56 protein-coding genes (1 of these 56 cut by a window edge) are annotated in these 43,292 nt (G+C 63.5%); 5 read left to right on the forward strand and 51 right to left on the reverse strand.

The window, feature by feature from the left end:
• From glpK to coaD, 16 genes are all read right to left on the reverse strand, one after another.
• A protein-coding gene (glpK, locus tag ABID37_RS14475) for a glycerol kinase GlpK (RefSeq protein WP_354195915.1) crosses the window boundary here: on the reverse strand, positions 1–1,015 show its 5' portion. It extends 497 nt beyond the left edge of the window; the window shows 1,015 of its 1,512 coding nt (coding positions 1–1,015); the start codon lies at positions 1,013–1,015; the stop codon falls past the left edge of the window.
• A gap of 195 nt (positions 1,016–1,210) precedes the next feature.
• Positions 1,211–2,935 carry an ABC transporter substrate-binding protein gene (locus ABID37_RS14480; RefSeq protein ID WP_354195917.1) on the reverse strand — a complete coding sequence of 575 codons (1,725 nt, stop codon included), beginning with the start codon at positions 2,933–2,935 and terminating at the stop codon, positions 1,211–1,213.
• 82 nt (positions 2,936–3,017) lie between these two features.
• Complete coding sequence (locus ABID37_RS14485; protein ID WP_354195919.1) at positions 3,018–3,305, reverse strand: DUF2160 domain-containing protein; 288 nt, start codon at positions 3,303–3,305, stop codon at positions 3,018–3,020.
• A 2-nt stretch (positions 3,306–3,307) separates the two neighbouring features.
• Positions 3,308–4,153, reverse strand: coding sequence for a carbohydrate ABC transporter permease (locus ABID37_RS14490; RefSeq protein WP_435521568.1), 846 nt, complete (start codon positions 4,151–4,153; stop codon positions 3,308–3,310).
• A 73-nt stretch (positions 4,154–4,226) separates the two neighbouring features.
• Positions 4,227–5,093: a carbohydrate ABC transporter permease gene (locus ABID37_RS14495; RefSeq protein WP_354195923.1), complete on the reverse strand. Its 867-nt coding sequence runs from the start codon at positions 5,091–5,093 to the stop codon at positions 4,227–4,229.
• Between the two features lies 1 nt (position 5,094).
• On the reverse strand, positions 5,095–6,192 hold the full coding sequence (locus tag ABID37_RS14500; protein WP_354195925.1) for an ABC transporter ATP-binding protein: 1,098 nt from the start codon (positions 6,190–6,192) through the stop codon (positions 5,095–5,097).
• A 9-nt stretch (positions 6,193–6,201) separates the two neighbouring features.
• Positions 6,202–7,281, reverse strand: a complete 1,080-nt coding sequence (locus ABID37_RS14505) for an ABC transporter ATP-binding protein (protein ID WP_354195927.1) — start codon at positions 7,279–7,281, stop codon at positions 6,202–6,204.
• Between the two features lie 12 nt (positions 7,282–7,293).
• Complete coding sequence (gene glpD, locus ABID37_RS14510) at positions 7,294–8,814, reverse strand: glycerol-3-phosphate dehydrogenase (RefSeq protein WP_354195929.1); 1,521 nt, start codon at positions 8,812–8,814, stop codon at positions 7,294–7,296.
• A 112-nt stretch (positions 8,815–8,926) separates the two neighbouring features.
• A complete protein-coding gene (locus ABID37_RS14515; RefSeq protein WP_354196029.1) occupies positions 8,927–9,700 on the reverse strand; it encodes a DeoR/GlpR family DNA-binding transcription regulator in 774 nt (257 codons plus the stop codon).
• Between the two features lie 106 nt (positions 9,701–9,806).
• Positions 9,807–10,043: an Lrp/AsnC ligand binding domain-containing protein gene (locus ABID37_RS14520; RefSeq protein WP_354195931.1), complete on the reverse strand. Its 237-nt coding sequence runs from the start codon at positions 10,041–10,043 to the stop codon at positions 9,807–9,809.
• Positions 10,044–10,127: 84 nt separating this feature from the next.
• Positions 10,128–11,258, reverse strand: a complete 1,131-nt coding sequence (gene tgt, locus ABID37_RS14525; protein ID WP_354195933.1) for a tRNA guanosine(34) transglycosylase Tgt — start codon at positions 11,256–11,258, stop codon at positions 10,128–10,130.
• Positions 11,255–12,331 (reverse strand): tRNA preQ1(34) S-adenosylmethionine ribosyltransferase-isomerase QueA, encoded by a 1,077-nt coding sequence (gene queA / locus ABID37_RS14530; RefSeq protein WP_354195935.1) that lies wholly within the window; start codon positions 12,329–12,331, stop codon positions 11,255–11,257. The genes tgt and queA overlap by 4 nt, the downstream gene beginning before the upstream one ends.
• Positions 12,331–12,780 carry a DMT family transporter gene (locus ABID37_RS14535; RefSeq protein ID WP_354195937.1) on the reverse strand — a complete coding sequence of 150 codons (450 nt, stop codon included), beginning with the start codon at positions 12,778–12,780 and terminating at the stop codon, positions 12,331–12,333. The genes queA and ABID37_RS14535 overlap by 1 nt, the downstream gene beginning before the upstream one ends.
• 17 nt (positions 12,781–12,797) lie before the next feature.
• Complete coding sequence (locus tag ABID37_RS14540) at positions 12,798–13,313, reverse strand: peptidylprolyl isomerase (RefSeq protein WP_354195939.1); 516 nt, start codon at positions 13,311–13,313, stop codon at positions 12,798–12,800.
• Positions 13,314–13,337: 24 nt separating this feature from the next.
• Complete coding sequence (locus ABID37_RS14545; RefSeq protein ID WP_354195941.1) at positions 13,338–13,922, reverse strand: peptidylprolyl isomerase; 585 nt, start codon at positions 13,920–13,922, stop codon at positions 13,338–13,340.
• Positions 13,923–13,937: 15 nt separating this feature from the next.
• On the reverse strand, positions 13,938–14,438 hold the full coding sequence (coaD, locus tag ABID37_RS14550) for a pantetheine-phosphate adenylyltransferase (protein WP_354195943.1): 501 nt from the start codon (positions 14,436–14,438) through the stop codon (positions 13,938–13,940).
• Positions 14,439–14,597: 159 nt separating this feature from the next.
• On the opposite strand from coaD, the gene ABID37_RS14555 reads away from it, so the two are divergent.
• Complete coding sequence (locus ABID37_RS14555) at positions 14,598–14,744, forward strand: hypothetical protein (RefSeq protein ID WP_354195945.1); 147 nt, start codon at positions 14,598–14,600, stop codon at positions 14,742–14,744.
• Positions 14,745–14,792: 48 nt separating this feature from the next.
• Here ABID37_RS14555 and gyrA read toward each other — a convergent pair whose 3' ends face one another.
• Positions 14,793–17,615, reverse strand: a complete 2,823-nt coding sequence (gyrA, locus tag ABID37_RS14560; protein WP_354195946.1) for a DNA gyrase subunit A — start codon at positions 17,613–17,615, stop codon at positions 14,793–14,795.
• Positions 17,616–17,856: 241 nt separating this feature from the next.
• Here gyrA and ABID37_RS14565 point away from each other — a divergent pair, with 241 nt between their 5' ends.
• Together ABID37_RS14565 and ABID37_RS14570 are read left to right on the forward strand one after the other, a co-directional pair.
• The gene (locus ABID37_RS14565; RefSeq protein ID WP_354195947.1) at positions 17,857–18,486 is read left to right on the forward strand and encodes a MarC family protein; all 630 of its coding nucleotides are present in this window, start codon (positions 17,857–17,859) and stop codon (positions 18,484–18,486) included.
• 99 nt (positions 18,487–18,585) lie between these two features.
• The gene (locus ABID37_RS14570) at positions 18,586–18,789 is read left to right on the forward strand and encodes a YMGG-like glycine zipper-containing protein (RefSeq protein ID WP_354195948.1); all 204 of its coding nucleotides are present in this window, start codon (positions 18,586–18,588) and stop codon (positions 18,787–18,789) included.
• A gap of 63 nt (positions 18,790–18,852) precedes the next feature.
• Here ABID37_RS14570 and ABID37_RS14575 read toward each other — a convergent pair whose 3' ends face one another.
• The 6 genes from ABID37_RS14575 to ABID37_RS14600 all read right to left on the reverse strand — a co-directional run bounded on the left by ABID37_RS14575 (position 18,853) and on the right by ABID37_RS14600 (position 26,533).
• The gene (locus ABID37_RS14575; protein ID WP_354195950.1) at positions 18,853–20,742 is read right to left on the reverse strand and encodes an MFS transporter; all 1,890 of its coding nucleotides are present in this window, start codon (positions 20,740–20,742) and stop codon (positions 18,853–18,855) included.
• 190 nt (positions 20,743–20,932) lie between these two features.
• Positions 20,933–21,724: an ATP12 family chaperone protein gene (locus tag ABID37_RS14580; RefSeq protein ID WP_354195952.1), complete on the reverse strand. Its 792-nt coding sequence runs from the start codon at positions 21,722–21,724 to the stop codon at positions 20,933–20,935.
• A gap of 16 nt (positions 21,725–21,740) precedes the next feature.
• On the reverse strand, positions 21,741–22,655 hold the full coding sequence (locus tag ABID37_RS14585) for a DMT family transporter (RefSeq protein ID WP_354195954.1): 915 nt from the start codon (positions 22,653–22,655) through the stop codon (positions 21,741–21,743).
• Positions 22,652–23,638: an RluA family pseudouridine synthase gene (locus ABID37_RS14590; protein WP_354195956.1), complete on the reverse strand. Its 987-nt coding sequence runs from the start codon at positions 23,636–23,638 to the stop codon at positions 22,652–22,654. Before ABID37_RS14590 ends, ABID37_RS14585 begins: the two co-directional genes overlap by 4 nt.
• A gap of 84 nt (positions 23,639–23,722) precedes the next feature.
• Positions 23,723–25,030 (reverse strand): replication-associated recombination protein A, encoded by a 1,308-nt coding sequence (locus ABID37_RS14595; RefSeq protein WP_354195958.1) that lies wholly within the window; start codon positions 25,028–25,030, stop codon positions 23,723–23,725.
• Positions 25,031–25,042: 12 nt separating this feature from the next.
• Positions 25,043–26,533 (reverse strand): DegQ family serine endoprotease, encoded by a 1,491-nt coding sequence (locus ABID37_RS14600; RefSeq protein ID WP_354195960.1) that lies wholly within the window; start codon positions 26,531–26,533, stop codon positions 25,043–25,045.
• A 279-nt stretch (positions 26,534–26,812) separates the two neighbouring features.
• Between ABID37_RS14600 and msrP the strand changes: the two genes are divergently transcribed.
• Complete coding sequence (msrP, locus tag ABID37_RS14605) at positions 26,813–27,760, forward strand: protein-methionine-sulfoxide reductase catalytic subunit MsrP (protein WP_354195962.1); 948 nt, start codon at positions 26,813–26,815, stop codon at positions 27,758–27,760.
• Positions 27,760–28,392, forward strand: coding sequence for a protein-methionine-sulfoxide reductase heme-binding subunit MsrQ (gene msrQ / locus ABID37_RS14610; RefSeq protein ID WP_354195964.1), 633 nt, complete (start codon positions 27,760–27,762; stop codon positions 28,390–28,392). Before msrP ends, msrQ begins: the two co-directional genes overlap by 1 nt.
• Positions 28,393–28,469: 77 nt before the next feature.
• Here the strand turns inward: msrQ and rplQ are convergent, their stop codons facing one another.
• The 28 genes from rplQ to ABID37_RS14750 all read right to left on the reverse strand — a co-directional run.
• On the reverse strand, positions 28,470–28,898 hold the full coding sequence (rplQ, locus tag ABID37_RS14615; protein ID WP_354195966.1) for a 50S ribosomal protein L17: 429 nt from the start codon (positions 28,896–28,898) through the stop codon (positions 28,470–28,472).
• A 106-nt stretch (positions 28,899–29,004) separates the two neighbouring features.
• A complete protein-coding gene (locus ABID37_RS14620) occupies positions 29,005–30,015 on the reverse strand; it encodes a DNA-directed RNA polymerase subunit alpha (RefSeq protein WP_354195968.1) in 1,011 nt (336 codons plus the stop codon).
• 100 nt (positions 30,016–30,115) lie between these two features.
• Complete coding sequence (rpsK, locus tag ABID37_RS14625; RefSeq protein ID WP_018427863.1) at positions 30,116–30,505, reverse strand: 30S ribosomal protein S11; 390 nt, start codon at positions 30,503–30,505, stop codon at positions 30,116–30,118.
• 157 nt (positions 30,506–30,662) lie between these two features.
• Complete coding sequence (rpsM, locus tag ABID37_RS14630) at positions 30,663–31,031, reverse strand: 30S ribosomal protein S13 (protein WP_354195970.1); 369 nt, start codon at positions 31,029–31,031, stop codon at positions 30,663–30,665.
• Between the two features lie 191 nt (positions 31,032–31,222).
• On the reverse strand, positions 31,223–31,813 hold the full coding sequence (locus tag ABID37_RS14635; RefSeq protein ID WP_354195972.1) for an adenylate kinase: 591 nt from the start codon (positions 31,811–31,813) through the stop codon (positions 31,223–31,225).
• Positions 31,810–33,150: a preprotein translocase subunit SecY gene (gene secY, locus ABID37_RS14640; RefSeq protein WP_354195974.1), complete on the reverse strand. Its 1,341-nt coding sequence runs from the start codon at positions 33,148–33,150 to the stop codon at positions 31,810–31,812. The genes ABID37_RS14635 and secY overlap by 4 nt, the downstream gene beginning before the upstream one ends.
• A gap of 128 nt (positions 33,151–33,278) precedes the next feature.
• Positions 33,279–33,752 carry a 50S ribosomal protein L15 gene (rplO, locus tag ABID37_RS14645; protein WP_354195976.1) on the reverse strand — a complete coding sequence of 158 codons (474 nt, stop codon included), beginning with the start codon at positions 33,750–33,752 and terminating at the stop codon, positions 33,279–33,281.
• A gap of 22 nt (positions 33,753–33,774) precedes the next feature.
• Positions 33,775–33,972, reverse strand: a complete 198-nt coding sequence (rpmD, locus tag ABID37_RS14650; RefSeq protein WP_354195978.1) for a 50S ribosomal protein L30 — start codon at positions 33,970–33,972, stop codon at positions 33,775–33,777.
• 25 nt (positions 33,973–33,997) lie between these two features.
• Positions 33,998–34,567, reverse strand: a complete 570-nt coding sequence (gene rpsE / locus ABID37_RS14655; RefSeq protein WP_354195980.1) for a 30S ribosomal protein S5 — start codon at positions 34,565–34,567, stop codon at positions 33,998–34,000.
• Between the two features lie 150 nt (positions 34,568–34,717).
• On the reverse strand, positions 34,718–35,077 hold the full coding sequence (rplR, locus tag ABID37_RS14660; protein ID WP_354195982.1) for a 50S ribosomal protein L18: 360 nt from the start codon (positions 35,075–35,077) through the stop codon (positions 34,718–34,720).
• An 87-nt stretch (positions 35,078–35,164) separates the two neighbouring features.
• Positions 35,165–35,698 (reverse strand): 50S ribosomal protein L6, encoded by a 534-nt coding sequence (rplF, locus tag ABID37_RS14665; RefSeq protein WP_354195984.1) that lies wholly within the window; start codon positions 35,696–35,698, stop codon positions 35,165–35,167.
• Positions 35,699–35,785: 87 nt separating this feature from the next.
• Positions 35,786–36,184 (reverse strand): 30S ribosomal protein S8, encoded by a 399-nt coding sequence (gene rpsH, locus ABID37_RS14670; RefSeq protein WP_354195986.1) that lies wholly within the window; start codon positions 36,182–36,184, stop codon positions 35,786–35,788.
• Positions 36,185–36,196: 12 nt separating this feature from the next.
• Positions 36,197–36,502, reverse strand: a complete 306-nt coding sequence (rpsN, locus tag ABID37_RS14675) for a 30S ribosomal protein S14 (protein ID WP_354195988.1) — start codon at positions 36,500–36,502, stop codon at positions 36,197–36,199.
• Positions 36,503–36,529: 27 nt separating this feature from the next.
• On the reverse strand, positions 36,530–37,105 hold the full coding sequence (gene rplE, locus ABID37_RS14680; RefSeq protein WP_354195990.1) for a 50S ribosomal protein L5: 576 nt from the start codon (positions 37,103–37,105) through the stop codon (positions 36,530–36,532).
• Entirely contained in the window at positions 37,098–37,412 is a 315-nt protein-coding gene (rplX, locus tag ABID37_RS14685; RefSeq protein WP_354195992.1) for a 50S ribosomal protein L24, read from the reverse strand. Before rplX ends, rplE begins: the two co-directional genes overlap by 8 nt.
• Before the next feature lie 12 nt (positions 37,413–37,424).
• A complete protein-coding gene (rplN, locus tag ABID37_RS14690; RefSeq protein ID WP_024924768.1) occupies positions 37,425–37,793 on the reverse strand; it encodes a 50S ribosomal protein L14 in 369 nt (122 codons plus the stop codon).
• A gap of 76 nt (positions 37,794–37,869) precedes the next feature.
• The gene (rpsQ, locus tag ABID37_RS14695) at positions 37,870–38,109 is read right to left on the reverse strand and encodes a 30S ribosomal protein S17 (protein ID WP_354195994.1); all 240 of its coding nucleotides are present in this window, start codon (positions 38,107–38,109) and stop codon (positions 37,870–37,872) included.
• Positions 38,110–38,119: 10 nt separating this feature from the next.
• Positions 38,120–38,320 carry a 50S ribosomal protein L29 gene (rpmC, locus tag ABID37_RS14700; RefSeq protein ID WP_354195996.1) on the reverse strand — a complete coding sequence of 67 codons (201 nt, stop codon included), beginning with the start codon at positions 38,318–38,320 and terminating at the stop codon, positions 38,120–38,122.
• A 12-nt stretch (positions 38,321–38,332) separates the two neighbouring features.
• Positions 38,333–38,746 (reverse strand): 50S ribosomal protein L16, encoded by a 414-nt coding sequence (gene rplP / locus ABID37_RS14705; RefSeq protein WP_035032287.1) that lies wholly within the window; start codon positions 38,744–38,746, stop codon positions 38,333–38,335.
• Between the two features lie 25 nt (positions 38,747–38,771).
• A complete protein-coding gene (gene rpsC / locus ABID37_RS14710; RefSeq protein WP_354195999.1) occupies positions 38,772–39,488 on the reverse strand; it encodes a 30S ribosomal protein S3 in 717 nt (238 codons plus the stop codon).
• Positions 39,488–39,877, reverse strand: coding sequence for a 50S ribosomal protein L22 (gene rplV, locus ABID37_RS14715; protein ID WP_354196001.1), 390 nt, complete (start codon positions 39,875–39,877; stop codon positions 39,488–39,490). The genes rpsC and rplV overlap by 1 nt, the downstream gene beginning before the upstream one ends.
• A 2-nt stretch (positions 39,878–39,879) precedes the next feature.
• A complete protein-coding gene (rpsS, locus tag ABID37_RS14720) occupies positions 39,880–40,158 on the reverse strand; it encodes a 30S ribosomal protein S19 (protein ID WP_136355311.1) in 279 nt (92 codons plus the stop codon).
• A gap of 14 nt (positions 40,159–40,172) precedes the next feature.
• Complete coding sequence (rplB, locus tag ABID37_RS14725) at positions 40,173–41,006, reverse strand: 50S ribosomal protein L2 (protein WP_354196003.1); 834 nt, start codon at positions 41,004–41,006, stop codon at positions 40,173–40,175.
• Between the two features lie 22 nt (positions 41,007–41,028).
• A complete protein-coding gene (locus ABID37_RS14730; protein ID WP_354196005.1) occupies positions 41,029–41,322 on the reverse strand; it encodes a 50S ribosomal protein L23 in 294 nt (97 codons plus the stop codon).
• Positions 41,319–41,939, reverse strand: coding sequence for a 50S ribosomal protein L4 (gene rplD / locus ABID37_RS14735; RefSeq protein ID WP_354196007.1), 621 nt, complete (start codon positions 41,937–41,939; stop codon positions 41,319–41,321). Before rplD ends, ABID37_RS14730 begins: the two co-directional genes overlap by 4 nt.
• Entirely contained in the window at positions 41,939–42,664 is a 726-nt protein-coding gene (gene rplC / locus ABID37_RS14740) for a 50S ribosomal protein L3 (RefSeq protein ID WP_354196009.1), read from the reverse strand. Before rplC ends, rplD begins: the two co-directional genes overlap by 1 nt.
• Before the next feature lie 58 nt (positions 42,665–42,722).
• Complete coding sequence (gene rpsJ / locus ABID37_RS14745) at positions 42,723–43,031, reverse strand: 30S ribosomal protein S10 (protein WP_006205468.1); 309 nt, start codon at positions 43,029–43,031, stop codon at positions 42,723–42,725.
• 66 nt (positions 43,032–43,097) lie between these two features.
• Positions 43,098–43,292 (reverse strand): EF-Tu C-terminal domain-related protein (locus tag ABID37_RS14750; protein ID WP_494337641.1); only part of this gene is annotated, 195 nt, incomplete at its 5' end.

Consider the following 43,292-nt stretch of genomic DNA (forward strand, 5'->3'; position numbering starts at 1 on the left):
CTTGCGACGGATCGGCCTGCCGTGCCAGCGGCCCGGTTTCGTCGGCGCGACTGACGATCTTCAGCCCGTCGCGCAACCATTGCACCGCCGCCCCGGCAATGAAAATCGACCCCTCCAGCGCATAAGTCGTCTTGCCATCCAGCCGATAGGCAATGGTGGTCAGCAGCCGGTTCTTCGAGCGCACCAGATCGCCGCCGGTATTGAGCAGCGCGAAGCAGCCGGTGCCGTAGGTGGATTTCATCATGCCGGGCTGAAAGCAGGCCTGACCGATGGTGGCCGCCTGCTGGTCGCCGGCGACGCCGAGAATAGGAATCGCCGCGCCGAACAGATTTTCCTCGGTCGCGCCGAAGTCGTCGGCGCAATCCTTCACCTCGGGCAGCAGCGCGGCCGGGATGTCTAGGATGCGCAGAAGCTCCGCATCCCACTGGTTCCTCTCGATATTGTAGACCAGCGTGCGGGAGGCATTGGTCGCGTCGGTGGTGTGCACCTTGCCGCCGGTCAGCCGCCAGATCAGGAAACTGTCGATGGTGCCGGCAAGCAGCTCGCCCTGTTCGGCGCGCTTCCTTGCCCCCTTCACCTTGTCCAGCATCCAGGCGATCTTGGTGCCGGAGAAATAGGGATCGAGCAGCAGGCCGGTCTTGCGTGTGAACTTCGGCTCCAGCCCCTGCTTCTTCAGCTTTGCGCACAGCGGCGCGGTGCGGCGGTCCTGCCAGACGATGGCGTTGTGGATCGGCCTGCCGGTGGCCTTGTCCCAGATGACGACGGTTTCGCGCTGGTTGGTGATGCCGATGGCGGCGACATCCCCGGCCCGGCATTTGGCCTTTTTCAGCGCTTGCTTGACGGTCGCGACGACGCTCGCCCAGATTTCCTCTGGGTCGTGCTCGACCCAGCCGGAAGCCGGGTAATGCTGGGTGAATTCCTGCTGGCCGACACCGACCACCCGTCTGTTCCTGTCGAACAGGATCGCCCTGCTCGACGTTGTGCCCTGGTCGATGGCAAGGATGAAGCCGTCCACGGTGTCTCTTGTCCTTGATGCAACTTGATTTGGCGCATGTCGTCATCCCGAAACCGGTTTCCGCTGTCGGGCGTCATGCTCAGGGAAATTGCATCCTCCTGCATTTGGCGGGCGGGATGCAAGACTCAGGCAGGTGTCATCGACACAAAGGACGGGGGCGACAGATGCCGCCCCCGCTGCTTGTCGCGTGGAGGACTATTCCTGCCAGCTCTTGACCAGCTCGTCGTAATTGACGGTGATCGGCTTTTCCTTCTCGTTCTCGATCTTGAGCTGTGGCGCGAGATTGCCCTTCGCCACGGCGTCCTTGTTCCAGTATTCGAGGTCGTGCTCCTCGGCCATCTTGGGGCCGAAGTCACCCTGCACGCCGGACCGCTCGAGGCGCTCCATCACCCTCTCCTGCTCGGCGCAGAGCGAGTCCATGGCTTCCTGAGCGGTCTTGGCGCCCGAAGAGGCATCGCCAATCGCCTGCCACCAGAGCTGCGCCAGCTTCGGATAGTCCGGTACGTTGGTGCCGGTCGGCGACCACTGCACGCGGGCCGGCGAGCGGTAGAACTCGACCAGACCGCCGAGCTGCGGCGCACGCTCCGTGAAGCTCTCATGCCGGATGGTGCTTTCGCGGATGAAGGTGAGGCCGACATGGGCCTTCTTCACGTCCACCGTCTTGGAGGTGACGAACTGCGCGTAAAGCCATGCGGCCTTGGCGCGGTCGTCGGGCGTCGACTTCATCAGCGTCCACGAACCAACGTCCTGATAGCCGAGCTTCATGCCGTCCTTCCAGTAAACGCCATGCGGCGACGGGGCGAAACGCCACTTCGGCGTGCCGTCCTCGTTCATCACCGGCAGGCCCTCCTTGACCATGTCGGCGGTAAAGGCGGTGTACATGAAGATCTGCTGCGCGATCTCGCCCTGGGCCGGCACCGGGCCGGATTCGGAGAAGGTCATGCCTTGCGCGGAAGCGGGTGCGTAGGCCTTCAGCCAGTCCAGGTATTTCTGGATGGCATAGACGGCGGCCGGGCCGTTGGTGTCGCCGCCGCGCGCCACACAGGAGCCGACCGGGCGGCTGTTCTCGTCGACCTTGATGCCCCATTCGTCGACGGGCAGGCCGTTCGGGATGCCCTTGTCGCCATTGCCGGCCATGGACAGCCAGGCATCGGTGAAGCGCCAGCCGAGCGACGGGTCCTTCTTGCCGTAGTCCATGTGACCATAGACCTTCTTGCCGTCGATCTCGCGGCCGGTGAAGAACTCGGCGATGTCCTCGTAGGCCGACCAGTTGACCGGCACGCCGAGGTCGTAGCCATACTTCTCCTTGAAGTCGGCCTTGTTCTTCTCGTCGTTGAACCAGTCGTAGCGGAACCAGTAGACATTGGCGAACTGCTGGTCGGGAAGCTGGTAGAGCTTCTTGTCCGGCGCGGTGGTGAACGACAGGCCGATGAAGTCGTCGAGGTCGAGGTTCGGATTGGTGACGTCCTTGCCCTCGTTGGCCATGAAGTCGGTCAGGTTGCGCACCTGCTGGTAGCGCCAGTGCGTGCCGATCAGGTCGGAGTCGTTCACCCAGGCGTCATAGAGGTTCTGCCCCGTCTGCATCTGGGTCTGGATCTTCTCGACCACGTCACCTTCCTGGATCAGGTCGTGCGTCACCTTGATGCCGGTGATGGCGGAGAAAGCCGGTGCCAGCACTTCCGATTCGTAGGAGTGGGTGGTGATGGTTTCGGAGACGACCTTGATATCCATGCCCGCAAAGGGCTTGGCGGCGTCGATGAACCACTGCATCTCGGCTTCCTGATCGGCGCGCGAGAGCGACGATACATCGCCGATCTCCTTGTCCAGGAACGCCTTCGCCTCGTCCATGCCCGCATAGGCGCTGCCGGCGCCGAGCAGGAGGACGAGAGCCGTTGTCGATGTCAAAAGCTGCCGTCGCATGAGATTCCTCCACTGTTAAAGTTTGTGTATGCGTACGCCCGGCGCGGCCGTTGGCATGCGGCCGCGCCAACAATTTCTCCCTCTATACGTAGCGGAACACCGCTATGGCGTAGGCCACGGAGAGAGCGAGAGCCCACCACAGGCTGGGGCCGACGAGGCCCAGCCAAGCGAGATGGATGAATGCGCTGCCGAGCAGCGATATGAAGAGGCGGTCGCCGCGCGTCGTCTCGAAGCGCAGCACGCCCACGCGCGGATTTCCTCCCGGCGAGACATATTCCCACACGCTCATGCCGACGAGCAGCAGGGCGATGACGATGAAGAAGGTGGCCGTCGGCCAGGTCCACGCCATCCAGGACAGATCGAGGTGCATGGTCAGACCCTCCCCAGGGCGAAGCCCTTGGCGATGTAGTTGCGGACGAACCAGATGACGAGCGCGCCGGGAATCAGCGTCAGCACGCCGGCGGCGGCGAGCAGGCCCCAGTCCATGCCCGAAGCCGAGACGGTGCGGGTCATGACCGCAGCAATGGGCTTTGCATCGGTCGTGGTGAGCGTGCGGGCGATCAGCAGTTCCACCCACGAGAACATGAAACAGAAGAAGGCGGCGACGCCGATGCCGGAGGCGATCAGCGGCATGAATATCTTCACGAAGAAGCGCGGGAAGGAATAGCCGTCGATATAGGCGGTCTCGTCAATCTCCTTCGGCACGCCCGACATGAAGCCTTCGAGGATCCACACCGCCAGCGGCACGTTGAACAGGCAGTGCGCCAGCGCCACGGCAATGTGGGTATCGATCAGCCCGAAGGCCGAATAAAGCTGGAAGAAAGGCAGCGCGAACACGGCCGGCGGCGCCATGCGGTTGGTGAGCAGCCAGAAGAACAGGTGCTTGTCGCCGAGGAAGCGGTAACGCGAGAAGGCGTAGGCGGCCGGCAAAGCCACGGCCACCGAAATCACCATGTTCATAACGACATAGATGATCGAGTTGATGTAACCCGAATACCAGGAGGCGTCGGTGAAGATGATGCGGTAGTTGCGCAGCGTCGGCTGGTGCGGATAGAGCGTCAGCGACGAAATGATCTCGGTGTTGGTCTTGAAGCTCATATTGATGAGCCAGTAGATCGGCAGCATCAGGAACACGATGTAGAGGGTGGGGACCAGCCACCACCATTTCGATTCCTCGCCGCGACGCTTCATCAGCCGCGCGATCGCCTCCTGCGACATGCCTGCCGACGATTGTCCGGCATCGGCGCGCGTCGATGCCGCCTGCCCCGTCCGTTCGTTCACGCCAGCCATGTCAGCGCTCCGCGTCGTAGTTGGTCATGACGGTGTAGAACACCCATGACAGCAGAAGGATGATAAGGAAGTAGACCAGCGACATCGCCGCGGCGGGGCCGAGATCGAACTGGCCGAGCGCCATCTTGACGAGGTCGATGGACAGGAAGGTCGTGGAATTGCCCGGGCCGCCGCCGGTGACGACGAAGGGCTCGGTATAGATCATGAACGAGTCCATGAAGCGCAGCAGCACGGCGATCAGCAGCACGCGCTGCATCTTCGGCAACTGGATGTAGCGGAACACGGACCAGCGCGAGGCGCCGTCGATCTTGGCGGCCTGATAGAAGGCGTCGGGAATGGAGACGAGGCCGGCATAGCACAAAAGCACGACGAGGCTCGTCCAGTGCCACACGTCCATGACGATGACGGTCACCCAGGCATCGAACGGGTCCTGCACATAGTTGTAGTCGAAACCCAGCCAGTTCAGCCCGTAGCCCAGCAGGCCGATGTCGGTGCGGCCGAACACCTGCCAGATGGTGCCGACGACGTTCCACGGAATGAGCAGCGGCAGCGCCATCAGCACCAGGCAGACCGGCACGCCCCAGCCCTTGCGGGGCATGTTGAGGGCGATGAAGATGCCGAGCGGCACCTGGATGGCGAGGATGATGAAGGAAAAGATGAGGTTGCGGCCCATGGCCTGCCAGAAACGGCTGGAATGCAGCAGTTCCTCGAACCATTCGGTTCCGGCCCAGAAGAACTGGTTGTTGCCGAACGTGTCCTGAACCGAATAGTTCACCACCGTCATCAGCGGGATTACGGCCGAGAAGGCCACCAGCACCAGAACCGGCAGCACTAGGAACCATGCCTTGTTGTTCCAGGTTCTTTCCATCTCAGGCCTCCTTTTCCGAATGGCCCGCGTCGGCCCGCCCCATCTCCACCCGCCATGAATCGGCGTAGATGTTGATGGCGTCGGGCTCGAAGCGGACTTTCGGCTCGGCCGGGATCGCGGCATCCTCTCCGAGGACAGCGGCGATCTCCTGCCCTTCCAGTTTGGCGCGCACCACCTTGTGGCGGCCGACATCGTCGACGCGCGTGACCGAAACCGGCATGCCCTCGGTGCCGACGCGCACATATTCGGGCCGGATGCCAAGCTCCACCTTGCCGCCGTTCACCGAAGGCGAACCGGGCAATTCGATGACCAGCGTGCCCAGCCGCGCCGCTCTGCCCTCGATTTCGGTGGGCAGGAAATTCATGCCGGGCGAACCGATGAAATAGCCGACGAAGGTGTGGCGCGGCCGCTCGAACAGTTCGGCCGGCGTGCCGATCTGCACGATCTGGCCGTCATACATCACCACCACTCGCTCGGCGAAGGTCAGCGCCTCGGTCTGGTCGTGGGTGACGTAGACCATGGTGTAGCCGTAGCGGCGGTGAAGCTGCTTGAGCTGCGAGCGCAGCACCCATTTCATATGCGGGTCGATGACGGTCAGCGGCTCGTCGAACAGGATGGCGTTGACATCCGAGCGGACCAGCCCCCGTCCCAGCGAAATCTTCTGCTTCTGGTCGGCCGTGAGCCGCCGCGCCTTGCGCTTGGCCCAGTCGGCCAGGTCGATCATGGCCAGCGTCTCGCGCACCTTGCGATCGACCTCCACTTCCGGCACGCCGCGGTTGCGCAGCGGAAAGGCCAGATTGTCGTAGACGGTCATGGTGTCGTAGATGACCGGGAACTGGAACACCTGCGCGATGTTTCGCTCCTGCGTCGAGAGGGCGGTGACGTCCTTGCCGTCGAACAGCAGCCTGCCGTGCGACGGTTTCAGCAGGCCCGAAATGATGTTGAGCAGCGTGGTCTTGCCACAGCCGGAGGGGCCGAGCAGCGCATAGGCGCCGCCGTCCTCGAATGTGTGGTGCACTTCGCGCAGGGCGAAATCCTCCTCCCGCCTGGCATTGGGCAGGTAGGAATGGCGGATATGGTCGAGATCGATGCGGGCCATGTTCGGCTCCTATGCCGCCTGCCGCGCTGCCGAGACCGAGCGGCCGGCAGCGTCGAAAACGAGAAGATGGCGCGAGTCGATGAACACCTCGATCTCCTCGTCCGGCTCGAACTGGTGGATGCCGTGGGCGAGCATGACCCAGCGCACATCGGCGAAATCGAGATGCACGAAGCTTTCCGAACCGGTGATCTCGGTGACCGACACCTTGGCGCGCACCGGCACCGATGCCGCATCCTCCCGCTCCAGAGACAGATGATGCGGCTGGAAGCCGATCGTGTAATTGCCATCGGCGATGGCGGCGATGCCGGCCGGAACCGGCAGGCTGATGCCGCCATCCAGCAGGAAATTCGGCCCCTTCTTGACCAGGACGATGGTGTTCAGCGGCGGGTCCGCGAAGGTGCGTGCCGTCAACAGGTCGACCGGCTTGCGGAACACCTCGACGGTCGGGCCGAACTGGGTGACGCGCCCTTGCGATAGCGTTGCGGTATTGCCGCCCAGCAGCAGCGCTTCATGCGGCTCGGTGGTGGCGTAGACGAAGATGGTGCCGGATTCAGCGAAGATGCGCGGCAGTTCCAGCCGCAGTTCCTCGCGCAGCTTGTAGTCGAGATTGGCCAGCGGCTCGTCGAGCAGCACGAGGCTGGCATTCTTGACGATGGCGCGGGCAAGCGCCGTGCGCTGCTGCTGACCGCCGGAAAGGTTGAGCGGGGTGCGGTCGAGATAGGGCGTCAGCTTGAGCAGTTCGGCGGCCCGGCGCACCTCCCTGTCGATGGTGGCCCTGTCCCTGCCGGCCACGCGCAGCGGCGAGGCGATGTTCTCATACACCGTCATGGCCGGGTAGTTGATGAACTGCTGGTAGACCATGGCGACATTGCGCTTCTGCACCGCCACGCCGGTCACATCCTTGCCGTCGAACCAGATGGAACCGGAGTTGGGAACGTCCAGCCCCGCCATCAGCCGCATCAGGCTGGTCTTGCCGGAAAGCGTCGGCCCGAGCAGCACGTTCAGCGAGCCGTGGGCCAGTGTAAGCGACACGTCATCTATGTGAGTTTCGCCGCCTACTACCTTGGAAACATTTCGTAATTCGAGCACAGGCCTCTCCCGCTATTCCGCCGCGGCCGAGTGCCGGCGGCCCAGGCCCTTCATGAATTCATCGAGCGTCTGGGCCTCGGCCGGCGAGAGCCGCAGGCCGCGCTTGGTCCGGCGCCACAGCACGTCCTCGGCCGTCATCGCCCATTCACTGGCGATCAGATAACGCACTTCGGCCTCGTAGAGATCGGCACCGAAATGACGACCCAGATCGGCAACCGACTTGGCCAGGCCAAGCAGGTTCTGCGCGCGCGTGCCGTAGAGGCGCACCAGCCGGCGCGCATGGCGAAGATCGAGGAACGGGTATGCTTCCTTCAGCTTCTCAACCTGCGCCTCGTAGCCCGTGGCCGGGAAATCGCCGCCCGGAAGCGGCGCATTCGCCGTCCACGGCTTGCCCTTCTCGCCCAGCATCTCGCCGATCTTTTCCAGCATCGCCTCCGACAGGCGGCGGTAAGTGGTGATCTTGCCGCCGAAGGCGTTGATGAGCGGTCCAGTGCCCGACTCCATCCGCAACACATAGTCGCGCGTCGCCTCCTGCGCCTTGGAAGCGCCGTCGTCATAGAGCGGCCGCACGGCGGAATAGGTCCAGACAATGTCGGAGCGCTTCACCGGCTGGACGAAATATTCGCTGGCCGCCGCACACAGATAGTCGACCTCGGCGTCGGAGATCTTCACGTCGTGGGGATCGCCGGAATAATCCTGATCGGTGGTTCCAATCAGCGTGAATTCTTCCTCATAGGGAATGGCGAAGATGATGCGCCCATCCGCGTTCTGGAAGAAATAGGCGCGCGGATCGTCGAACTTCCTGCGCACCACAATGTGACTGCCCTGCACCAGCCGCACATTGTGGACATTGCTGCGGCCGAGCGCCTGCGACAGCACGTGATCCACCCACGGCCCAGCCGCATTGACGATGAGGCGCGCTTTCACCTCATAATGGCTGTCCTTGACGTGGTCATGCACAAGAACGGTCCATGTTCCATCTTCATAGCGCGCATCCTCCACCTCGGTGCGGGTATGGATGCGGGCGCCGCGGTCGGCGGCATCGCGGGCGTTGAGAGCGACGAGGCGGGCATCGTTCACCCAACCGTCGGAATATTCGAAAGCCTTGGCGAATATGGGCTTCAGGGGCCGGCCGGCCGGGTCGCGGCGCATGTCCAGCGTGCGGGTGGGCGGCAGCAGCTTGCGGCCGCCGATGTGGTCGTAGATGAACAGGCCGAGCCGCAGCATCCATGCCGGGCGCAATCCCTTGACATAGGGCAGCACGAACCGCAGCGGCCAGATGATGTGCGGCGCGTTACGCCACAGCACCTCGCGCTCCATCAGCGCTTCACGCACCAGCCGGAATTCATAATGTTCGAGGTAGCGCAGGCCGCCATGGATCAGCTTGGTGGAACCCGAGGAGGTGCCGCTGGCAAGATCGTTCATTTCGGCCAGGAAGACGGAATAACCCCGCCCGGCCGCGTCGCGGGCAATGCCGCAGCCATTTATGCCGCCGCCGACGACAAAAATGTCATGGATCGGGGAATCTTCCACGAAATGCCTCCCGCAGCTTCGCAATGCAGCAAATGGCCCACCGCCGAAACCGTGAGGGGATTATTTCGAAATAGATACGAATGTCAAACGAAATATAACGAAGGTGATTTTGCTATCCCACAGCTGCCGAAGTTTCGATCAGCCTGACGTCCGTTTCCGCGCAGATCTGCCGCACGGACTCGATATCGCAGCGGTCCGTGATGAAGGTGTTGACCTGCGACAGATGGCCGATGCGTACCGGCGCCGTGCGTTCGAACTTGGTGCGATCCGAGACCAGGATGACATGGCGGGCATTGGCGATGATGGCCTGCGCCACCTTCACCTCGCGAAAGTCGAAGTCGAGCAAGGCACCGTCATGGTCGATGGCCGAGGCCCCGATTACCGCGTAGTCGACCTTGAACTGGCGGATAAAATCAACCGCCGCCTCGCCCACAACGCCGCCGTCGGAGCCGCGCACCACACCGCCGGCGATGACCACCTCGATGGAAGGATATACCCGCATCCTATTGGCAACATTGATGTTATTGGTGATGACCATCAACCCGGAATGATCGAGCAACGCCTTGCTCACCGCTTCCGTGGTGGTGCCGATATTGATGAACAGGGAGGCGCTGTCGGGAATGAGATCGGCGGCGGCCTTGCCGATCGCATCCTTCTCGTCGGCGGCGATCTTGCGCCGCGCCTCATATTCCATGTTCTCGATACCGGAAGGGAACAGCGCGCCGCCATGGATGCGGCTGAGCAGGCGCTGCTCGCACAGATCATTCAGGTCCTTGCGGATGGTCTGCGGCGTGACGGCGAAATGGGTGGCAAGGTCATCGACCAGCACCCTGCCCTTGTCCTTCGCCATTTGCAGGATTTCGGCATGGCGCAGCGGCAGGTACAGATCGGGCATGCTACTCTGGCTCCATTTTCGCTTTTTTCGCTTTTAAACGAAAACGAAAATGAAGACCAGCAAAAAGCTTACCTTACGATATGCTCACTCGGCCGGATCAGAAGGCGCGGAAGGTCACCGTGGTGAAAGTGTCCTTGATACCTGGGACGATCTGCACCCGCTGGTTCACGAAGTGGCCGATGTCCTCGTCATCATCGACGTAGAATTTCGCCAGCAGATCATATTGGCCGGCGGTGGAATAGATCTCCGAGGCGATCTCGGCATCCGCCAGTTCGCTGGCAACCTCATAGGCCTTGCCGAGGTCGCACTTGATCTGCACGAAAAACGTCTTCATCGCCTGTCCAGTCCCAATAGCGTTGAGATGGTCTGTTGTCGCAGTTTGGCGGGCAGGTTTCAAGCCGACCCGCCGGTAGCCGGCCTACAGGGCCGGGATATCGCCCCTCGCCCAGCCTTCCGAGATCTCGGCGGCGCGGTCGGCAAACCGCCCGGCCTCGATGGCGTCGCGGATGTCCTGCATCAGCCGCTGGTAATAGGCCAGGTTGTTCCACGTCAGCAGCATGGCGCCCAGCGCCTCCTGCGAGCGCACCAGATGGTGCAGATAGGCCCTGGAATAGTCACGCGCGGCGGGGCAATAGCTCTCCTCGTCCAGTGGACGGTGGTCATCGGCATGGCGGGCATTGCGCAGGTTGACCTTGCCGCGCCTCGTATAGGCAAGGCCGTGGCGGCCTGCCCGCGTCGGCATCACGCAATCGAACATGTCGATGCCACGGGCCACGGACTTCAATATGTCGTCCGGCGTGCCGACGCCCATCAGATAGCGCGGCCTGTCCGCCGGCAGCTCGGGACAGGTGATTTCCAGCATCTCGAGCATCACCGCCTGCGGTTCGCCGACGGCGAGGCCGCCCACCGCATAGCCTTTGAGTTCCATGGCCTTCAGCGCCTGTGCGGAACGCACGCGCAATCCGGCATTGTCGCCGCCCTGCACGATGCCGAACATCGCCTTGCCGGGCTGGTCGCCGAACGCCGCCTTGCAGCGCTCCGCCCAGCGCAGCGACAGCTCCATGGCGCGCTCGATCTCGGCCGGCTTGGCCGGCAGCGCCGTGCATTCGTCGAGCTGCATCTGGATATCGGAATCGAGCAGCCCCTGAATCTCGATCGAGCGCTCGGGCGTCATCTCATAGGGCGCGCCATCGATATGCGAGCGGAAGGTGACGCCGTGGTCGGTCAGCTTCCTCAGCTTCGACAGCGACATGACCTGAAACCCGCCGGAATCGGTGAGGATCGGCCACGGCCAGCGCGCCATCTCATGCAGGCCGCCCAGCCGCGCCACGCGCTCCGCGCCCGGCCGCAGCATGAGGTGATAGGTGTTGCCAAGGATGATGTCGGCCCCCGTGCCGCGCACCTGATCCATGTACATGGCCTTGACCGTGCCGCCGGTGCCGACCGGCATGAATGCCGGGGTGCGCACCGTCCCGCGCGGCATGGCGACTTCGCCGCGCCGCGCACCGCCATCGGTGGCGATCAGCCGGAAGGAAAAATTCGTGTTCATGTCTGCTGCCTGAAGAGGAGGCTGGCGTCGCCATAGGAATAGAAGCGGTAGCCTGTCGAAATCGCGTGCGCGTAGGCTGCCCGCATCGTGTCCAGCCCCGCAAAGGCGGAAACCAGCATGAACAGCGTGGAGCGCGGCAGGTGGAAATTGGTCATCAGCATGTCCGCCGTTTTGAAGCGGTAGCCGGGCGTGATGAAGATATCCGTGGCGCCGGACCATTCCTTCACGGTGCCGTCCTGCGCCGCAGCACTTTCGAGCAGGCGCAGCGAGGTCGTGCCGACCGCGACGATGCGCCGGCCCCTTACCCGCGCCGCATTCAGGGCAGCGGCCGTTTCGGCTGATACGGTGCCGCTCTCGGCATGCATCCTGTGCTCGTCGGTATCGTCGGCCTTCACCGGCAGGAAGGTGCCGGCACCGACATGCAGGGTGACGAAACGGCGCTCGACACCCATGGCATCGAGTGCGGCGAACAGGTCCGGCGTGAAATGCAGGCCGGCCGTGGGCGCGGCAACCGCGCCTTCCTCGCGCGCATAGATGGTCTGGTAGTCGCGGCGGTCGCGCTCGTCGTCTTCTCGCTTGGAGGCGATGTAGGGCGGCAGCGGGATATGGCCGACGCTGTGCAGCGCCTCATCCAGGAACGGTCCCGATACGTCGAAGCCCAGCAGCACCTCGCCGCCCTCGCGCTTTTCCAGCACCATGGCGTCGAGCTGGCCGAGGAAGCAGGAATTGCCGTCATGGCCGAAATGGATGCGGTCGCCCTCGGCGATGCGCTTGCCGGGCCGCATGAAAGCGAGCCAGCGGTCCGGCCCTATGCGCATATGCAGCGTCGCCTCGACCTGAGCGGTCGCTTCGCCGCGCCGGCGCACGCCTTTAAGCTGCGCGGGGATGACCTTGGTGTCGTTGAAGACCAGAACGTCGCCTGACCGAAGCAGCGACGGCAGGTCGCGCACGGTCAGGTCCTCGGGCGGCGCGCCGGGGACAACCTTCAGCAGCCGCGCGCTGTCGCGCGGCTCGGCCGGGCGCAAGGCGATGCGCTCCTCGGGAAGGTCGAAATCGAACAGATCGACGCGCATCAGAGATAGCGGACCATCACCGCGCCGACGAGCAGCAGGCAGGCGCCGGCAAAGCGGCCGAGGGTGATCTCGCGCACCGCCACGCCGAGGAAGCCGATCCGGTCCACCACCATGCCGGCAATGAGCTGGCCGGTGATCAGGAAAGCGATCAGCGCCGCCGCGCCGATGCGCGGAATGAGCATGATGTTGGTGGTGACATAGACGGCGCCGAGCAAGCCCCCGGCCACGAAAAGCCACGGTTCCGGCTCGCGCCAGCCGATGACGACGCCTTGCATGCGGCCGATCACGAAGGTGAGCAGGCCAAGCACCAAGGCGCCGGACAGGAAAGAGATGGCGGCGGCGGCCAGCGTGGAACCCAGGCCGCGCGCCAGATCAGCATTGATCGGCGCCTGGATGGCGACGAACGCACCGGCCATCATGCCGAGCAATGCCCACAAAAGCCCCGCCATCTCTCGCTCCTTCAGCGTCAGGCGGCGACGTCGGCCGCGACCTTCAGCGACACGATCTTGTCGGGGTCCTGAACCGGCTCGCCGCGCTTGATCTTGTCGACATTCTCCATGCCCTCAATGACCTGGCCCCAGACCGTGTACTGGCGGTTCAGGAACGAGGCGTCATCGAAGCAGATGAAGAACTGCGAGTTGGCGGAATTGGGGTTCTGGGCGCGCGCCATGGAGCAGGCGCCACGGCCGTGGTTGGCGTTCGAGAACTCGGCCTTCAGGTCCGGCTTGTCGGAGCCGCCCATGCCGGCGCGGCCCGGGTTGAAATCCTTGGAGCCGGTCTTGCCGAACTTCACGTCGCCGGTCTGGGCCATGAAGCCGTCGATGACGCGGTGGAAGACAACGCCGTCATAGGCGCCTTCGCGCGCCAGTTCCTTGATGCGGGCGACGTGGCCCGGAGCCAGGTCGGGATAAAGTTCGATCACCACCTGCCCCTGAGTGGTATCCATGATGAGCGCGTTTTCGCGGTCCTTGATCTCGGCCATGTCAAAAATCCTTTCTGGAAATGATCAGTTGTCGGCGGCGATGCGCGCCTTGACGATGCGGTCCGGCTCGGCCACCGAGCCATTCTCGGCAGCCGAACCCTTCTTGATGTTATCCACCTTTTCCATACCGCTCTCGACCTTGCCGATCACGGTATATCCGCCGTTCAGCGACGCCGCCGGCGCGAACATGATGAAGAACTGCGAATTTGCGGAGTCCGGGTCCTGCGCGCGGGCCATGCCGACCACGCCGCGCTCGAACTTCTCGCTAGAGAACTCGGCCGGCAGGTCCGGCAGGTCCGAACCGCCGGTGCCGACGGCGCGCGGATTGTAGCCGTCTTCCATGTCGCCATACTGTACGTCGCCGGTCTGCGCCATGAAACCGTCGATCACGCGATGGAAGGCAACATTGTCATAGGCGCCGTCGCGCACCAGCTTCTTGATCTGCTCGACATGCTTGGGCGCGATATCCGGGCGCAGCGCGATGGTCACGTCGCCGTCCTTGAGGGTGAGGACCAGCGTATCCTCCGGTTCGGCGGCGAAGGCCGGCAACGCGGCAGCGGCAAGACCGCCGACCACGATGGCAAAGGCCGCGAGCTTCTTGAGCGTCATTGGGGGTGTCTCCAGCTATTTCGCGAATTTGGCGGTCAGCGGCTCGACGACCGCAGCGGGCACGAACGGCTCGATATTGCCGCCCATGGAAGCGATCTGGCGCACGAGTGTGGCGGTAATGGTTCGCACCGACGGGCTGGCCGGCAGGAAGATGGTCTGCAATTCCGGCGCCATCACCTCGTTCATGCCCGCCATCTGCATCTCATAGTCGAGGTCGGTGCCGTCGCGCAGGCCACGGATCATGATCGAAGCGCCGTGCTTGCGCGCCGCATCTACGACCAGTCCGTCGAAGGCAACCACCGCGAGCCGCCTGGCATCGGAGCCGAATTCCTGCGCGGCCACGGTCTCGATCAGGCCGACGCGCTCCTCGAATGAAAACAGCGGCTTCTTGCCGGGGTGAATGCCAATGGCGGCGTAAATCCGGTCGGCGATGGCGAGCGACGCCTTCAGCACGTCCAGATGGCCGTTGGTGAGGGGGTCGAACGACCCTGCGTAGATGGCGATGCGTTCGGTCATGGCCTTCGCTTCTAGAGACAGCCGAAGCCAAACGCAACGCATGAACGCCGGATGAACGGCCGGGTCAGAACCCGTTCAAGCCGAATCGCGGAAGTTGTACGCCAACCGGATGAAACCAAACGCACGCCCGTGCGTTTTTCAAACACAGGAGGTACGTTCATGATCATCTACATGCTCGCCGCCGCCATGACCATCGCCATGCTGATCGCCACGGCTTTCGGGCTGCATCAGGAGGCAGAGCGCAGCCGCGCACCGCGCCGCACCGGCGGCTTCCCCTTGCGCTCGCGCAACCCCTACCACCTTTAATTCAACAAGGTGCCGGCGGTGACGAAAACGGGCTGAAGCCGCGGCGGATCACTCCGCCTGCGGCTCCTCGCCAGTCGTGCTCCCGGCCTCAATCCCCGTCCCATCGGTGACGGTTTCATTTCCGGCAGCATCGACGTCGTCGTTCTCATCCTCGTCGGAGCCCGGCTCGGAAATGCGCTCGACCGAAACGACCTTCTCGCCTTCCGCCGTGTTGAAGATGGTGACGCCCTTGGTGGCGCGGCTGGCGAAACGGATTCCGTGGACCGGCACGCGGATGACGGTGCCGCCGTCGGACACCAGCATGATCTGATCGTCATTGCCGACCGGGAACGTCGCCACCAGCCTGCCGATCTCATCGACCTTCGACACGTCGGTGGCGCGGATGCCTTTGCCGCCGCGATTAGTCAACCGGAAATCGTAAGATGACGAGCGCTTGCCGTAACCCAGTTCCGTGACCGTGAGCACGAACTGCTCGTGCGTCTTGAGGAATTCGTAGCGTTCGTCGGAAAGCTGCGCCTCCTCGCCGATCTCCTCGTTGGTAAGAGCGATTTCCTCGTCCTCGCCATTGCCGGACAGCAGGCGCCTCTCGGCCGCGGCGCGCTTGAGATAGGCGGCACGCTCCGACGGATCGGCATCGACATGCTCGATGATGGTCATGGAAATGGCGCGGTCGCCCTCCGCCATCGAGATGCCGCGCACGCCGACCGAATTGCGGCCGGCAAACACGCGCACGTCCGAAACGGAGAAGCGGATGCACTGGCCCGACGCCACGGTGAGCAGCACGTCGTCGTTCTCCGTGCAGGTCTCGACGCCGAGAATCTCGTCGCCCTCGTCCAGCTTCATGGCGATCTTGCCGTTGCGCTTGACGTCGACGAAGTCGGACAGCTTGTTGCGGCGAACGGTGCCGCGCGTGGTGGCGAACATCACGTCCAGTTCGCTCCAGCTCGCCTCGTCCTCGGGCAGCGGCATGATGGTGGTGATGCGCTCGCCCTGCTGCAAGGGCAGCATGTTGATGAGCGCCTTGCCGCGCGACTGCGGACTGCCGACCGGCAGGCGCCACACCTTCTCCTTGTAGACGATGCCGCGCGAGGAGAAGAACAGCACCGGCGTGTGGGTGTTGGCCACGAACAGCCGGGTGACGAAATCCTCATCCTTGGTCGACATGCCCGAACGGCCCTTGCCGCCGCGACGCTGCGCCCGGTAGAGCGACAGCGGCACGCGCTTGATGTAGCCGGAGTGGCTGACGGTGACGACCATGTCCTCGCGCTGGATCAGATCCTCGTCATCCATGTCGGCGCCGCCATCGGCAAGCTCGGTGCGGCGCGGCGTGCCGAACTCGTCGCGCACCGCCGCCAGTTCGTCCTTGACGATCTGCTGGATGCGCGCGCGGGACGACAGGATGTCCAGATAGTCGCGGATTTCCTCGCCGATGGTGTTCAACTCGTCGGCGATCTCATCACGGCCGAGCGCGGTCAGGCGCTGCAGGCGCAGTTCGAGGATGGCGCGCGCCTGTTCCTCGGAGAGATTGTAGGTGCCGTCCTCGTTGATGCGATGGCGCGGATCGTCGATCAGGCGGATCAGCGATTCCACGTCGGCAGCCGGCCAGCGGCGCTCCATCAACTGCTCGCGCGCCGTCTGCGGATCGGGCGCGTGGCGGATGAGCTTGATGACCTCGTCGATATTGGCCACCGCGATGGCAAGGCCGACCAACACATGGGCGCGATCGCGCGCCTTGCGCAGCAGATATTTGGTGCGCCGGCTGATGACCTCCTCGCGGAAGCTCACGAAGGCCTTCAGCATGTCGATGAGGGTCAGCACTTCCGGCTTGCCGCCGTTCAGCGCCACCACATTGGCCCCGAACGAGGTTTGCAGCGGCGTGTAGCGGTAGAGCTGGTTGAGGATCACCTCGGCATTGGCGTCGCGCTTCAGCTCGACGACGACGCGGTAACCCTGGCGGTCGCTCTCGTCGCGAATGTCGGAGATGCCCTCGATGCGCTTGTCTCGCACCAGTTCGGCCATCTTCTCGATCATCGAGGCCTTGTTCACCTGGAAGGGAACCTCGGTGATGACGATGGCCTCGCGGTCGCCGCGGATCGGCTCGATCTCGACCTTGCCACGCATGACGATGGAGCCGCGTCCGGTCGAATAGGCATTGTAGATGCCCGAACGGCCGAGAACGATGCCGCCGGTCGGGAAATCCGGGCCGGGAATGATCTCCATGAGATCGGTCAGTTCGATGGCCGGGTTGTCGATGATGGCGATAGCGCCGTTGCACACCTCGGCCAGATTGTGCGGCGGGATGTTGGTGGCCATGCCGACCGCGATACCGCCCGAGCCATTGACCAGGAGGTTCGGGAACCGCGCCGGGATGACGCGGGGCTCCGCTCCCGAGGCGTCGTAGGTATCCTGGAAATCGACCGTATCCTTGTCGATGTCCTCGAGCAGTTCGTGCGCGACCTTGGCGAGGCGCGCCTCTGTGTAGCGCATCGCCGCCGGCGGATCGCCGTCGATGGAGCCGAAATTGCCCTGCCCGTCGATGAGCGGCACGCGCATCGACCAGTCCTGCGCCATGCGCACCAAGGTGTCGTAGATCGAGGCGTCGCCATGCGGATGGTATTTACCCATCACGTCGGCAACAGGGCGGGCCGACTTCACATATTTGCGGTTCCAGTGGTAGCCGCTCTCATGCGAGGCGTACAGAATGCGCCGGTGGACCGGCTTGAGGCCGTCGCGAACGTCAGGCAGAGCGCGGCTGACGATCACGCTCATGGCGTAATCGAGATAGGAGCGCTGCATCTCCTCGACGATGGAAATCGGTTCGATGCCGTTCGGATCGCCGTCGGCACCGCTCGGTGTTTTGTGGTCGGTCAAATCAGGTCACACGTGTTGGGAATCATTCCTGTCTTATATAGGAACGGCACCGGATTCTCCAACAATGAACGATCTTTTCCAGAACTGATTTTCGACGTTATTTCAAATGGATATGCGATTTTTGGGGAAATCGCGACAACGTGTGCACGCTTGTCTTTATCCGCCGGCCGCCACAGGCCGCCTTGCGGCTGGCGCCGGTTGCGGCATTGCGCTAGCCTGAAAATTCAGGGGACAGTTGCCGATGCCGAATTTCGACAGTCTTTTCAACGCCTTCGTTACCTTACTGGTGACCATAGATCCGCCGGGCCTGGCGCCGATATTCCTCGCCGTCACCCGCAACATGAACCGGGGCGAGCGGGGGCAGGTGTCGGTCCGGGCAAGCATCATCGGCTTTGTCGTGCTGGCACTGTTCGCCGTGGCCGGAGCCGCGATCCTGTCCGTCTTCGGCATCACGCTGGCAGCCTTCCGCGTGGCCGGCGGATTCTTGCTCTTCTTCATCGCCTTCGAGATGGTTTTCGAGCGGCGCAACGACCGCAAGGAGAAGATTTCCGACGTCGCCATCACCCGCGACCATATCCACAACATCGCGGCCTTCCCGCTGGCGATCCCGCTGATCGCCGGGCCAGGCGCCATTTCCGCGACCGTTCTCCTGTCCGGCTCCTTCCAGGGCATCACGGGCCAGATTGCGCTGGTCGGCATCATCTTCCTGTGCCTTGCCCTTACCTATCTGGTTTTCCTGCTGGCCGAGCGCATCGACCACATACTGGGCCAGACCGGCCGGTCGATCCTGACCCGACTGCTCGGCGTGATCCTGGCGGCCCTCGCCGTCCAGTTCGTGGCCGACGGCGTCAAGGCGCTGATCGCGGGCTGACGCAGAGACGGAAAACCCAAGCCCGGCAAGCGGCGCGAAGCGAATTCTTAACCCTGAATGCGGAGTTTCTCCTTCGATCACCAATTCAGGAGAAACGATATGAGCAGGATTCTGATCATCTCTTTTGCCGCCCTGTCGCTATCCGCCTGCGGTTCTTCCCAGGCCATGAGGACAGCGAGCGGCGCGGCCATCGGCGCCGGCTCCGGCGCTCTGGCGGGTGCGGCGGTGGCAGGAACAGGCGGCGCGGTGGTGGGCGGCCTCGGCGGCGCAGCACTTGGAGCCGTGATCGGCTCCAGCCGGTAACCCCAAAAAAAGGACCGCCCCGCCGGTCAGGCGGGGCGGCCCAAGTTTCACACGAAGGTTACGCTATTCCTTGGCGTCCAGATTGGTGCCCAGCGTATCCTTGACGAACAGCATGCCGATGATCAGCGACATCGCCGCGATCGCCACCGGATACCAGAGGCCGAAGTAGAAGTCGCCCTTGTAGGCGCTGAGCGCGAACACGGTTGCCGGCAGCAGTCCACCGAACCAGCCATTGCCGATGTGATAGGGCAGCGACATGCCGGTATAGCGGATGCGGGTCGGGAACATCTCCACCAGAATGGCGGCGATCGGCCCGTAGACCATGGTCACGTAGAGCACCAGGATGAACAGGATGCCGATGGTCAGCGGCCAGTTCACCTTCTGCGGATCGGCGAACATCGAGAACGCACCGGAATCCGGGATCGAGTAGGCGGTGATCTCGGTGGCGCCCGCCGCCTCTTCGGCCGTGACGACCTTGTCGGCGATGGCCTTATCGACCGGGATCGTCTTCTTCTCGCCGGCGCGGATCGCCGCCGCGTCGAGGTTCAGTTCCGGATTGGCAGCGACGAAGGCATCCAGCTTCTGATCGGCCACCATGCTGGTGGCGCGATGGATCGGATAGCCGCCGTCCATCAGGGCGATATTGATGCCCTTGCTGAAGGCAGCTTCTTTCGCCTTGGCGTCGTCGCCGGCGGCGATGGCGTCATAGGACTCCACCGTCTCGTTGCCGATGGTGACCGTTGCCGGCGTGCCGGGCGCGGCGGTCGCCACCACGTCGTAAGGCACCGAGCTGCGGGTCAGGAAGGACGTGGCGATATCGCAGGATGTCGTGAACTTCGCCGTGCCGACCGGGTTGAACTGGAACTTGCAGTCGCCCGGCGCGGCGGTCACCGTGGCGCGCACATTCTGCTGTGCCGCCGCCAGTGTCGGGTTGGCGGCCCATGTCAGCGCCTTGAACAGCGGGAAGGTCGTCAGGATCGCCAGGACGAAACCCGCCATGATGATCGGCTTGCGGCCGATCTTGTCGGATAGCCAGCCGAACACGACGAAGAAGATCGAGCCCACGGCGAGCGCGGTGGCGATCATGATGTTCACCGACCAGGCGTCGACCTTGAGCACGTTGGTGAGGAAGAACAGCGCGTAGAACTGGCCGTTGTACCACACGACGGCCTGGCCGGCGGTGAGGCCGAACAGCGCCAGGAGCGCGATCTTGGCGTTCTTCCACTGGCCGAAGGCCTCGGAAAGCGGCGCCTTGGACGTCTTGCCCTCCGCCTTCATGCGCTTGAACGCCGGCGATTCCGACAGCGACAGACGAATCCAGATGGAGATGCCAAGCAGGACGAACGAGATGATGAACGGAATGCGCCAGCCCCAGGAAGCATAGGCTTCAGCGCTCAGCGAAGCCTGCACGATCAGGATGACGGCCAGCGAGAGGAAAAGACCCAATGTGGCGGTGGTCTGGATCCACGACGTGTAGAAGCCACGGCGGTCGTCCGGCGCATGCTCGGCGACATAGGTCGCGGCACCGCCATATTCGCCGCCCAGCGCCAGGCCCTGCAACAGGCGCAGCAGGATGAGGATGATCGGCGCGGCGATGCCCCAGCTCGCATAGCCGGGCAGGATACCGACGAGGAACGTCGACAGGCCCATGATCGTCATGGTGACGAGGAAGGTGTATTTGCGGCCGACGAGATCGCCGATGCGGCCGAAGACCAGCGCACCGAAGGGCCGCACAAGGAAGCCGGCGGCGAAGGCGAGCAGCGCGAAGATGTTGCGGGTCGCTTCCGGGATGGCCGAGCTGAAGAAGGTCGAGCCGATGAATGCGGCCAGTGAACCGTAGAGATAGAAATCGTACCATTCGAACACGGTACCAAGCGACGAGGCGAAGATGACCTTCTTCTCCTCACGCGTCATGCCGCGGCTCGAACCGCCGGCGGTGGATGCCATTGCCATGGTGGTTCCTCCTTTTTGCTGCCTCCGTGGCGACCCTCCTGTCGCCGGCGAGAGGCAAATGGGGCGCGGACTCAAATGAGCGCCATCGGGCAAAAAGTGACAGAAAGCCGCAGCAAACGGCACCAGTGCTTTGGAATTATGACTTTGGTCTAATGTAGCCGCAAGCCTGAGCCGGCCGGCGGCCGCGGGCTCAGCCGGCCAGCGCGTCGAGCAGATTTACCGCCGCGACGAAATCCCTGTGGCGCTGGGAACGGCGCGCGACCGCCTCGGCATCCTGTCCCCATTGCTCGATCTGCCAATCCTCATCGACATGAGCGGCCAGCCATGCGTTTTCGGCATCCAGCTCGGCGGCCTCGACCGCCAGCGCCAACAGCGCCGAGCCGGTGAGCGACGTCATGACGTGCAGGGAGGTGAGCCGGAACGGATCGTTGCGGCGGGCAAGCCAGGCGCCGAGCACGGCGATCGACTCGCGCGGCTGCTCGACATGCATGACGCCCTCGGCCAGGTTGAGGCGGGCGCCGATGGCGGCCTGCGCCCAGTCCAGAACCTTGTCCCAATGCCTGTTCTGGCGCTCGACCAGGCCCTGCGGCCCATCAGCCCGGTAGCAGAGCATGTCGGACGAGGCGAAGCGCAAGATGTCTTCCAGCACGGCTTGCGGATCGGAAGCGACACCGTCGATCGCCGTGTTGACCAGCCGCAGCACCGGCATGGCCACCGGGTCGATCACGTCCTTCTGGGCCTCGAACTCGGCTGCGACCAGTTCCGCCGCCGCCTCTGTCGGCAGCGCCAGCAGGTTCCTGCCCGGCGTGCGCACCGGCTTGCCGTCAAGCTCCACGGCAAAGCCCCCGTCGCGACGCGTCACCGCTGCATGGCTGTAGAAGCGCTTGGGCAGGGGCGCGCGCATCTGGATCTGGGCGCGGCGGACAGGGTCGGGGTCCGACAGGTGGATGCCTTGCTCGATATCGTTCAGCATGTCGCGCATATCGACCTTCCTGCCCTCACCCGATGATCTGTTTTCGTACCGGCCTGTTGACGATGATAAGCCCGACGCCGATCAGCAACAACGCCGCCGCGATGCGCCAGCTCAACGGCTCATCCAGAAGCAGCGCGCCGCACAGAACCCCGAACACCGGGGTCAGGAAGGCGAAACTGGACAGGCCCGATGCAGGATAGCGCCTGAGCAGCCAGAACCACAGCACGAAAGTGAAGCCCACGATATAGCTTGCCTGAAACAGCAGTGCGGCGGTCGCCACCGGCGTCACCGAACGGATCGGCTCGGCCGCGAACGGCAGGGCGACGGCACTGACCACGAACGCGCCGGCAAGCTGGTAAAGCAGCACCTTCTCGGCGCTCACACTGGTCAGGCGCGAGCGCTTGATGGTCAGGTTGGTGGCGGCCCAGACAATACCCGCGCCGAGGCTCAGCACATCGCCGACCAGGGTGCCCGACCCATCGAGCCGGTCGGAAAACACCACGACCATGCCGGCGAAGGCGAGCAGCAGGCCGAACAGCTTGCGCGCGGTGAAATGCTCGCCAAGCAGGAAGTGGCCGCCCAGCAGCATCCAGAAAGGCATGGCGTTGACCAGCAGCGTGTTGCGGGCCACCGTCGTATGCTCGAGACCGACCAGCAACAGCAGGAACTCGATGCCGAACAGCAACCCGGCCGCCATGCCGGCCAGCAGCGTGCCGTCCTTCTCGAACAGTGGAATGCGCCGCCACAGGCACCACAGGAAGACCAGCGCGCCACCGAGCGCGGCACGGACGAACGATACGAAAAGCGGATCGAAGCCCGTATAGGAAATCTTGGCCGCCACATAGTTGAGGCCCCATGACAGCGTCAGCCCGATCATCAAGGCGGTCGCCGTCAGGTCGATCGCGTCGCGGCGATCGATTGCGCCCGTTGCCGTATTCACGCGTCGTTCTCGGCGCTCTGTTCGTCAAAACCGAGCAAATTCCAGCTCTGGCGCATGTGCGGGGGCATGGGCGCGGTCACGTCGATCCTGCCGCCGTCGGGATGCGGGATAACGATGCGGCGCGCATGCAGATGCAGACGGTTCTGCATACCGCCTGGAAAATCCCAATTGGTGTCGGCTTCGAAATATTTAGGATCGCCGATGATCGGGCAGCCGATATGGGCAGCGTGGACACGAAGCTGGTGCGTGCGCCCCGTATAGGGCTCCATCTCCAGCCAGGACAGCGACTGCGCCGCCTGCTCGACCACGCGGTAAAAGGAAACGGCATGGTCCGAGCCCTTCTCGCCGTGCCTGGCCACCCGCATGCGGTCGCCATCGGGCGTCTGCTCCTTGACCAGCCAGGTGGAAATCTTGTCCTCGCGCTTCGGCGGAACGCCCTTCACCAGGGCCCAATAGGTCTTCTTCGTCTCGCGATGACGGAACGATTCCGACAGCTTCATCGCCGCCAGCCGCGTGCGCGCAACCACCAGCACGCCCGAGGTGTCGCGGTCGAGCCGGTGGACCAGACGCGGCTTCTCGCCCTTCTTGTTGCGCAGGGCTTCCAGCATGTCATCGACATTGCGGGTCACGCCGGAGCCGCCCTGCACCGCCAGCCCGGCCGGCTTGTTGAAGACATAGACCTTCGGGTCCTCGTGCAGCAGCATGCGCGCCAGCACATCGCCATCGTCCTGGTTGCGGATCGAATAGCCGGTCATCTGGTCGCTGGCCTTGCGGTCCACGTCGAGCGGCGGAATGCGGATGACATGGCCGGGCTCGACCCGCGTGTCGGCCTTGGCGCGGCCGCCATTGACCCGGACCTGCCCCGACCGCAGCAGCTTCTGCAGATGGCCGAAACCGAGGCCCGGATAATGGGCCTTGAACCAGCGGTCGAGCCGCATGCCGGCCTCGCCGGCCTCAACCGTTATCTGTTCTACGCCTGCCATGAGCCTGTCCATTGATCCCGGCCGCCAGATAGCATCAAGCGCCCGCCTTTGCGAGCCGGGTTGCGACATGGGAAAGTTGTTATGTCAGCCGCGTTCCTTGCGCAGCTTGGCCCAATATTCAAGGCGCTTCCTGATTTCGCGCTCGAAACCGCGCTCTGGCGGATCATAGAACGTCTGCCGGCCTATCTTTTCGGGGAAGTAGTCCTGCCCGGAAAAAGCATCCGGCTCGTCGTGATCGTAGCGATAGCCGGCGCCGTAGCTTTCTTCCTTCATCAGCTTGGTCGGCGCATTGAGGATATGCTTGGGCGGCAGCAGCGAGCCATGTTCCTTGGCCGCCCGCATGGCCCCCTTGAAGGCGGTATAGACGGCGTTCGATTTCGGCGCCGTGGCGAGGTAGACGCAGGCCTGCGCAAAGGCCAGTTCGCCCTCGGGCGAGCCGAGATAATCATAGGCATCCTTGGCGGCATTGGCGACGACGAGCGCCTGCGGGTCGGCCAGGCCGATATCCTCGACCGCCATGCGCACCAGCCGCCGGCCGAGATAAAGCGGGTCCTCGCCCGCGTCGAACATGCGCGCAAGGTAGTAGAGCGCCGCGTCCGGATCGGAGCCGCGCACGGATTTGTGCAGGGCCGAAATCAGATTGTAATGGCCGTCCTGTCCCTTGTCGTAGATCGGCGCGCGCCGCTGAACCACGGCAAGCAGGCCCTCGGCATCGAACACCTCGCCCGGCCCCACCGCGCGCCACACCTCTTCGGAAAGCGTGAGCGAAGCGCGGCCATCACCGTCCGCCATCCGCACCAATGCCGCCCTCGCCTCCTCGTCGAGCGGCAAGGGCTTGCCTTCGGCCTCCTCGGCACGCGCCAGAAGCTTGGCGATGCTTTCCTCGTCGAGCGAACGGAAGGTGAGCACGCGGGCACGCGACAGCAACGCCGCGTTCAGCTCGAAGGACGGGTTTTCCGTCGTGGCACCGACGAGAATGACCGTGCCATCCTCCATCACCGGCAGGAAACTATCCTGCTGGGCGCGGTTGAAACGATGGATCTCGTCCACGAACAGCAAGGTCTGGCGGCCGTTGGCACGGCGCAGACGGGCCGTCTCGAACACCTTCTTGAGGTCCGCGACACCGGTGAAGATCGCCGAAACCTGCTCGAAGGCAAGGCTGGTTTCGCCCGCCAGCAGCCGCGCCACCGTGGTCTTGCCCGTTCCCGGTGGTCCCCAGAAGATCATGGAACCGAGCGAGCCGGAACGGATCATGCGCGTCAACGCCCCGTCCGGGCCGGTCAGGTGCTCCTGCCCGACGACCTCGGCAAGGCTCTTCGGCCGCAGCCGGTCTGCGAGCGGCTGTCCCACGGGCGCCGCCAGCGGCTTATCGGGGCTGAACAGGTCCGCCATGTTCTTCCGATCTCAGTAGCGCAGAACCTGGCGCATCAACTGCCCGTCGCGCTCGATGGTGAAACGCCACCAGCGCGAGTTCTGCTGCGATGCGTCGGCCAGCTTGCGGGCGCTGTCGATGGTCTGGCCATTGACCTCGCGCACGATGTCGCCCGGCCGCAAGCCGAAATCGCCGGCAGGTGAATTGCGGTCCACCTCGACCACGGCAACACCCTTCGTATCGGCATTCATGCCGAGGCGCTGGGCCAGCCGGGGCGAGAGTTCCGCCACCTTGGCGCCGGCAAAGGGGCTGCGCCCGCGCAGTTGCACCTGCGCGTCGGCGGCGCCCTCCGGCGCCCGCTGCAAGGCGATATCGACCTTCTTTTCCTCGCCCTTGCTCAGCACATCGAGCGCGGCCTGCGTCCCGATCGGTTGCGTCGCCAGCCGATAGCCGAGCGCGTCCACGCCCTCGATGCGGGCGCCGTTGAAGCTCAGCACCACATCACCCGGCCGCAACCCGGCCTGATCGGACGGGCCGCCCGCCTCGACGGCCGAAACCAGCGCGCCGTACGGCAGTTCCATGCCGAGCGATTCCGCGATCTGCGGGGTCACCGGCTCGAAGGTCGCGCCGATATAGGGCCGTTCGAAGAAGTCGCGGCCGGACTTGGCGGCTTCGACGAAGGCACGTACCATGTTGGCGGGAATGGCGAAGCCGATGCCGATGGAGCCGCCGCTGCGGCTGTAGATCGCGGTGTTGATGCCGACCAACTGTCCCGCCATGTTGATGAGGCCACCGCCGGAATTGCCGGGATTGATGGCGGCGTCGGTCTGGATGAAGAAGCCGGAATCGGAAATGCCGATATGGCTGCGGGCCAGCGCCGAGACGATGCCGGAGGTGGTCGTCTGGCCGACGCCGAACGGATTGCCGATGGCCAGAACGAGGTCACCCACCTGCAAGGCGTCGGAATCGCCGATGGCGATGGTCGGGAACGGCTTGTCGGACTCGATCTTCAGCACAGCCAGGTCGAGCGACTCGTCCTTCAGCAGCACCTTGCTGGTGAATTCGCGGCCATCCGACATGGCCACCTTCACCTCGTCCGCATCCTTGATGACGTGGAAATTGGTGACGACGAAGCCGGCTTCGTCGACCAGAACCCCCGATCCCAGGGAGGACTGCGCCCGCGGCATCGAACGGCCGAAGAACTGCTCGAAGAACGGATCGCCCTCGAAGGGCGAGCGCACCCGGGCCGTCTTGGAGGCGTAGACATTGACCACGGCCGGCGCCGTTTCCTTGACCAGCGGGGCAAAGGAAAGCTGCACCTCCTCACGGCCGAACGGCACGCGGCGGTCGGGGCCGGACGTCGTGTCCGCATCGCCGGAACCTTGCAGCAGATCGGTCAGCACCTCGCTGAGGCCGGGCGACTCGCCCTTCCTTTCCTGGGAAAGCGCCTGTGGCGCAAACGGCGCGGCAAGAAGCATGGACAGGACGCCGATAACGGCGACGGTCAGACGCTTGGGAGCCATAAACGAATCCTCCGAGCAATGTCGCCGTCCATTGTCGCGACGATTGTGCAAAATGAAAGGCTTGTTAAGCCCGATTGGCGCGGCGCTTCAAGGCACTTCCCAAGCGTTGCGGCTTCCCTGGGCCTGCAGGTTCCAACGCCGGCGTGCGACCACGGCATGGCCCTGGGCCGACTACACGAAAATGTGGCCAAGCGTGATCCCGATGGCAGTCGAAACAGCATTCCACGCCCGTTATATAGTCGATGTCGCAACCATCACAATGCCAGCGAGGCGACCGTCATGCCTGCCTACCACCCGCCCCGGATCGCCGCCGGGGAAATCACGCCCGAATCGATTTTCCTGAACAGACGGGGTTTCCTCGCCGGAGCCGGTGCTGCCGGCCTGCTTGCCTTCGGAAGCAGCGTTCCGGCCGGAGCCGCGGCATTGAAGGCATCGGAAAGCCCCTTCTCGACGGATGAAAAGCTGACATCGGAGGACGACGTCACCGCCTACAACAATTTCTACGAGTTCGGCCTCGGCAAGGGCGACCCGAAAGCCAAATCGGGCAAGTTCAAGCCGACCCCATGGACCGTCAAGGTCGACGGCATGGTTAGCAAGCCACGCGAATTCGGCCTTGAAGAACTGCTCGCCTTCCCGCTCGAGGAACGCATCTACCGGATGCGTTGTGTCGAGGCATGGTCCATGGTGATCCCGTGGGCGGGCTTCCCGCTGGCCGCGCTTCTCGACAAGGTCGAACCGCTCGGCTCGGCAAAATACGTGGCTTTCGAAACCGTCGTGCGGCCGGACGAGATGCCCGGCCAGGGCGGTTTCTTCCAGTCCCTGGCATGGCCCTATGTCGAGGGCCTGCGGCTTGACGAGGCCCGCCACCCGCTCACCATCCTCGCGCTCGGCCTTTACGGCAAGACCTTGCCCAACCAGAACGGCGCGCCGGTGCGGCTCGTGGTGCCGTGGAAATACGGCTTCAAGGGCATCAAGTCGATCGTACGCATCACGCTTACCGACAAGCAGCCGCCGACCACCTGGAACATCGCGGCGCCGAACGAATACGGCTTCTATGCCAACGTCAATCCGGCGGTCGATCATCCGCGCTGGAGCCAGGCCAGCGAAACCCGCATCGGCGAAGGCGGCTTTTTCGGCGCCAACCGGAGGCCGACCCTGCCCTTCAACGGCTATGAGGAAGAAGTCGCCAAACTCTATGCCGGGCTGGACCTGAAGGCCAACTTCTGATGCCGCTTTCGCCACGCTTGCGTAAAGCCTCCGTCTGGGCACTCTATGCCATCGGGCTCGTTCCCGCCGCCTGGGGCTTCTGGCTTGGCGCCACCGGCCGGCTGCCGGGCAACCCGGTCAAGGAATTCGAGCATCTGTTGGGCCTGTGGGCGCTGCGCTTCCTCATTGCCACGCTCGCCATCACGCCGCTGCGCGACATCTTCGGGCTGAACGGGCTGCGCTACCGCCGGGCGCTCGGGCTGCTCGCCTTCTGGTATGTGCTGATGCACTTCACCACCTATATGGTGCTCGACCAGTTCCTGAACTTCGCTGCCATCGTCGAGGATATCGCCAAGCGTCCCTTCATCACCATCGGCATGGCGGGGCTGGCGATGCTCGTTCCGCTGGCACTGACCTCCAACAGCTGGTCGATCCGCAGGCTGGGCGCGCGCTGGGGAAAACTGCACCGGCTAGCCTATATTATCGCCGCGGCGGGCGTGCTGCACTACGCCCTGTCGGTGAAGGTTGTCGGGCCGGAGCAGTGGGTCTACATCGCGATCATCGCCCTGCTGCTGGCCTGGCGACCGCTGCGGCCATATTTCAACCGCCGCAAACGCGCCCCACGACACCGCGTTACAATCGAGCGTGCCTGAGAAAAACGGAAAGGCAGAAAAGCAAAAAGGCCGGGAGAGCGATCTCCCGGCCTTTTCGATTGAATATGCCCGAAAGATCAGGCTGCTTCGGCCTCGTCAACGCCTTCGGCCTCGACGCGGGCGCGGTCGCCGGCGCCCTTGGCCGAGGTGTCGCGATCGACGAACTCGATCACGGCCAGCGGGGCGTTGTCGCCGCGGCGGAAGCCGGCTTTCATGATGCGCAGGTAGCCGCCATTGCGGGTCGCATAGCGCGGGGCGATGGTGTCGAACAGACGCTTGACGACATCCTCGTTGCCGATCTGCGCGATCACCTGGCGGCGGGCGTGCAGATCGCCGCGCTTGCCGAGGGTGACGAGCTTCTCGACGATCGGACGCAGGTCCTTCGCCTTCGGCAGGGTGGTGACGATCTGCTCATGCTCGATGAGCGAGACGGCGAGGTTGGCGAACATCGCCTTGCGGTGGCTTGCACTGCGTGAGAAACGACGGCCTTTGAAACCGTGGCGCATGGCTCTTTTCCTTCTTCAGCTATTCAGGAGGCCACGGCCTCCGATGGTTTTCCGCATGGCCGTCGGACCGGACGAGCCGGTCCTCGGTACCATGCTCTATTCAGGCTCAGTACTGGTCTTCGTAACGCTTCGCGAGATCTTCGATGTTCTCCGGCGGCCAGTCCTGAACCTCCATTCCGAGGTGCAGGCCCATGGAAGCCAGAACTTCCTTGATCTCGTTCAGCGACTTGCGGCCAAAATTCGGAGTGCGGAGCATTTCCGCCTCGGTCTTCTGGATCAGGTCGCCGATGTAGACGATGTTGTCGTTCTTGAGGCAGTTGGCCGAACGGACCGAAAGCTCCAGCTCGTCCACCTTCTTCAACAGTGCCGGGTTGAAGGCGAGTTCCGTCACCTGCTCGGCGGCGGTTTCCTTCTGCGGCTCCTCGAAGTTGACGAACAGGCTGAGCTGGTCCTGCAGGATGCGGGCAGCGAAAGCCACCGCGTCCTCGCCCGTCACCGAACCGTCGGTCTCGATGGTCATGGTGAGCTTGTCGTAGTCGAGAACCTGGCCCTCGCGGGTGTTTTCGACCTTGTAGGACACCTTCTTGACCGGCGAGTAGAGGCTGTCGACGGGGATCAGCCCGATCGGAGCATCCTCGGCGCGGTTGCGCTCGGCCGGGACATAGCCCTTGCCGGTGTCGACCGTGAACTCCATGCGGATCTCCGCACCCTCGTCCAGCGTGCAGATGACGTGGTCGGGGTTGAGGATCTCGACATCGCCAACGGTCTGGATGTCACCGGCGGTGACGGCACCGGGACCCTGCTTGCGCACAACCATGCGCTTGGGACCCTCGCCTTCCATCTTGATGGCGATTTCCTTGATGTTGAGGACGATGTCGGTGACGTCCTCGCGCACGCCTGCAATCGAGGAGAACTCGTGCAGCACGCCGTCGATCTGGACAGCCGTGACGGCAGCGCCGCGCAGCGACGACAGCAGAACCCGGCGAAGCGCGTTGCCCAGCGTGAGACCGAAACCACGCTCCAGAGGCTCGGCAACCAGCGTGGTCACCGTCTTGTTCTTTGACGAGAACTCGACCTTGTTCGGCTTGATCAGTTCCTGCCAGTTTTTCTGGATCATATTGCCTTCCTTCCGTTTCCCCACCACCATCCAATCGTGGCGGGCGACCTGGAAAACCGCAAAAGCGCCCGTGGGCGCTCAAGCGGCGAAAAATGAAATGTCAGACGCGGCGCTTCTTGCGCGGACGGCAGCCATTGTGCGGGATCGGCGTCACATCACGGATCGAGGTGATGGTGAAGCCGGCAGCCTGAAGCGCGCGGAGAGCCGATTCACGGCCGGAACCGGGGCCGCAAACCTCGACCTCGAGCGTGCGCATGCCGTGTTCCTGCGCCTTCTTGGCGGCGTCTTCGGCAGCCATCTGGGCAGCGAACGGGGTCGACTTGCGCGAACCCTTGAAGCCCTGGGCACCGGCCGACGACCAGGCAATCGCATTGCCCTGCGCGTCGGAAATGGTGATCATGGTGTTGTTGAAGGTCGAATTCACGTGGGCAACGCCCGACGAGATGTTTTTACGTTCGCGACGACGAACGCGAGCGGCTTCCTTGGCCATGTTTTTCCTTTCAGTTGATCTCTACACCGCCGTAATGCCAGCGGCTACACCTGTTGGGGAGTAGGGCAGTAGGGGAATAAGGGAGTATGTTTCCGTCGCGGCAGGCCGCAGCGTCTTTACATACTTCCCTACTCCCCTACTCCCCCATTCCCTGAAATTACTTCTTCTTGCCGGCGATCGCCTTGGCCGGGCCCTTGCGGGTACGCGCGTTGGTGTGCGTGCGCTGACCGCGAACCGGCAGCGAGCGGCGATGGCGCAGGCCGCGGTAGCAGCCAAGGTCCATCAGGCGCTTGATGTTCATCGAAACTTCGCGGCGCAGGTCGCCCTCGACCTGATAATCGCGGTCGATGGCCTCGCGGATCGCCAGCACCTCGGCATCGGTGAGCTGGTTCACTCGACGCTCGGCCGGAATGCCGACCTTGTCGATGATCTCCTGGGCAAACTTCTTGCCGATGCCGTGAATATATTGCAGCGCGATAACGACGCGCTTGTTGGTCGGGATGTTGACGCCGGCTATACGGGCCATCTTCGTTCTCCATGTGGGCCGGCCATGCCGACGCTGTTGCTTTTACCCGCGTCCGGTGGAGGCCGGCCCTTGCAGGTGTTTCTTCAAGTTGCAGCAAGCATGCCAAAACGGCACGCCCACCTCACGCCTTGTGGGAATGAGGGGTCGCCATACTCCACATGACCGCTGCCGTCAAGTGAAGGCGAAAAGTTTCAGCCGACGGCCTCCGGCAGCAGCGCCTCGATCTGCGCCGTCACCTCGTCCATCGAGGCCATGCCGTCGACGCCCTTGAGCATGCCCTTGGCATGGTAATAGCCGATCAGCGGGGCGGTCTTCTTGTAATATTCGCGCAGACGCTCCTCGAACACTACGGGGTTGTCGTCCTTGCGCACCGGCTGGCCGGCAGCCTTGGCTTCCTCGGCCCGCTTGACGATGCGGCCGACCAGCGCACGGTCGTCCACCACCAGCTCGATCACGCCGTCCAGCTTCTTGCCACGCTCCTTGAGCATGGCCTCGACAGCGTCGGCCTGCGCCAGCGTGCGCGGGTAACCGTCAAGGATGAAGCCCTTGGCGCAATCGGGCTGGTCGATGCGTTCGGCGACGATGGCATTGACCACGGCATCCGAGACCAGCTCGCCGGCATCCATGATCGCCTTGGCCTGCTGGCCGACCGGCGTCTGCGCCGCCACCGCGGCGCGCAGCATGTCACCGGTGGACAGTTGCGGAATGCCGTATTTGCTTACGAGCCTCTGGGCCTGGGTGCCCTTGCCCGCCCCAGGCGGGCCCAGCAGTATAAGCCTCATCGTCCCCTCTTTCCTCCACGCAGCTTCGACTTCTTGATCAATCCCTCATACTGGTGCGCGATCAGGTGTCCCTGGATCTGCGCGACCGTATCCAGCGTCACACTGACAACGATCAGAAGCGAGGTGCCGCCGAGATAGAAAGGAACGCCCGTCGCCGCAATCAGATATTCCGGCAGCAGGCAGACGGCGACCAGGTAGACCGCGCCCAGAACCGTGATGCGGGTGAGCACATAGTCGATGTACTCCGCCGTGCGCTCGCCGGGGCGATAGCCGGGAATGAAGCCCGAATGCTTCTTGAGCTGGTCGGCCGTATCCTTCGGATTGAAGACGATAGCCGTGTAGAAGAACGCGAAGAACACGATCATCGCGCCGTACAGGAACATGTAGATCGGCTGGCCGTGGCCGAGGGCCGACAGGATGCTGGAAGCCCAGGCCGGCATGTTCTGGGTATTCGAGAAGCCGGCAAGCGTGGCCGGCAGCAGGAGCAGCGACGACGCGAAGATCGGCGGAATGACGCCCGACGTGTTCAGCTTGAGCGGCAGGTGCGAGGTATCGCCCTGGAACATGCGGTTGCCGACCTGGCGCTTCGGATACTGGATCAGCAGGCGGCGCTGGGCGCGCTCCACGAAAACGATGATGGCGATGACCACCACCGCAAGCGCCATGATGGCCAGCACGAGGCCGGTCGACAGTGCGCCGGTGCGGCTCAGCTCCAGCGTTCCGCTGATGGCGCGCGGCATGCCGGCGACGATGCCCGCGAAGATGATCAGCGAGATGCCGTTGCCGATGCCGCGGGCGGTGATCTGCTCGCCCAGCCACATCAGGAACATGGTGCCGCCCGTGAGCGTGATCACCGTGGAGATCTGGAAGAACAAGCCGGGGCTGGAAACGATGTTGTTGCCGCTCTGGAGGCCCACGGCGATGCCGTAGGACTGGACCAGCGCAAGCAGGACCGTGCCGTAGCGGGTGTACTGGTTGATGATCTTGCGGCCCTGCTCGCCTTCCTTCTTCAAGGCTTCGAGCGTGGGAATCACCGAGGTCATCAGCTGCATGATGATCGAGGCGGAGATGTAGGGCATGATGCCGAGCGCGAAGATCGCCATGCGCTCGACGGCGCCGCCGGCGAACATGTTGAACATGCCCAGCACGCCGCCGCTCTGCTGCTGGAAAGCCTGCGCGAAGGCTTCAGGATTGATTCCCGGCAGCGGGATATAGGTGCCAAGCCGATACACAAAGAGCGCACCGAGCGTGAACCAGATGCGCTTCTTCAGATCCTCGGCCTTGGCGAAGGCCGCAAAATTGAGATTGGATGCCAGTTGTTCAGCAGCCGAAGCCATGCAAATTTCTCCGCTGGACGACGCGGGGGCCCGCTTCGGGCGGCGCGTATCACCGAAGACCCGAGATAGGCCCGGCGCGGCCAAGATGCAAGCGGCCGCATTGACGCGGCCGCTTTGTTATTCCGGTATTATTCAGCCGCCGCAGCTTCGGGCAGCTTCACCGATCCGCCAGCCTTCTCGATCTTCTCGATCGCGGCCTTGGAGGCGCCGGCAACGTCGAAGGCAACCTTGGCCTTCAACTCGCCGTCGGACAGGATACGGACGCCGTCCTTGAGGCGGCGCACGACGCCGGCCTTGACCAGCGATTCGGCCGTCACCGTCTCCTTGGCGTCGAGCTTCTTGGCGTCGATGGCAGCCTGGATGCGGGCCAGCGACACGGCATTGTAGCTCTTCGAGAAGAGGTTCTTGAAGCCGCGCTTGGGCAGACGGCGATAGAGCGGCATCTGGCCACCCTCGAAGCCGTTGATGGCCACGCCGGAACGCGACTTCTGGCCCTTCACGCCGCGGCCGCCGGTCTTGCCGAGGCCCGAGCCGATACCACGGCCCACGCGCTTCTTCGAATGCGTTGCGCCTTCGTTGTCACGCAGTTCGTTGAGTTTCATATTCTGTCTCCTGCGCTGTGGCTCAGCCCTCGTCCACGACGCGGACGAGATGCGAGACGGAGGCGATCATGCCGCGCACCGAAGGGGTGTCCTCCAGCGTGCGCTGCTTGTGCATCTTGTTGAGGCCGAGGCCGACCAGCGTCGCGCGCTGCTCCTTCGGACGGCGGATCGGCGAGCCGATCTGCTCAACGGTGATGGTCTTGGTAGCTTTCTTTGCCATGATGATGGTCCCTCGTCAGCGCCGACTATTCCTCGGCAGCCACGGCGGTGCCGCGACGAGCCTGGAGGGTCGAGTACTTGATGCCACGAGCGGCAGCGACATCCTTCGGGTGCATCTGCTTCTTCAGCGCATCGAAGGTAGCGCGAACCATGTTGTAGGGGTTGGAAGACCCCATCGACTTGGCAACGACGTCATGCATGCCGAGCGTCTCGAACACAGCGCGCATCGGACCACCGGCGATGATACCGGTACCCTGCTTGGCGGTGCGCAGCAGAACGCGGCCGGCGCCGTGACGGCCCTCGACGTCGTGGTGCAGCGTACGGCCCGAGCGCAGCGGCACGAAGATCATGTCGCGCTTGGCCGATTCGGTCGCCTTGCGGATGGCTTCCGGCACTTCGCGCGCCTTGCCGTGACCGAAGCCGACGCGGCCCTTCTGGTCGCCGACGACGACGAGCGCGGCGAAGCCGAAGCGACGGCCGCCCTTCACCACCTTGGCGACGCGGTTGATGTGAACGAGCTTGTCGACGATGCCGTCGTCGCGCTCTTCGCGGTCACGGCCACGCTCGCGGCCGCCTTCCCTACGTTCCTGTGCCATATCCTGATCCTTATTTTTTTCCGGAAGCACGGATTGCTGAAATGCCGGCAGCCCTGTTTCGGGATGCCGGCGGCGAAATTCACGTCTCCTGTGAACGATCCAGAGGAAAAAGTCAGCAACTTTTTTGTCGCTGGCCCTTTCCGGACCGCCTTAGAAGCTCAGCCCGCCCTCGCGAGCAGCCTCGGCCAGGGCCTTGACGCGGCCATGATAGATGTAGGCGCCGCGGTCGAAGACCACTTCCTTCACGCCCGCCTTGATCGCGCGCTCGGCGATCAGCTTGCCGACTTCGGCAGCCGCAGCGCTGTCAGCGCCGGTCTTCTTGGAAGACTTGAATTCCTTTTCCAGGGTCGAAGCGGCGGCCAGGGTGCGGCCCTGGGCATCGTCGATCACCTGCACATAGATGTTCTTCGACGTGCGATGAACCGACAGACGCGGGCGACCGTTGGCAACGGCCTTGATCTGACGACGGACGCGCGCGGCGCGGCGCTGGGTGGATTCCTTGGAAGCCATGTGTATTTCCTGCCTTGTAAAACGGGAGCTGCCTTATGCGGTAGGCCGAAGCGCCTCCCGCGACACCTTCCCGTGGCGTTGACGTTCTTACTTCTTCTTGCCTTCCTTGCGGAAGATCTTCTCGCCCGCGTAGCGCACGCCCTTGCCCTTGTAGGGCTCCGGCTGGCGGTATTCGCGGATCTCGGCGGCCACCTGGCCAACCTTCTGCTTGTCGATGCCGGTGATGCTGATCTCGGTCGGCTTCGGGCAGGCGAGCGTGATGCCTTCCGGAGCCTCGTAGATCACTTCATGGCTGAAACCCAGCGAAAGCTGGATGTTCTTGCCCTGCATGGCGGCACGATAACCGACGCCCTGGATCTCGAGCTTGCGCTCGAACCCGTCCTTGACGCCGACCAGGATGTTCTCGATCTGCGAACGGGACATGCCCCACTTGGAACGCGCATCCTTGGAGGCGTCGCGCGGCTCGACGCTGATCTCGCCGTTTTCCAGCTTGACCAGAACCTCGTCGTTGACGACGAACTTCAGTTCGCCCTTCGGACCCTTGGCCGTAACGGTCTGGCCGTCAACGGTGGCGGTCACGCCCTGCGGCACGGCTAGGGGCTTCTTACCAATACGAGACATTGTGTTGTCCTCGTCACTCTTATTGTTTCAGGTCCTGCCGGGAGACGCGGGTCTCACCGGCAATTCCTATCGGGAACGGTTACCGGATCAGAAGACCTGGCAGAGAACTTCCCCGCCGACATTCTGTTCACGCGCCTCGTGGTCGGCCATCACGCCCTTGGGCGTCGAAAGGATGGCGATGCCAAGGCCGTTGGCAACCTGCGGGATCGACTTGGCCGAAACATAGACGCGGCGTCCGGGCTTCGAAACGCGCGAAATCTCGCGCACCACCGGGGAACCGTCGAAATACTTCAGCTCGATCTCGATCTCGGACTTGCCGTTGTCGAAGTCGGTCTGGCTGTAATCGCGAATATAACCTTCCGCCTTCAGCACTTCGAGGACGCGGGCGCGCAGGCGGGAAGCCGGCGTGGACACGGTCGTCTTCTTGCGGCCGTAGGCGTTACGGATACGGGTCAGCATATCGCCGAGAGGATCGCTCAGGGACATCTCGTCTACTCCTTACCAGCTCGACTTGACCAGGCCCGGGATCTTGCCCGTGTTGCCCAGGTCGCGCAGCGCGACACGCGAAAGCTTGAGCTTCCGATAGAAGGCGCGCGGACGGCCGGTGACTTCACAACGGTTGCGGATGCGGATCTTCGCCGAGTTGCGCGGCAGGGCCGACAGCTTGAGCTGGGCGCGGAAGCGCTCCTCAAGCGGCAGCGACTGGTCCATCACGATGTCCTTCAGCGCCTTGCGCTTCGCGGCATACTGCTGGACGAGCTTGCGGCGCCGGTTGTTCTTCTCGACTGAGCTGGTCTTTGCCATTTCAGATTTTTCCTTTGCTCGCTGCCGTTACTGGCGGAAGGGGAAGTTGAAAGCCTTGAGCAGCGCCCGGGCTTCGTCGTCCGTCTTCGCAGTCGTACAAACGATGATGTCCATGCCCCACATCTGATCAACCTTGTCGTAGTTGATCTCCGGGAACACGATGTGCTCCTTGAGGCCCATGGCGTAGTTGCCACGACCGTCAAAGCTCTTCGGGTTGAGGCCCCGGAAGTCGCGAACGCGCGGCAGCGCGATGTTCACGAGACGATCCAGGAACTCATACATCTTCTCATTGCGAAGGGTGACCTTCGCGCCGATCGGCATGTTCTCGCGCACTTTGAAGCCGGCGATCGACTTGCGGGCGCGGGTCACCACGGCCTTCTGGCCGGTGATCAGGGCCAGGTCCTCGGCCGCGACGGACGGCTTCTTGGAATCCGCGGTCGCCTCGCCGACGCCCATGTTCAGCACGATCTTCTCGATGCGCGGAACCTGCATCTCGTTGGAGTACTTGAACTGGTCCTTCAGCGCCTGGCGGATGGTCTCGTTGTAGACCTTCTTCAGGCGCGGCGTGTTCTTGGCTTCTGCCTGTGCTGCTGCCTTAGCCATTGATCGTTTCTCCCGAGCGCTTGGCAAAGCGCACTTTCTTGCCGTCCTTCTCGACGCGGAAACCGACGCGGGTCGGCTTGCCATCCTTGGGGTCGGCCAGCGCGAGATTCGAGAGTTGAATCGGCGCTTCCTTGGTGATGATGCCGCCTTCCTGGGAAGCGGACTGCTTCTGGTGGCGGCGGATGAGGTTCACGCCACGCACGATGGCGGTGTCTTCCTTCGGCTGTACGGAGAGGACCTCGCCGGAGCGGCCCTTGTCCTTGCCGGCCAGGACGACAACCTTGTCGCCTTTACGGATCTTCTGCATGGTTGCGGCTCCTTACAGCACTTCAGGCGCGAGCGAAATGATCTTCATATGGTTCTTCGCGCGAAGCTCGCGCGGAACCGGCCCGAAGATGCGCGTGCCGACCGGCTCTTTCTTGTTGTCGACCAGAACCGCTGCGTTCTTGTCGAACCGGATCACGCTGCCGTCGGGACGACGGATGTCCTTGGCCGTGCGAACCACGACCGCCTTCATCACATCGCCTTTCTTGACGCGGCCGCGCGGAATGGCTTCCTTGATCGACACCACGATGATGTCGCCGACGGAGGCATACTTCCGCTTCGAACCGCCCAGCACCTTGATGCACATGACACGACGTGCGCCGGAATTATCCGCCACGTCGAGGTTTGTTTGCATCTGAATCATGACTGGCCGCCTTTTTCTTCTCTATTGGGAGAGGCCCTGCCCTCCCCGGTCTGTCCAAAATTCGCTCTACGCCCGATCAAGCCTGGTCCTGGGCCACGACGACCCAGCGCTTGTCCTTGGAGATCGGCGCCGATTCCTGGATCAGGACGGTGTCGCCAACCTTGTGGGCGTTGTTCTCATCGTGCGCCTTGTACTTCTTCGACATGCGCACGACCTTCTTCATCACCGGATGCGTGAAGCGGCGCTCCACCTTCACCACGACGGTCTTGTCGTTCTTGTCGCTGACGACGACGCCCTGCAGAATACGCTTCGGCATGGTTTTTTCCTTATGCCTTCTTGGCCGCGGCTTTTTCCGCAGCAATGGTCTTGATGCGCGCGATGTCCTTGCGGACCTGCTTGACGCGGTCGGTCTTCTCAAGCTGGCCGGTGGCCTTCTGGAAGCGCAGGTTGAACTGTTCCTTCTTCAGGGAAGCCAGTTCGTCAGAGAGCTGATCCTGCGTCTTCGAGCGGATATCTGAAGCTTTCATCTCTGCTCTTCCTTATTCAGCGATGCGCTGCACGAAACGCGTGCGCACCGAAAGCTTGGCAGCACCCAGACGCAGCGCCTCACGCGCGACATCCTCCGGGACGCCGTCGATCTCGAACATGATGCGGCCGGGCTTCACGCGGGCCGCCCAGTAATCGACCGAGCCCTTGCCCTTGCCCATACGGACTTCGGTGGGCTTGCTCGTCACGGGCAGATCCGGGAAAATACGGATCCACACGCGGCCGGCGCGCTTCATTTCACGGGTGATCGCGCGGCGGGCCGCCTCGATCTCACGCGCGGTGACGCGGTTCGGCTCCAGCGCCTTCAGTCCGAAACCACCGAAATTCAGATCGGTGCCGCCCTTGGCGGTGCCGTGGATACGGCCCTTGAACTGCTTGCGGAACTTTGTGCGCTTTGGCTGCAGCATCTTACTTGCTCCAAATTCTCAATTATCAGGCGTGCTCGCGACGACGCTGGCCGCCACGATCGCCGGTATTGGCTTCGCCCTCGGTCGCCCGGCGCTCGGAAGCCATCGGGTCGTGCTCGAGGATCTCGCCCTTGAACACCCACACCTTGACGCCGCAGATGCCATAGGCGGTCTGAGCCTCGGCAGTGCCGTAGTCCACATCGGCGCGCAGCGTGTGCAGCGGAACGCGACCTTCGCGGTACCACTCCATGCGCGCGATCTCGGCGCCGCCGAGACGGCCGGCGCAGTTGATGCGGATGCCTTCGGCGCCAAGACGCATGGCCGACTGCACAGCGCGCTTCATGGCGCGGCGGAAGGCGATGCGGCGCTCGAGCTGCTGCGCGATGGACTGCGCGATCAGCGTAGCGTCGGTCTCGGGCTTGCGCACCTCGACGATGTTCAGGTGCGTCTCCGACTGGGTCATCTCGGTCAGCTTCTTGCGCAGCTTCTCGATGTCGGCACCCTTCTTGCCGATGATCAGGCCCGGACGCGCGGCGTGAATGGTCACGCGGCACTTCTTGTGCGGACGCTCGATCACCACCTTGGAGATGGCAGCCTGCTTCAGCTCCTTCTCCAGGTATTCACGGATCTTCAGGTCCTCGTGCAGCAGCTTGCCGTATTCCCCGGTGTTCGCGTACCAGCGCGAATCCCAGGTCCGGTTGATGCCGAGGCGGAGACCGATCGGATTGATTTTCTGGCCCATTACGCGGCCTCCCCTTTCTCTTCCACTTCACGAACGACGATCGTGAGGTGCGAAAACGGCTTTTCGATCCGGCTGGCGCGACCGCGGCCACGGGCGTGGAAACGCTTCATGACGATCGACTTGCCGACATAGGCTTCCGCAACAATCAGCGAATCAACGTCGAGGTCGTGGTTGTTCTCTGCGTTTGCGATCGCCGATTCCAGCGTTTTCTTCACCGTCTCGGAAATACGCTTGCGCGAGAATTCCAGATCGTTGAGCGCAGTCTGGACCTTCTTGCCACGGATGAGCGCGGCAACCAGATTGAGCTTCTGCGGGCTGACACGGATCGTGCGCAGAACGGCGCGCGCCTCGTTGTCAGCAAGCCTGCGCGGAGCTTTGGCCTTGCCCATCGTTACTTCCTCTTCGCCTTCTTGTCCGCACCGTGACCGTAGTAGGTACGGGTCGGGGCAAATTCACCGAACTTGTGGCCGACCATGTCTTCGTTCACCGAAACGGGAACATGCTTCTGGCCATTGTAAACACCGAAGGTGAGGCCGACGAACTGCGGCAGGATGGTGGAGCGGCGGCTCCACATCTTGATCACCTCATTGCGACCGCCTTCGCGAACCTTGTCTGCCTTCTTCAGAAGGTAGCCATCAACGAAGGGGCCTTTCCAAACAGAACGAGTCACAGGCTTACCTCTTATTAGCTCTTGCGCTGATGGCGCGAGCGCACGATGAACTTGTCGGTCGCCTTGTTGGACCGCGTCTTCTTGCCCTTGGTCGGCTTGCCCCACGGGGTCACCGGATGGCGACCACCGGAAGTGCGGCCTTCACCACCGCCGTGCGGGTGGTCGACAGGGTTCATCGTCACGCCGCGGTTGTGGGGACGCTTGCCCCTCCAGCGCGTGCGGCCAGCCTTGCCGTCCTTGATGTTGGCGTGCTCCGGATTGGAGACGGCGCCCACGGTCGCGAAGCACGAACCGTGCACGATGCGCTGCTCGCCAGAGTTCAGGCGCAGGATCGCCATGCCCTGGTCGCGGCCGACGAGCTGGCCATAGGCACCGGCCGAACGGGCGATCTGACCGCCCTTGCCCGGCTTCAGCTCGATGTTGTGCACGATGGTGCCGACCGGCATGGCCGACAGCGGCATCGCGTTGCCCGGCTTCACGTCGGCGGTTTCGCCGGCCACCACCTTGTCGCCGGCAGCGAGGCGCTGCGGGGCCAGGATGTAGCTCAGCTCGCCGTCCTCGTACTTCACCAGAGCGATGAAGGCCGTGCGGTTCGGGTCGTATTCCAGGCGCTCGACCGTGCCGACGACGTCAAGCTTGCGACGCTTGAAGTCGATGATGCGGTAGGTGCGCTTGTGACCGCCGCCGATGAAGCGGGCGGTGACGCGGCCGTAGTTGTTGCGGCCGCCCGACTTGGTCAGGCCCTCGGTCAGGCCCTTGACCGGCTTGCCCTTGTGCAGGCCCGAACGGTCCACGATGACCAGCTGGCGTGTGCCCGGCGTGATCGGATTGTAATGTTTCAATGCCATTTTCTTATCCTCGCCGCTTCGCTCACAGGCCCGTCGCGACGTCGATCGAGTGACCGTCGACCAGGGTCACGATCGCCTTCTTGACGTCGCCCTGGCGGCCAACCGTGCCGCGGAAGCGCTTGACCTTGCCCTTGCGGACAAGCGTGTTCACAGCCGAAACCTTGACGCCGAACAGCGCCTCGACAGCAGCCTTGATTTCCGGCTTCGTCGCCTTCTTGGCAACGTTGAACACGACCTGGTTCTGCTCGGAAGCGATGGTCGACTTTTCGGTGATCGCCGGCGAGACGATCACATCGTAATGACGAAGGTCGGTCATTTGAAGCGCTCCTCGAGAGCCTCGACGGCGGCCTTCGAAAGGACCAGCGTGCCGCGGCGCAGAATGTCGTAGACGTTGATGCCCTGAACCGGCAGCACGTCGATGTTCGGGATGTTGGTGGCAGCCAGCTTGAAGTTGGCGTCCAGTTCCGCACCGCCGATGACCAGCGCATTGGTCAGGCCGAGCGACTTCAGGCTGGCCAGCAGCGACTTGGTCTTGGCCTCTTCCAGCTTCAGCTCGTCGACGACGATGATCGACGCCGCCTTCGCCTTGGCGGACAGGGCGTGCTTCAGGCCGAGCGCACGGACCTTCTTGGGCAGGTCGTGCTCATGGCTGCGGGAAACCGGGCCGTGGGCCTTGCCGCCGCCGCGGAACTGCGGAGCGCGAGCCGAATGGTGACGGGCGCGGCCCGTACCCTTCTGCTTGTACATCTTGGCGCCGGTGCGCGCGATGTCGGCGCGGCCCTTGGCCTGATGGGTGCCCTGCTGCTTCTTGGCAAGCTGCCAGCGCACGACGCGCTGCAGGATGTCCTCGCGGGGATCAAGACCGAAGATCTCGTCGGAGAGCTCGACCTTGCCGGCATCCTTGCCGGCGAGCGTTGTGATCTTGATGTCCATTATTCCGCTCCCTCAGTGGCCGGAGCTTCGTTCTTTTCAGCCGCCTTGGCAGAGGCACGGAAGGCCGCCGGCTTCGGCGCATTCTCGGGCAGCGCCGACTTCACGGCGTCGCGCACCAGGATCCAGGCACCCTTGGTGCCGGGCACGGCGCCGCGGATGAGGATCAGGCCGCGCTCGACATCGGTGGAAACCACTTCGACGTTCTGCGTGGTGACGCGGGTGGCGCCCATGTGGCCGGCCATCTTCTTGCCCTTGAACACCTTACCGGGGTCCTGGCGCTGGCCGGTCGAACCGTGCGAGCGGTGCGACACCGAGTTACCGTGCGTGGCACGACCGCCGCCGAAATTGTGGCGCTTCATGACACCCTGGAAACCCTTACCGGTCGAAGTGCCGGTCACGTCGACCTTCTGGCCGGCGACGAAGTGATCGGCGGTGATCTCGACACCGATATCGAGCAGGTTGTCGTCGGAAACGCGGAACTCGGCCAGCTTGGCCTTGGGCTCCACGGAAGCGCTGGCAAAATGGCCACGCATCGCCTTCGACGTGTTCTTCACCTTGGCGAGCCCGACGCCGAGCTGCACGGCGGTGTAGCCGTTCTTCTCCTGCGTGCGCTGCGCGACGACCTGGCAGCTCTCCATGCGGAGAACCGTGACGGGGACATGCTCGCCCGCATCATTATAGATGCGGGTCATTCCCAGCTTCTGTGCAATTACACCTGAACGCATCGGTTCATTTTCCTTCAGAGGAGCTCCGGGTTGCCCCTGGGAGCTCATGGTTCAGCTCTTAGAGCTTGATTTCGACGTCCACGCCGGCGGCCAGATCGAGCTTCATCAGCGCGTCGACCGTCTGCGGGGTCGGGTCCACGATGTCGAGGAGACGCTTGTGGGTGCGCATCTCGAACTGCTCGCGGCTCTTCTTGTCCACATGCGGCGAACGGTTGACCGTGAACTTCTCGATGCGGGTCGGCAGCGGGATCGGGCCGCGGACATTGGCGCCGGTGCGCTTGGCCGTCGAAACGATCTCACGCGTCGAAGCATCGAGCACGCGGTGGTCGAACGCTTTCAGGCGTATGCGGATATTCTGTCCGTTCATTCGTCTATTCCTTGTTCTGGCGCGGCGCGGGCGTTTACCCGCCCGCGACAGATCGATTGCTTGTTCTTATTCGACGATTGCGGCGACGATGCCGGCGCCGACGGTGCGGCCGCCCTCGCGGATGGCGAAGCGCAGGCGCTCTTCCATGGCGATCGGCACGATCAGCTCCACGTCCACCGTCACGTTGTCGCCCGGCATCACCATCTCGGTGCCGGCCGGAAGCGTCACGATGCCCGTCACGTCCGTCGTGCGGAAGTAGAA

It is taken from the genome of Aquamicrobium terrae (assembly GCF_040545735.1).
Lineage (GTDB): Bacteria > Pseudomonadota > Alphaproteobacteria > Rhizobiales > Rhizobiaceae > Mesorhizobium > Mesorhizobium terrae_A.

Coding starts and splice junctions, on each gene's coding strand:
- rplV (WP_354196001.1), bottom strand. CDS start 39,877: ATGGGCAAGGCCAAAGCTCCGCGCAGGCTTGCTGACAACGAGGCGCGC.
- coaD (WP_354195943.1), bottom strand. CDS start 14,438: ATGACCGAACGCATCGCCATCTACGCAGGGTCGTTCGACCCCCTCACC.
- rplP (WP_035032287.1), bottom strand. CDS start 38,746: ATGCTGCAGCCAAAGCGCACAAAGTTCCGCAAGCAGTTCAAGGGCCGT.
- rplB (WP_354196003.1), bottom strand. CDS start 41,006: ATGGCATTGAAACATTACAATCCGATCACGCCGGGCACACGCCAGCTG.
- rplQ (WP_354195966.1), bottom strand. CDS start 28,898: ATGCGCCACGGTTTCAAAGGCCGTCGTTTCTCACGCAGTGCAAGCCAC.
- ABID37_RS14565 (WP_354195947.1), top strand. CDS start 17,857: ATGCCGAATTTCGACAGTCTTTTCAACGCCTTCGTTACCTTACTGGTG.
- rpmD (WP_354195978.1), bottom strand. CDS start 33,972: ATGGCAAAGAAAGCTACCAAGACCATCACCGTTGAGCAGATCGGCTCG.
- ABID37_RS14540 (WP_354195939.1), bottom strand. CDS start 13,313: ATGGCCGAGATCAAGGACCGCGAAAACGCGCTCATCATGGATACCACT.
- ABID37_RS14535 (WP_354195937.1), bottom strand. CDS start 12,780: ATGGCGGGGCTTTTGTGGGCATTGCTCGGCATGATGGCCGGTGCGTTC.
- rpsJ (WP_006205468.1), bottom strand. CDS start 43,031: ATGAACGGACAGAATATCCGCATACGCCTGAAAGCGTTCGACCACCGC.
- rplE (WP_354195990.1), bottom strand. CDS start 37,105: ATGGCTAAGGCAGCAGCACAGGCAGAAGCCAAGAACACGCCGCGCCTG.
- ABID37_RS14500 (WP_354195925.1), bottom strand. CDS start 6,192: ATGGCCCGCATCGATCTCGACCATATCCGCCATTCCTACCTGCCCAAT.
- rpmC (WP_354195996.1), bottom strand. CDS start 38,320: ATGAAAGCTTCAGATATCCGCTCGAAGACGCAGGATCAGCTCTCTGAC.
- queA (WP_354195935.1), bottom strand. CDS start 12,331: ATGCGCGTCGATCTGTTCGATTTCGACCTTCCCGAGGAGCGCATCGCC.
- ABID37_RS14620 (WP_354195968.1), bottom strand. CDS start 30,015: ATGATCCAGAAAAACTGGCAGGAACTGATCAAGCCGAACAAGGTCGAG.
- ABID37_RS14520 (WP_354195931.1), bottom strand. CDS start 10,043: ATGAAGACGTTTTTCGTGCAGATCAAGTGCGACCTCGGCAAGGCCTAT.
- ABID37_RS14570 (WP_354195948.1), top strand. CDS start 18,586: ATGAGCAGGATTCTGATCATCTCTTTTGCCGCCCTGTCGCTATCCGCC.
- rplX (WP_354195992.1), bottom strand. CDS start 37,412: ATGCAGAAGATCCGTAAAGGCGACAAGGTTGTCGTCCTGGCCGGCAAG.
- rpsK (WP_018427863.1), bottom strand. CDS start 30,505: ATGGCCAAGGAAGCCGCTCGCGTTCGTCGTCGCGAACGTAAAAACATC.
- ABID37_RS14635 (WP_354195972.1), bottom strand. CDS start 31,813: ATGAGGCTTATACTGCTGGGCCCGCCTGGGGCGGGCAAGGGCACCCAG.
- rplO (WP_354195976.1), bottom strand. CDS start 33,752: ATGAAACTCAACGAACTGCGTGACAACGAAGGCGCAACGCATTCGAAG.
- ABID37_RS14495 (WP_354195923.1), bottom strand. CDS start 5,093: ATGGAAAGAACCTGGAACAACAAGGCATGGTTCCTAGTGCTGCCGGTT.
- ABID37_RS14555 (WP_354195945.1), top strand. CDS start 14,598: ATGATCATCTACATGCTCGCCGCCGCCATGACCATCGCCATGCTGATC.
- ABID37_RS14730 (WP_354196005.1), bottom strand. CDS start 41,322: ATGACCGACCTTCGTCATTACGATGTGATCGTCTCGCCGGCGATCACC.
- ABID37_RS14580 (WP_354195952.1), bottom strand. CDS start 21,724: ATGCGCGACATGCTGAACGATATCGAGCAAGGCATCCACCTGTCGGAC.
- msrP (WP_354195962.1), top strand. CDS start 26,813: ATGCCTGCCTACCACCCGCCCCGGATCGCCGCCGGGGAAATCACGCCC.
- secY (WP_354195974.1), bottom strand. CDS start 33,150: ATGGCTTCGGCTGCTGAACAACTGGCATCCAATCTCAATTTTGCGGCC.
- ABID37_RS14545 (WP_354195941.1), bottom strand. CDS start 13,922: ATGACGCTCAAGAAGCTCGCGGCCTTTGCCATCGTGGTCGGCGGTCTT.
- ABID37_RS14595 (WP_354195958.1), bottom strand. CDS start 25,030: ATGGCGGACCTGTTCAGCCCCGATAAGCCGCTGGCGGCGCCCGTGGGA.
- rpsN (WP_354195988.1), bottom strand. CDS start 36,502: ATGGCAAAGACCAGCTCAGTCGAGAAGAACAACCGGCGCCGCAAGCTC.
- tgt (WP_354195933.1), bottom strand. CDS start 11,258: ATGAACACGAATTTTTCCTTCCGGCTGATCGCCACCGATGGCGGTGCG.
- ABID37_RS14485 (WP_354195919.1), bottom strand. CDS start 3,305: ATGCACCTCGATCTGTCCTGGATGGCGTGGACCTGGCCGACGGCCACC.
- rpsE (WP_354195980.1), bottom strand. CDS start 34,567: ATGGCACAGGAACGTAGGGAAGGCGGCCGCGAGCGTGGCCGTGACCGC.
- ABID37_RS14575 (WP_354195950.1), bottom strand. CDS start 20,742: ATGGCAATGGCATCCACCGCCGGCGGTTCGAGCCGCGGCATGACGCGT.
- rpsH (WP_354195986.1), bottom strand. CDS start 36,184: ATGTCCCTGAGCGATCCTCTCGGCGATATGCTGACCCGTATCCGTAAC.
- rplC (WP_354196009.1), bottom strand. CDS start 42,664: ATGCGTTCAGGTGTAATTGCACAGAAGCTGGGAATGACCCGCATCTAT.
- rplF (WP_354195984.1), bottom strand. CDS start 35,698: ATGTCTCGTATTGGTAAGAAGCCCCTAGCCGTGCCGCAGGGCGTGACC.
- rpsQ (WP_354195994.1), bottom strand. CDS start 38,109: ATGCCGAAGCGTATTCTGCAGGGCGTCGTCGTCAGCGACAAGAACGAC.
- rplD (WP_354196007.1), bottom strand. CDS start 41,939: ATGGACATCAAGATCACAACGCTCGCCGGCAAGGATGCCGGCAAGGTC.
- rpsM (WP_354195970.1), bottom strand. CDS start 31,031: ATGGCCCGTATAGCCGGCGTCAACATCCCGACCAACAAGCGCGTCGTT.
- ABID37_RS14590 (WP_354195956.1), bottom strand. CDS start 23,638: ATGGCAGGCGTAGAACAGATAACGGTTGAGGCCGGCGAGGCCGGCATG.
- rpsC (WP_354195999.1), bottom strand. CDS start 39,488: ATGGGCCAGAAAATCAATCCGATCGGTCTCCGCCTCGGCATCAACCGG.
- rplR (WP_354195982.1), bottom strand. CDS start 35,077: ATGGCTTCCAAGGAATCCACCCAGCGCCGCGCCGCGCGCGTCCGTCGT.
- rplN (WP_024924768.1), bottom strand. CDS start 37,793: ATGATTCAGATGCAAACAAACCTCGACGTGGCGGATAATTCCGGCGCA.
- msrQ (WP_354195964.1), top strand. CDS start 27,760: ATGCCGCTTTCGCCACGCTTGCGTAAAGCCTCCGTCTGGGCACTCTAT.
- ABID37_RS14490 (WP_435521568.1), bottom strand. CDS start 4,153: ATGTCGCAGGAGGCGATCGCGCGGCTGATGAAGCGTCGCGGCGAGGAA.
- ABID37_RS14480 (WP_354195917.1), bottom strand. CDS start 2,935: ATGCGACGGCAGCTTTTGACATCGACAACGGCTCTCGTCCTCCTGCTC.
- ABID37_RS14600 (WP_354195960.1), bottom strand. CDS start 26,533: ATGGCTCCCAAGCGTCTGACCGTCGCCGTTATCGGCGTCCTGTCCATG.